Origin of the sequence: Enterococcus sp. (assembly GCF_022711995.1) — a bacterium.
Lineage (GTDB): Bacteria > Bacillota > Bacilli > Lactobacillales > Enterococcaceae > Enterococcus_D.
Map to the genome: position 1 here is coordinate 1 of NZ_JALAHI010000058.1, position 57,671 is coordinate 57,671.

The following is a 57,671-nucleotide window of genomic DNA, read 5'->3' on the forward strand; positions in this document are numbered from 1 at the left end:
CTCATAATGATTTGTTTGAACGATCCATAGGATCGTTAAGCTCAACTAAAATTAACTTTGCTAGCTATTGCTTGCATGTATTTTGCTTCATAAATGAAGCGCCCTACACATTGGTTCGTTTGCTTGCTTTGTTCAGTTTTCAAAGGTCTACTTCGCTGCGTTAGCAACTTTTAAATCATATCAGACCGACAAGTGATTGTCAACTCTTTTTTAAAAGTTTTTTTCAGGAGAAGTTTTTCAACGACTTCTTTCGCTTGCTCAGCGACTTAATTAGAATAACAAATGATTTGTTATTTGTCAACAACTTTTTTAATCTTTTTTGTTGCTATATCAGCACCAAATTGATTTTTTATTTTTGCGACTTCGTTATAATATCATCTGTTGCTCTCGGCGTCAACAACTTTTTTTCATTTCTTTAAAAAATGATTTTAGTCATTTGGCACATGTAATAATATACCAACTAAATGCTGTCAGGTCAACAACTTTCTCTATTATTTTCGTATTTTCTAAAAGACGTTCGTTCCTACAACACAAGCATTTTATTGTTCGTTTCTAATTCGTTTTCTTCCTGTTTACCTTTACATTTTCCCTTGTTTTTTGTTAGTTGTCGTCGGGGCACACACCGGTTTTAAAAAAATAAAAAAATACACACAAGTAAATACTCGTGTGCATCTCGTGATTAACGCATTGTTGGGAATAACAGCACATCACGAATCGATTGCGCATCTGTCAGCAACATGACTAGACGATCGATTCCGATTCCTAAACCGCCGGTTGGTGGCATACCGTATTCTAATGCTTCCAAGAAGTCTTCATCGACTCCATGAGCTTCATCGTTTCCTTCTTGTCGTTCTTTTTCCTGTGCTTCAAATCGTTGTCTTTGATCAATTGGATCGTTCAATTCAGTAAAGGCGTTAGCAAACTCCCGACCAACGATAAACAACTCAAAACGATCTGTAAATCGAGGATCTTCTGGGTTTTTCTTTGCAAGAGGAGAAACTTCTACCGGATGACCGTAAACAAAGGTCGGTTGTTGGAGGGTTTCTTCAACAAAGGTTTCAAAGAACTCATTGATAATATGTCCAACTGTCATCGTTGGCGTGACTTCTACTTGGTGTTCTTTTGCCAAAGCCTGTGCTTCTTCTACAGTCATCTCTTTCCAAAAGTCGACACCGGTTTGTTGTTTGATAGCATCCACCATATGCACACGACCAAAGTCACTTGCCAAATCAACTTCTTGTCCGTCATAAGTAATTTCAGCAGAACCTAACACTTTCTCCGCCGCATTGCGAATGATACCTTCCGTTAAATCCATAACATCTTTGAAATCTGTGTAAGCTGTATAAGCTTCTAACATGGTGAATTCTGGATTATGGGTAGTATCAATTCCTTCATTCCGGAACACACGACCGATTTCGTAGACTTTCTCCATACCGCCTACAATTAATCGTTTCAAATGCAGTTCAAGTGCAATTCGTAAATAGAGATCGATATCTAAAGCATTGTGGTGTGTGATAAACGGGCGTGCTGCTGCTCCGCCGGCTTGATTGTGAAGTACAGGTGTTTCAACTTCAATATACCCGTGTCCATCCAAGTAGCGACGAATCTCACTAATGATCTGGCTGCGTTTCATGAATCGGTCAAAGCTATCTTTATTACTGATCAAATCTAGATAACGTTGACGATAACGTTGTTCAATGTTCGTCAACCCATGGTATTTATCTGGGAGCGGGCGTAACGCTTTAGACAAAATAACGATTTCTTTTGCTTTGATCGTTACTTCCCCCGTATCAGTTTTCATGATCTCTCCTGATACACCAAAAAAGTCGCCTAGGTCAGCATGCTTAAATCCTTCATACGGTTCGTCACCTACTTGATCTTTGCGGACATAAATTTGAATCTGACCATCACGATCTTGTAAATGTGCAAAGCCAGCTTTCCCTTTACCACGTTTCGTCACCATTCGTCCAGCAACACTTGCAGAAAGATTCATTTCTATTAACTCTTCTTTTGTTCGTTGATCAAATAACTCATGCAACTCGGCAGAATTATGCGTACGTTCAAAGCGCTTGCCAAAGGGATCAATGCCTTCTTCCCGTAATTTTTCCATCTTTTCACGGCGAACCAACATTTGATCATTTAATTCTTCTTGTTTTTGTCGTTCCTCTGTCACGAGTTTTCCTCCATTCTTAACTTGGGTTTCCTTCTTATAATGCCAATGATGCCACAAAAAATCAAGCCGAAGTTCAAGATCGACTTGATTTTACTTTACTCCAGTGTATTTCCGACAGGCTGCTTTTCTGTCTTTTCTACAAATGCATCCAACAGTTCAATAATCGTTTGCATATTCTCTGCTTGGTTGATTGCCGCTTTGACTTTCGCTGCTCGCGAGATTCCTTTTAAGTAGTAAGCGGCGTGCTGCCGAAATTCACGAGAAGCAACAAATTCTCCTTTTAAGTCAGCCAACCGAGCTAAATGAAGTTTGGCTGTGGTGATTTTTTCTCGTGGCGTAGGCTCGGCAATCAATTCTCCCGTTTCGAGATAATGTTTTGTACGATGGATCATCCAAGGATTTCCCAATGCTGCTCGCCCGATCATTACCGCATCGGCACCAACCTCTTCCAACATTCGTTTCGCGTCTTCTGGCGTCCGCACATCTCCATTTCCCATAAATGGAATCGAGATGGCTTGTTTCACATCTCTTAATACCGACCAATTGGCTTGTCCTTCATACATTTGGACTCGAGTTCGACCATGCATTCCAATCGCAGCTGCACCGGCTGCTTCAGCAGCTTGCGCATTTTGGACCGCGAAAATATGGTCCTCATCCCAACCGATCCGCATTTTGACTGTGACCGGTTTATCAATTGCCGTAGCGACCGCATGCACCATTTCATAGACTTTATCGGGATCCAATAGCCATTTTGCACCGGCTTCCGCTTTGATGATCTTATTCACCGGACACCCCATATTGATATCAATAATGTCTGCAGTCGTATTTTCTGAAACGAATTGCGCCGCTTCCACTAAGGACTCTTTATTCCCACCAAAAATCTGTAGGCTTAATGGATGCTCTGTTTCATCGATGTAAAGCATTTCTAGCGTTTTTTTGTTGCGCAATTGAATCCCTTTGTCACTGATCATTTCACAGACCACCAAGCCTGCACCAAATTCTTTGACCGTTACGCGAAACGCCGCATTGGTTATTCCGGCCATTGGTGCAACCACTACCCGATTAGGGATCTCAACATTCCCGATTTTCCAGCTGTGTGCTACCATTTCCTATGCCTCAGCTTCTTTCTTTAATCCAGCAAGTTCGTCTTCATCAAAATGGTATTTGTTGCCACAGAAGGAACAAACAGCTTCCGCGCCATGGTCTTCATCCATCATTTCTTGTATTTCAGCTGCTCCTAGTGTAATGATTGCTGTCGCAAATTTTTCTTTGCTACAGTCGCAGCGAAACTGAACAGGCATTTTTTCTAGCACTTCAACTTTGGTGTCATTCAACAATACCGTCAGAATTTCTTCAGGCGATTTCCCTTCATCCAGCAATGTAGACACTCGAGGCAATTCTTGCAGACGGTTTTCAATCGAATCAATAACCGTTTCATCGGCTCCCGGCATGATCTGCAGTAAGAAACCACCGGCGGTGCGGATCGAATCATCGGTATCAACTAACACACTCAACCCAACGGCAGAAGGAATCTGTTCGGAAACAGCTAGGTAATAGGTGAAGTCTTCTCCTAGTTCACCCGAAACGATCGGTGTTTGACCAGAAAATGGTTCTTTCAAACCTAAGTCTTTGATGACCGTAAAGATTCCTTGATCGCCAACTGCTCCCCGCACATCCAATTTCCCTTGTCCATTTAATGGCAAGCTGATATGAGGATTTTTTATGTACCCTTTGACGTCTCCACGACCATTGCTATCAATAATGATTGCTCCCGCAGGTCCGTTCCCTTGGATCTTGACCGTTAATTTGTCGTCGCCTTTTAATGTACTGCCCAAAAGTAGGCTTCCAACCATGGCGCGACCAAGTGCTGCTGATGCGGTATTCCAAGTATCATGGCGTTGCTGTGCTTCGCTGACTGTCTTGGTTGCAGACACTGCATAGGCACGAACGTAGCCATCATAGGCTAATGCTTTTACTAAGTAATCTTCCATCATTTATGCTCCTTTATTTTGTTCATTAGTGAATCATACTAGGAACTTGTTTTTTTTTCAACTGAATACCCATATTTTAGAGAAAAGACAACCTATCTTATCTTCAACTTTCTCCCTTTAGCTATAAAAAAGAACCGCGGCATAAGACCAAACAAGTAACTATCGAAGGAGATTCGAATCTGTTCTCTTGTTTTGACTTATGACACAGTTCCCTAAAAAATTACGATAGCCAATCACCTAATGACAATCAATAGACTACTCTTGGTTGTCCTCTGTCTTATCTTGAGATGATCCTTCGTCATTTTGATTGTTGTGGCGAAGTTCTTCCACTTGCTGATCAAAATCTTTTTTCTCTGTAGCTTGCTTTTCGGCATCCTTTTCTTCTAAAGCGCGTTTAGCTTCTTCAAAAGTTTGAGCTTTCTCACTTGGATATTCCGAATTTTCAGTTCCAGCAGGCATTTTGCCTTCTTCAAACAATGATTTGATCGCTTTCGCATCTAATGTTTCATACTCAAGCAGTTTTTCGGCAATCAATTTATGTTGTGCACGATGTTCTTCGATGATCTCGTGTGCTTTTTGATGAGCCTCCATCAAGATACGACGTACTTCTTGATCGATCTCGAAAGCAACTTGTTCTGAGTAAGCTTTCGTTTGACCATAATCACGACCAACAAAGACTTGATGATTGCCTTCATATTGAACGGGCCCTAACTTGTCACTCATCCCATACTCTGTGACCATACTTCTTGCCAAAGCTGTTGCTTGTTCAAAGTCATTGGATGCACCAGTTGATTGAACGCCGAAAATAATTTCTTCTGCTGTCCGTCCACCAAGTAATCCGACGATTTGTTCAAACATATCTTCTTTTGTCATCAAGAATTGATCCTCTTTAGGCAATGCGATCATGTAACCACCTGCACGCCCCCGAGGGATAATCGTTACTTTGTGTACCACACGAGCACGACTCAAGACCAAACCGACGATCGTATGTCCTGCTTCATGATAAGCAACCATTTCACGTTCTTTTTTATTGATGACGCGATCTTTCTTCGCAGGTCCTGCGATTACCCGATCTTCCGCTTCATCAATATCAGAAGCATCAATTTTCTTTTTGTTCCGACGGGCAGCGACCAGCGCAGCCTCGTTTAAGACATTCTCTAAATCAGCACCGGCAAAACCAGGTGTTTGTTGTGCCACCACTTTCAAATCCACATCATCCGATAATGGTTTGTTCCGAGCGTGAACTCGTAAAATAGCTTCACGGCCTTTAACATCCGGACGTCCAACAAGAATTTGACGGTCAAAACGACCTGGACGTAACAAGGCTGGGTCCAATACGTCTGAACGGTTGGTTGCTGCAATAACGATAACTCCTTCATTGCCATCAAATCCATCCATTTCAACTAATAACTGATTCAACGTTTGTTCACGTTCATCATGGCCACCACCCATACCGGCACCACGTTGGCGTCCAACCGCATCTATTTCATCGATAAAAATGATAGCCGGTGCGTTTTTCTTGGCTGTTTCAAATAGATCCCGGACACGGCTTGCTCCGACCCCGACAAACATTTCCACGAAGTCTGAACCTGAGATAGAATAAAACGGAACGCCAGCTTCTCCAGCAACCGCTTTTGCTAGCAATGTTTTACCTGTCCCTGGAGGGCCTTCTAATAGCACACCTGCTGGAATCCTTGCGCCTAATTCAACAAAGCGTCGTGGATCCTTTAAGAATTCAACAACTTCAACTAACTCTTGTTTTTCTTCTTCGGCACCCGCTACATCAGAGAAGCGAACTCGATTGGCTTTTTTGTCGGCCTCTTTCGCTTTGGATTTCCCAAAGTTCATGACACGGCCGCCACCGCCACCGCCGCCACCTTGCTGGCTCATCATCATATAGAAGAAGAAAATGATGATCACGATTGGCAAGAAACTAATCAGCAGCGATAACCATACACCACTGTTTGATTCTTCTTCGATCGTTGTTTTGACTCCTTGATCCTTCGCCAATGTCGTCACTTCGCTCAATGTCGAATCATTTGGCAAAATGATCGTTGTAAAACGTGTTGTACTTGATTGTGTACTTCCTAATACGGAAAGCCCGTTGTCATTGCTGACAGTTTGTTCGGCATTGTATTCACCGACGATTCGGTAAACGCCGTTAGCAGGCTGAACAGTAAACTGTTTGACCTTACCGTCCTTCAGCTGTTCCGTAAATGTTGAGTACTCGATTGTTGGTGTTTGCTGATTGCCATTTCCAAAAATGAAATAGACGACCATGACCATTGCCAACAAGACAAGTACATAATATAAGGTATTTTTGATCATACCGTTATTTTTCTTATTCATGCGTACCTCCTTGGCTATTTTGTTTTATCAATCCTGACCATTTAATTGTATCACAACTGATTTAGAACAGTCACTAATTTGATTGATAAACACTTGGTTTTAACACACCCACATAAGGGAGGTTACGGTATTGCTCCGCATAATCCAATCCATAGCCGACTACAAATTCATTTGGTACATCAAAGCCAATATAATCGGCATCTATTTTGACCACACGACCCTCTGGTTTATCCAGCAATGTCACGATTTTGACCGATTTCGCTTTGCGATATTTAAATAGGTCTACTAGATAGGCTAGTGTGCGACCGCTGTCAATAATATCTTCTACAATCAACATATCTCGGCCTTCGACATTTGTGTCCAAATCCTTCAAGATCTTCACTTCACCAGAAGAAATCGTTGCATTCCCATAACTAGATACATCCATAAAGTCTAGTTCTAAGTGACAATCCATTTCCCGGACGATATCTGCCATAAAAGGAACGGCTCCTTTTAGTACACCAACTACTAACGGATTTTTATCTTTGTAGATTTCCGTCAATTCTTTTCCTAGTTCAGAACAACGGTTTTGGATCTCTTCACGAGTAATCAAAATTTTCTCAATATCTTTGTCTAACATAAGCTCTCCTTCCAACTCTTACTCCCGATATTTATAAAGAAGTATGTAGTGTATTTTATCAGTTTCTTGCTCAATACTCAAATAGGAAAATAGATAAGGCAAAAGTGCCAACACTTTCTCTTGGACATCTGTCATGACCCAACTAGCCGCACGTTTTTCATTCGAAATCTTCTTGTCGATAAAGAAACGGCTGATTTTTTTTGTAAGACCTGGTTTCAGCTGTAACCGATCCCCGGGCTTGCGTTTCCGCAAAAAAACTGTCGCAGGATAGTGTACCGGCAAAATTTGTGAAATCTCTGACCAATTCATGACTTTTTCTGGAACTTTGGCATCCTTGGGAAGGTACCCGATCCACTCATGGTCCGACAAAAAGAGACTTTCCCCTTTTTTCAAAACAAATTGTTTTTCTTCCGATGCGGCACGAGAAGGAGTCCCATTATCCGAAGGAATGATTTTTAGCCGTTGATAGGTTCGGACAATCTGCCAGTTCTGATCCAGATCGATTCCCCACTGACTGGGATTATCTTCCAGCAGCGCCAGTAGTTGTTCTCGTTGCTTTGTGTTGTAGGAAAAGCCTTTTTCGTGAGAAATTTTTTGCAATAAACCTTCAAAAAAATAATAACGCTCTGCTGTGGTGAATGTCTGCAACTCATTGAGATCCAAACAATAGCCGTTGCCTTCCACATGTAAAAGTTTTGCGAACCAATCTTCTTGCTGCTTTTTGATCAATTGATCCGCATAAATCATCTCTTGAGAAAGTTGTTGAAAATGATCCAGCACTCTGGGGTTCTCTGCTTTCAGTAAAGGAACCACCTGATGACGCAGGCGATTTCGCTGAAACAGCGTCTGTTGATTGCTTTCGTCTTCAAAGTAGATGACACCATTCATCTGAGCATACTCCCGAATGTCGGCTTTAGGGATCGTTAATAACGGACGGATCAACTCTCCCCCTTCAAAAGATTGCTTGCGCTTGATTCCTGAAGCGTTTTGCAAGCGGCCTTCTCGGATCATTTTCATCAGCATGGTTTCCATCTGGTCATCTGCATGATGAGCGGTTAATAACCAATCATACCCCTGGAGAGTCATCGTTTCTGCAAAGAAACGATAGCGAAACTCTCTAGCAGCTGCTTCGATTCCGCTTTCGGGCGGGTTTTGCCACACTCGTTCATAGTATGGGATCCCACGCACTTGACAATACTCTCTTAGAAACATCGCTTCCTCGTTTGAAGCCTCCCGCAAACGATGATTGACATGAGCTACGCCAAATGATCCTTGGTTCTGGAACAACCTTTCAATCACATGAAGTAAAACCATTGAGTCCACACCTGTCGAAACAGCGAGCAAACAAGCTTTATTTTCTCCCCACCCTTCTGTCTTCATTGCTTGATAGACCTTTTGCTTTAGCATTCTATTCCTCCATGTCTGCTTGTATAGTCATCGTTAATTGCCGAAAAAGAGAAATATCCGAACTATGTCGATTTTTCTCAAGCGCCGTGCTTCACGACGAAAGCCTACTGCATAGTAGGAGTAATCGGATATAGTTCGGATATTTTTACTTATCGTTACGTCATAAATTTATTTGACAACTTGCTAATCACGTCTAGTTGCGTCGGCCGCCACGACCGCCGCGTTTACCTTCTGTATTACGTCGTAATGAAGATAAACGATCATCACTATCTTTTAGAAAAGAACTCATCAATGAATCGAAGTCTTGTTTATTTACATTCGACGGTTGATTGCGTGGAAAAGACTTTTTCGGACTTGTCCGATTAAATTCTTTTTTAGGAAATTCACGTTTTTCTTCCGGTTTTGCTTCTGCCTTACGGATTGACAATCCGATTTTTCCATCATTGCCGATTGCCGTAACAACAACAGTTACTTCATCGCCAACAGACAACACGTCATGAATGTCTTTCACAAACCCATTTGATACTTCGCTGATATGTACCAAACCAGTTTTCCCCTCACCAAGATCAATGAACGCACCAAAATTTGTAATACCAGACACTTTGCCCTTTAGTTTCGCTCCAACTTCGATTGACATATAAAAAATGTTCCTCCTAATTTTTACCCATTTAATCATTTCAACTACTACGTTGAGTAGGTATGACCTTTATTGTTTCGAATCACTTGTCTTTGTATCACTAGCATTTGCCTCATCGCCACTAGTTTCTGTTTTTGAATCAGAAGCATCTGGTAAGACAGGATAGATCTTCTCGTTTTCCTTTGAATAGAAGAATCTACTGCGGGCTAATTTTGCAACGTATTCGTCATCTTTTAACAATGCCACATCTCGTTGCAATTGTGCTACTTTTTTATTCGTTGCTTCTTGTTTTGCTACTGTTTCAGCTTTGTTCTCTTGTAATTTTTGCAGGCGCATCTGATCATTAAACATTTGGACACCTACGATGGCAAAAATCACTAACGCTGCAACAAAGACAGCTACCAGTCGACGGCGGCGAAAGACCACTTGCCGTCGCTCTTTTTCGAACTTAGCAAATTGTTCTTTTGCATACTCGGTCTGCAATAGTTCTATTTGTTTGTTTGGTTCTTTCTCCATGCTGACCTCGCTCCTGTCACTGTGATTGTTTTTTCCATTATACCAACATCCGTAAAAGTTGTCTAACTGAAAATGGGACAAAAATCAAGCATTTTCCGAGATACGTTCTTCTTTGAGGATCTCGTACATTTTCGCTGCATCTTCTTTTTTAGTTGATTCATGCAGCTCTTGCACTTTTATTTCTAAAATTTTATTTCCAAATTGAATTCGTACCGTATCGCCGACTTTAACATCACTGCTGGATTTCGCCAGTTTGCCATTGATTTGAATACGCCCTTTGTCTGCTACTTCTTTGGCAACAGATCGACGTTTGATGATACGAGATATTTTCAAAAATTTATCTAATCTCATTTTTTCCACCTCTTACTTTCAACAATTTTTTTCCAAAAGGAACCAGTAGCCATTCTCGGATCGTCAACAATTTCACTTTGAGCGCTGTTGTGATGAAGACTGCCCCACCAAATAAGACTCCTCCAAGACAAAAAACAAGCGCTTCTAGTCTTTTCTCTACCGGTCCTCCACTTACCACAGTGACCACACCATAGTATAAAAACAATGCACACGCCATGATTCCCAAACAAAACAGGAGTTTCTTCCCGTAATTTCCCTCTGTCCAAAAATGATTCAATGCTTTTTTCTCAGAGAATACAAAATAAACCAATGTACCAATCAACCCTAAAAGCGTACTCATACTCGCGCCGGTGGTTCCTAAAAGATAGGTTAGCGGCCATGTCAACAGCACTTTCAATAAAAGACCGCAGCCTGCCGCATGAATCCCTACGCGGAATTGATTTCTACTTTGTTGAATACTTTGGTACGCTTGGATTGCCGCCATCAGAGCGACGGCAAAAACAAATAAGACCAACGCACTATTACCAGCGCCATCTTTAAACAGCGCAAAGTTGATATATGGAAGCAAGATAGCCAATCCAACCGCAGAAGCACTGGCAATTCCTACCGTCAACCGTAGATACATCTTTGCTGATTTTTCAAACAACTGCTGATTTTTGACCGTCAAATACTTCGTCAATGTTGGCAGAAAAGTTGAACTTAGTGCCATCGCTACCACAAGACCCAACTGAACCAAAGGCTGCCCTCGATCATAGATCCCTTTTGCGATGCGGGCGCTTTGTTCTGTTAGACCACTCGCTTCAAGCGAGTTTGTCATCAGAAAAGAATCTGCCAATTGAAAAAGAATCAGAAAACCGCTGTAGATCGTTAATAGTCCGCCTTCAATCAGAAACCGTCGTCGCAGGGAAGGATCCCGGTTAGCAGGTGTCGCTTTGGCTGGAACCGCTAATCCTCGACCGGTGATTTTCCGACTATAATAGCTTAAAATCCCCCATGCTGCAAGTCCACCCACTAATGCGCCGGACATTGCTAATGTTCCGGTCTGATAAACATTCCACGAGAAAAGCTGGAAACAGCTGGCGGCTATCAGAATCACCCCAACACGAAGCAGTTGCTCTACTACTTGAGAAACGGCCGTCGGCACCATCTGTAAATTCCCTTGGAAACTGCCGCGATAAAAAGTCAAAGGTGGGACAAATAAGAAGGTGAAGGACACCACGCGAATCAAAGATGCCAATCCTGCATCTCCCATGATCCAAGCAATCATATCTGCTAAGAAAAACGTCGTCCCCCATAACCCAATCGCAGTCCAAAAAACATACGGATAGATGACTTGAATCCGAGCGCGCTGTTTCTGAGGATCCGGTTGTTCAGCAATCACTCGTGAGATAAATTGCGGCAAGCCAGATAGTGCCAGCGTCATAGCTAGTCCGTAGATTGGATAGACCTGCTGGTATACGTAGAACCCTTCATCTCCAACTAAATTTTGAAAAGGAACACGGTAGATAGCACTTAACACTTTGGCAATGAATGAAGCAATCGTTAGGATAAATGCGCCTTCCATCGTCCGTTTTAATTGTGACTTCGCCATCTTTTCCGCCCCCTTTACAGCTAATTTTCTTGTAACACGTATTTTTGTTCTCGTAGCGCTTTGACAAAATCTTGAATCTCTAACAGCCACGTACTTTCTTTCATCACAGAAGGGATCTGCAGCTTGATCGTCATCTGCTCGTGATCGACACCCATCGTCGCTTTAAGCTTGGTCGCTTTCAGTGCTTCAAACAACTGCTCAACGGAATAATTTTTCGTGCCAACTTTGCTTAGAGTGATGATCACTGTTTGCTGCTGTTTGCGGATCGTATCCAGCAACGCGCGGTCCCCATTCATTTTGATCTCGCCAACAGTTAGTAAATGAGCGACTTCCTTTGGATATTCTCCGAAACGATCCAACAGATCATCTTGTAATTCATCGACTGCTTCTTGAGAATCCAGTTCACGGATCCGTTTGTAAATTTCGATTTTTTGTCGTTCATCTTCTATATACGATGTTGGAAGGTACGCATCAATACCAAGGTCAATCTCAACGGTTGTTTTCTCGACCTGCGTATTTTTCCCTTGCTTACGTGCCACTGATTCTGAAAGCATTTGTGAATACATATCAAACCCGACAGCATCAATAAACCCGTGCTGTTGGGCGCCCAATAAATTCCCAGCGCCTCGAATCGAAAGATCTCGCATCGCAATTTTGAATCCAGAACCCAATTCTGTAAAATCTTTGATTGCTTGCAGCCGCTTTTCACTGACTTCATTCAATATTTTTTGTTGTTCATACATAAAGTAGGCATAAGCCACGCGATTGCTTCGACCCACACGGCCACGTAACTGATAAAGTGTAGACAAGCCCATGTAGTCGGCATTTTCCACAAATAATGTATTGGCATTGGGAATGTCGACCCCAGTTTCGATGATCGTCGTCGTGACCAATACATCGTACTGACCTTCGATAAAATCAAACAATGTATTTTCTAATTGGATTTCTGTCATCTGTCCATGCGCATAACCGATACGCGCATCTGGTACTAATGCTTGCAGTTCTTCCACTTTTCGTTCAATCGTATCAACCCGATTATACAGATAAAAGACTTGTCCGTCTCGCGCCATTTCTCGTAAAATAGCTTCTCGAACTGCTCCAGGATTCATCTCCATCACATACGTCTGGATCGGATAACGATTTTCCGGTGGCGTTTCGATAACAGAAAGATCCCTCACACCTAGCATAGACATATGCAATGTCCGGGGAATTGGGGTAGCTGTCAAGGTTAGCACATCCACTTGAGAACGCAGCTGTTTCAACCGTTCTTTGTGCTTCACGCCAAAACGCTGTTCTTCATCGATCACCAGTAATCCCAGATCTGCAAATTCCACATCTTTTGACAACAGACGATGGGTCCCAACTAAGATGTCGATTTGTCCCTTCTTCACTTGTTCGATCGTTTCTGTTTGCTGTTTTTTCGTGCGGAAGCGACTGAGCAGCCCAACATTGACTGGAAATCCTTCAAAGCGATCAATCATCGTTTCATAGTGCTGTTGTGCCAAAATCGTGGTGGGGACTAAAAATGCGACTTGCTTACTCTCTTTGATAGCCTTGAAAGCTGCCCGCAATGCCACTTCAGTTTTTCCAAAACCAACATCCCCGACTAATAAGCGGTCCATTGGTTTGTCTTTTTCCATATCCCGTTTGATCTCCGCTGTACTGCGTAATTGATCATCGGTTTCAGAATAAGGAAAGGCATCTTCAAATTCTTTTTGATAGCCATCATCCGGTTGAAAGGCGTAGCCTTTTTCCGATTCGCGTTTTGCATACAACAGGATAAGATCATCGGCGATGTCTTCGATTTTAGCTGAAACTTTTCGTTTCGTTTTCGCCCATTCGCTGCCGCCTAGCTTATTGATCTTTGGTGTTTTAGATTCGGAGGCAACATATTTTTGAATCAAATTCAATTGGGTAACAGGAATAAATAACTTGTCGTCATTTTGATAGAGAATCGTCATGTAGTCTTGGTGTACACCATCTACTTTCAGGGTCTCCATACCAATGTATTTACCGATCCCGTGATTCGCATGAACGACGTAATCACCGGCTTTTAATTCATTGTAGCTCTTCAACCGCTCAGCATTGGTCACATTTTGACGCCGCGTACGTTTCTTCTTGATTTTCTGGAAAATTTCTTTTTCCGTGACAATAACGAGCTTGTCTTGGGGCATTTCAAACCCACTTTGCAGTGTTTCCACAACGATTTGCGTACGACCAGTAAAGAGCCGGTCTGCCGTTGTTTGAACCGCATAGATCTCATGATCACGAAAATCCTGTTCCAATTTTTTTGCCCGTTCCGTATCACTTACTAGAAAAACAACCGTTTGCTGCTGTTTCTCCCAGCGGTCTACTTCAACTTTCAGCAAGCCCATTTGACTGAAAAATTGCTGCATCGGACGATATTGAAAGTTGTGGATTGCTTGAAAGCGGAGATTCCCCATTCCCTTTTGAAAAAGGGAGAAGAAACTGGTAGAAAATTGTTCTTTTTGAAGCAATTGTTGCACATCTTGCCCAAAAGACTGCTCTGAAAAAACACGAAGCTCGGCAATTTTTTGCGTATGCCATTCCGCTTCTTCTCGCTCAATCTCACGATTCGTTTCCATAATACGGGCATAGTCATCGATCAAAAGCAATGCATCTTTTGAAAAATAATCCAAAATACTGGTGGGTTGCGAGTATAAAAGATCCGCATAATAACGAGCATTCTCATCAGGAATACCACTTTGCCAAGCAGATACTAATTGACCGAAATAATCTTCCAAAAAGTTTTTATCTGTGGTCTCTTTCACTACTGCTAATCGTTTCGTCAATAATTCTTGCAAGACTTTTTGACCATGGGCTAAATCAGCCGGAGAAAATACCAGTTCCGTAGTAGGAAGAACGGTTACTTCCGATAATGTCTCTACGGAGCGCTGCGTTTCCACGTCAAAAGAGCGCATCGAGTCGATCTCCACATCGAAAAGCTCGATCCGCACAGGATATTCAGCTTTCAAAGGATAGATGTCTAGAATGCTTCCGCGAATGCTAAATTCCCCCGGTTTACCAATCATCGATTGCCGTTCATAGCCCATCGATACCAATTGCTGCGGTAACTGCTCTAAATCGATCTCAGCCCCCACCTGCCAAGAAAACTGATAGTTCAACCACGTATCTTTAGCAGGCAGGTATTTTCGTAAAGCAGCAACCGGCATGACATAGATTCCTTTTTTCCCATGAGCAACTGCATTCATTGCTGTCACTCGCTCAGATCGGGCTTCTGGTGAAGCAAATGCCATTTCAGCAGATAAGACTTCATCCACAGGGAAAACATAGACATCCTCTACGATATTTCGTAAATCTTCGGCAACTTGATTGGTATAATAAAGATTTGGCGTAATGACAATGACTTGTCGATCGAATTTTTGGTAAGCGCCGGCAAAAGCTAACGTTTTCGCGGAACCGGCCAAGCCGGTCAATAATTGCCGGGATGCGTGATCCGTTAATTGCTGATGCCACGCAGCAATTTGCGGCACCTTATTTATTAGTTCAATCAGATCCATACAGGGCCTCCTTAGTTAAATCGATTCATTGTGGCAAGAAAATCACCGGTGGTCAAGTAATCGACACTTGCCGCAACAGCTTTATCCAAGCTTTGCAAAATAATCGGCTGATCTTCTTTCGCAAAGGGACTTAAAACGTGATCGACAACTGTCCGTCCCACTTGCGGCCGATCGATCCCTATTTTGATACGATTAAATACAGACGTACCAAGATGGGAAATCAGGCTCTTCATGCCATTGTGTCCCCCGGCACTGCCTTTTTGACGCAAACGAATTTTACCCAGTGCTAAATCAAGATCATCATAGACCACCACGATTTCTTCAGGATAAACCCCATAATAGGTCATCAACGGGCCTACTGCCCGGCCAGATTCATTCATGAATGTTTGCGGTTTGACTAGCATGATTTTTTCACCATCAATAAAGAATTCAGCGACTTCCGCTTCGAAGGCTGACGATTTAAACGTTGCTTGGTACTTTTCTGCTAACGAATCGACTACCATAAAGCCAACGTTGTGTTTTGTTTTTTCGTATTTTCTACCTGGATTTCCCAGACCTATAATCATTTTCATTTTTTGATCCGCTCCATTTTTTCAAAAAATTACCATCACAAAATACTGGGCACGATAGTTCTGCCCAGTAAAATCATTCACTACGATTATAACACATAACGGACTGTTGCTGTGTCTTTCCTTTGCTCAGAATTTCTCTTTCTTAAAAAATTCATTAGAAACCTTGATTTGTCATGCTTCCTACGGGACAACTAAGAAAGCATTTACAAGTAAAACAGCAAAAATTTCTGTATCATTGTTGAGCGAATCACATGACAAAATCACTTGAAAGTGTTAGGATACTACCTAGTAAAACAAATATGCGGAAGGAATGATACACAGATGACTGCTAAGACAAATAAAAAAGATCACCAAAAGATTATCCTTGTTGGAGACGGTGCGGTTGGTTCCAGTTATGCATTTGCGTTAGTCACTCAAAATATTGCTCAAGAAATAGGGATTATTGATATAAATACAGCTAAAACTGAAGGAGATGCTATTGATTTATCTCATGCATTAGCCTTTACCTCTCCGAAAAAAATCTATGCTGCTACTTATGCCGATGCCCACGATGCCGATTTAGTAGTGATCACAGCTGGTGCCCCACAAAAGCCCGGTGAAACTCGCCTAGATTTAGTTCACAAAAACTTGAAAATCAATCGCGAAGTAGTAACACAAATCGTAGATTCAGGATTTAACGGTATCTTCCTTGTCGCTGCCAACCCAGTAGATATCCTTACCTACTCCACATGGAAGTTTTCTGGTTTTCCAAAAGAGCGGGTAATCGGTTCAGGAACCTCATTAGACTCTGCACGTTTCCGTCAAGCATTGGCAGAATTGATCGATGTGGATGCACGGAATGTCCATGCCTACATTTTAGGAGAACATGGGGATTCAGAATTCCCTGTTTGGTCTCATGCTAACGTGGCGGGATTACAGATTTATGAATGGGTCAAAAACAACCCAGACATTGATGAAGAAGCCATGGTCAACTTGTTCTTCAGCGTTCGTGATGCTGCCTACTCTATCATTGAGAAAAAAGGCGCTACTTTCTATGGAATCGCTGTAGCATTAGCCCGGATCACTCGTGCCATTTTAGATGATGAAAATGCTGTATTACCGCTATCTGTCTTTATGAATGGCGAATATGGCTTAAAAGATATTTATATTGGTGCCCCTGCTATCATCAATGCTCAAGGAATCCAAAAAGTCATCGAAATCCCATTGACGGATGGAGAGCAAGACCGGATGACCGCTTCTGCAAAACAATTGAAAGACATTCTAAATGAAGCCTTTGCGAAACTAGATGCTGAAGACAATCAATAAAGCATTGCTCTTGCCCCTTTCTTGACTACTTAAGGTGTAAGATAGGGCAAAATCTGTTGTAGCAATCTGCTGCGACCAATATGATGAAAAAGGACTGTGCCATAAGTCATCATCCAACAAGTTAAACCGAATTATAGTCTATTGCGATAGATTCCTCTGACTTTTGCGACGAGGAATCCCTGCACCGCAGGAGCAATAAGATATATTGTTCGGATAGTGTTACTTGTAGGAGACTTATGGCGCAGTCCTTTTCTGATGTTTGTATTACGGTCAGAGAACATAACCTGCTTTACAATTTAAGAATTTTCTATTTTTCCATGGAACTTTCACTGAATCAATTCGCTTTTTCACCATAGTATGGTATGATTTAGCCGATCTCTCATTTTTAAATCATCATAAAAGGAGCCTTTAAATGACACGATCCAACAAACACACACATAATCAGGCTAAAACAAAAAAGATTGTACTGATTGCTATCGCTGCTATTCTCGTGGTGATTGCGGGCGGCTACACTTATCGGAGTACATATTATCAGGACCGGTTCTTACCCAATACTACAATCGACAATCTAGATATTAGTAATAAAACCGTTTCTGAAGCCAATGACCTGTTGCATGACCGTTACAGCAAACAGTCTTTTACCATTAAAGAAGGCGCTACAGAGTGGAAATCCATTAATTTGGCTCAATTTGGTTTGCAGACGGACTTCACAAAAGAATTGAAAGCTTTGAAAGACGAACAAAATCAGTGGACATGGGGAATGGCTTATGTTTCTGCTGCAGAAGATAAAAAACTAGGCACCGTTTCTGTGGATCAACAAAAATTGACCAGTGAAACAGCCACGATTAAAGAGGCTTTGGAAAGTCTGAATGAAGGACGAACCGTTTCAAAAGATGCTACCTTAAAAAAAGGGGACGATGGCTTTTCAATTGAACCGGAAGTTGTTGGTGATGCTATTGATGTGGATCAAACCATCACAGATTTGCAAAAAGCGATTACCAGTGGAAAAAGTGAATTGGATTTGACTGCATATCAAAAGAAACCTAGCGTTACTTCTGATGATAAAGAGTTGGCAAAGGAAATGGATTCCTTGAATAAAATTGCTCAAGTGAATGCCAATTATTCCATCAATGGTTCCACTTTCCAGATTCCAAGGACTACAATCATGGATTGGCTTTCCTATAAAGATGGGAAAACCACGATCGACGAAGAAAAAGTAAGAAATTATGTAACAGAATTAGGAAACCAATACAATACAAGTACGAACCCTTCTACTTTCAACAGTACAAAACAAGGGGAAGTTTCAGTACCCGCTGGAACACTAAGCTGGACCATCCAAACCGACTCAGAAACAAGCGCATTGATCGATGCCCTAAAGAAAGGGGAAGACTTTACTCGTTCACCAGTGGTTTTAGGTAGCGCAGATCCAAGTGGCCCACTCTTTGGAAATACGTATATCGAAGTCGATTTAAAAAACCAGCATATGTGGTATTACAAAGACGGTGCCGTCGCACTTGAAACAGATATCATCTCTGGAAAACCGAAATCCCCTACTCCTACAGGGGTATTCTACGTTTGGAACAAAGAACGCAATGCTACATTGACCGGCGAAGACTATTCTTCTCCTGTTGACTACTGGATGCCTATTGATTGGACCGGGGTTGGGATTCATGATTCTGATTGGCAGACAGCCTATGGTGGCGATCTATGGAAGACCCGCGGTTCTCATGGATGTGTCAACACTCCTCCTGGCGTGATGAAAGAACTATATGGCATGGTGGAAGTAGGCACACCTGTTATCGTCATTTAACTACGATTAATAATAAGACTAAAAAAGGACAGAGAAGCCATGGCATCTCTGTCCTTTTCTTATAAACGATTCTGATTTTTGATGGTTATCGTCAGAACAAACAGCAAGATTCCAGAAACGACCCAAATCGTTCGGTGAAAAAGAAACATTCCTAACAGACTGCTACTCACTGCCCCAAAGAAAAAGCCGCCGATAATCATTGCAATGTATTTGATCTTATAATCTACCGTTGTATCTTTTTTGAAGAATCGTTGGTATAGATAATCCGCCATTGAACGCAAATTACCCGTGGTCATTGTTGTTGCATAAGGCATACCTGCTAGCCTGCGATAAGACGCATACTGGATCGCTGCGAAAAAAGAAAGACCAGAATCCACAAAAACATTAGGCAATGTCTGAGCAAAAATTCCTAACAGAAAAATCCCGACCGCTTCAAAGAATAGTGCGACATTTTGCCAAACGATTCTCCCTCCTGTTGGAAAATGATGCTGCAAACCATTGGTCACTATGATTCCTATCAAAAACAGCAAGATAGGTGGCAAATATCGAGCCGCCTGCAGAAACTCTCCGGAAGCGAGATTGATTCCAAGCAAGATGACATTCCCTGACTGCATACTAGCAAACACTTCGCCATGAAAGAGATAGGTATATGCATCTAAAAAACCACCGGCCATCGCTAAAGCAACCCCAACGGGTAGGCTTTCATGTACCACAATATCTGATTGTTGTCTCTTTTGATCCTTGTTTTTTTCCCTATGATCTGCTTGCATCTTTTTCGCCTCTATCTATTTGATGACTGTCCATTGTTCTTTTCCTAAAATCTATACTTATTTTCTTTTCTTACCTCTTTTTTTCCAACTAAGAATCCCCCAACTAAGTAAAACTGCTGTCAATGCCCCTGCTGAGTCAAGCATGACATCTTGGAACAACGGTGTCCGGCCACCAGTCAACATTTGATGGTACTCATCCATTCCAGCATAACCCGTTGCGGCTAACCAGCCAAAGAAAGCTGCCAGCCAATAGGGAATCTTGCGATAACCCAAAGTGAGAAACAAGCTGCCGCCTAATACAAAATAAGTAAAGAAGTGCGCTCCTTTACGGATAAAAAACTCCACAAAAGAAAAATAACCTTTTTCGGCAATACTGACTTCGGAGCCTGCATAAGAAAAAGCAAACTTGCTTAACCATTCTTTTAACGGCTCTTCTTTTAACAAGCGAGAAAGCAATCCGACTTGAGATTGTTGTTCGTAGGTTTGTGACGAACTAATAAACAAAACCACCATCACAGCTACCGCAATCGTGAAATAAAAATTTGGTTCTTTCCACATTTTTTTCATTATCTCAACTCCTCATTTTCTAATCTTACCATTTTCAGTATTCTCTGCAACTACTTTTCGAAGGGTGTGCTATACTTATTACCATCTGATAAATGAAAGGAGCAACACCTAAATGACTTATTCTCTTAACTGGGATCTTGATTCAATTTTTTCTGGCGGTAGTACATCTGTCCAGTTGCAAGAACGAATGGCCCAACTAGATACACAAATCAAAACTTATCGTACAAAAGTCGATGCATGGCAACCCGACAATGCCTCTCAAACAGAGGAATTAGCTGAATTATTGTCATTGTCCGAAACGATCAGCAATGGATTTTCTCAGTGCAGCAGCTTTATCAACGCATTATTGTCTGCCAACGTCAATGACAATCAGGCTAAATTGCTTTCTGGCGATCTTTATGCTAAATTACCTACTCTACAAGCTGCCGAAACGGTTTTTTCAAAAAAATTGACAGAAATTTCTGATGATGCTTGGGAAACACTATTGCAAAAAGAGCCTTTCGCTGCTATTGCCTTTCGTTTGAAGGAAATTCGCCGCGATGGGAAAGAACTTTTGTCAGAAGCAGAAGAAACGATTATTAACACACTTTCTTTAGACGGGTTAAATGCATGGAGCCAACATTATGATACGATCGTGGCTTCAATTGCGATTCCTTTTACCCAGTCGGATGGAACAAAAATCACTCTTTCTGCTGGTCAAGCCTTCAACAAAATGATGGGTGACCCAGATCCTGAAGTTCGTGCTCAACTATTTGCGGAGTGGGAAAAAGCTTGGGGAGAAAAAGAAGATTTATTTGCCGATACATTGAATCACCTGGATGGATTCCGTCTCTCCAATTACAAATTGCACGGTGTAGATGACTATCTGAAGGAACCTCTAGAGTATAATCGCCTACAAAAAGCGACATTGGATGCAATGTGGGGAACGATCCAGAAGAACAAACAACCAATCGTGGACTTTTTGACACGAAAAGCCCAATTATTCGGAAAAGAAAAAATGGAGTGGCAAGATCAAGACGCTCCGATCATTTTAGGTGACATGAAGGAACGTACCTATACCTTCGATGAAGCAGCTGCTTTCATTTTGGAAAACTTTAGAAAATTCAGTCCCAAAATGGCTGATTTTGCTCAAGAAGCCTTTGAAAAAAGTTGGATCGAAGCAGAAGATCGTCCTGGCAAACGTCCTGGTGGTTACTGTACCAGTTTACCTGAAACAAGAGAATCACGTATTTTCATGACTTACAGTAATTCCGTCAATGAGGTAGCCACTTTGGCGCATGAATTAGGCCATGCTTTCCATAGTAGTGTTCTGTGGGACTTGCCGCAGCTTAACCAGGATTATGCGATGAATGTGGCTGAAACTGCAAGTACCTTTGCCGAACTAATCGTTGCTGATGCAACATTGAAAGAAGCAAAAACAAAAGAAGAAAAAATCAACTTGTTAGATGCCAAAATGCAAAATGCCATTGCCATGTTCATGAATATCCATGCACGCTTTATTTTTGAAAACAGTTTTTATCAAGCACGCCAAAAAGGACTGGTTTCTGCAGAACAAATCACAGAAATGATGGTGGCTGCCCAAAAAGAAAGTTACGCCGATGGATTAGCTAGCTATCACCCACATTTCTGGGCGGCAAAACTGCATTTCTTTATTGATGATGTTCCTTTCTATAACTTTCCTTACACATTTGGCTATCTTTTCAGCATGGGGATCTATGCTTATGCCAACCAGAAAGGGACGAGTTTTGAAGAAGAATATATTGCTTTATTACAAGACACAGCTTCTATGCCAACAGAAGAATTGGCCCAAAAACATTTAGGCGTTGATCTGACAAAACCTGATTTCTGGCAAGCCGGAATCGATCGGGTCTTGCAAGATATCGATACCTTTATGGAGTTGACAGAAGAGTATATATAAAAAAACAAGCGCAGATTTCTGCGCTTGCTTTTTTTTGTTGCTATCAGCTATTTAGCAATGTTAATCCGATAGTTAAATACCCTGCATAGAGACACCAAATCAGATAGGGTATAAAAAGATAGGTGGCTCTTTTGTCGATTCGGGCAAATAAAAACAGACAGACGATGACTGCTAATACCAATAAGACAATAACCACTGTTCCTGCCCAATAAAGATTCCAACCAAAAAAGACGATACTCCACAAAAAATTCAACACTTGTTGGATACCAAAGAAGATATAGGCTTGTTTCTTAAATGCTGGATTTACTTTCGCAATGATGAGTAAAAATAAAGCTGTTCCCATAAAGGCATAGAGGATCGTCCAAACGATACCAATGATTCCTCCTGGTGGTGCTAAAAACGGTTTGTCCAGTTGCGCATACGTCGCAGCAATATCCCCCGCGAACAAACTGGAAATGATTCCAGTAATCTCGATACCTACCACACAACCTAGCCAAAGCAAAAATTTCATTTCTATCGCTCCCTTTCGTTCCCCACATTTCTGCCGCTACTTGGTTCAATGAATCAAGCAACCGGTCGCTGCTTGCTCTAGCAGCTTCTACTAATATGGTATCATTCCTATCAGCATTTCAAAAAAGTAATGCTCGACAAGAAGAGAGCGCTAAGCAATTTTAGCATTAGTTGTTTAACGATCTGCTAAAGTTGCCTTGCTGTTGAGCGATATATTTATAAAGTGAGCCGTAACGACTTTTGTAGCCTTTCTTCCAAGGCTTGTCTTTGCCGCAAAAATGCAGCAACACTGTGTAGTTGATGACCCAGTCCAGATCCCATTGTCCCAGACTGATCGTCTCATAGGTACGGTTTTTTCTGACATCATAATTATACAATTGATCGGGAATAGCCAAAATCCGGTCTCCATACAACCCATTAAGAATGTCTTGGTCTGGTAAAAATAAATTCAACTGATTTTTTTGAATAAATGCTGCGATTTCCTTTTCTTTTACTTCTTGCCGCAACTGCGCCAAATTCATCAGGAGAACCCCAGAATTGAAATAACCTTCTGATTCATAATTTTTGAGACGGACTTTATTGATGACCGTCGTGACTTCTGTTAATTTTGAATGGCTCGCTGCTGCATAAAGATAATCTTCCAGCATTAAGTCATATAATGGCTGTAAATCGTTGATGCACAAAATATCAGCATCCAAATATAAAACTTTATCGAGATCCTTCGGTAAATAATTTTGAGCCAATAATCGATAATAGATTGACTCTGGGTAACGATCACTGACTGGGGCTTGTTTAAAAATCGATCCGGTACCAATAATCACTGGGTGATAGTCCATCTCTAGCCCTTGGCAAAATTGTCTCAGCTCAGCTGTCTGAATAAGTTCTTCCTCTTGCAAAACAAATACATCGAACCGCTTGGCCGATGAATGTAGCCAGATTGAATAGAGGGTGGTTTTTAATTGTTCCACAAATGTATCGTCAATCGCAAAAAGCAGATTCATACTTTCTATCACTCCTTAAAACAATTATTGAAAGCTGCTTAATCTAGCTTCATACTCTAGTATACCCGATTCTCACTATCTATACGAAAACAACCTATTCTTTCAACAAAAAAACCAAAGCAACAATTGCTTTGGCATTAGGTTTTCCGGTGATTTAAAAGATCTGGTTTCATATCTAGCATGGAATACCCCCGAACATCATAGCGGTTTCGACTTCTTGAATAATCAATCGGTCTTCCTGATTCTAAATAGATGATCTGTTCTAACTCCAAAACCGGATCATCCGCTTGACACTTTAAATACTGGCGATCGTACGCGTCGCTTTTCGCAGCTTGAAATGTTCGATAGGCACCGGCAAATTTGTAGTTTAATTCTTTCAGCAAATAAGCATAAACCGATCGATGCAAGATTTCTTTCGTTAGACCTGGCACTAAATCGATGGGCATAAACGTATTTTCTAAAATATAAGGGTCTCCATCTAATATTCGCAGACGAATCACATGATAGACCGGATCTTCCGCAGCTACCTTCAACATTTCCTGCACTCTACTATCCGGAAAACAAACTTCAAAGACAATTACCTGACTTTGCAAATCACGTTTCTGCATTTTCATCTGATAACTGAGCCCATTGTATTCGTTTACAGAAGAAGTGTCACGTTCCCAGAAAGAATGATTCAATACTTTCGTCCCAGATCCACGTTTCGAAAGCAACAGTCCTTCCATAATCAAAATATTGATGGCATTTTTGATCGTCATTCGGCTCACGCCAAATTCTTTGACCAGCTCCGTTTGATGAGGCAGAAAGCTCTCTTTGGGGTAGGTACCATCTTTAATTCTTTTTCGAAGGACATCTGCTATCTCAACATACTTTGGCACAATATTCACCTCACATCCTTATTCATTAAAAAAGACTGCGACATAAGCAGCAAAGATGACTACCCTATCATGCTGCATGAACTATTTTTAGTAGTGAATGCAGCATGATTGCCATTTTTTTCCTTCGGGTAGTTTCGTCTTGGTCTGACTTATGTCCCAGCCTCAATTTGATTGATTGGTTACATTTCTTTCAAGCGACGATTTTCTTGGATCTGTGCCATCTTCACAAATGGAAGATAAATCACGATCGAGATAATCAAATTAACTGCAGCTAAGATTCCGCCAGCAATACTTTGTGTTGACAAGATCCCCCCAATGATTGGTGGCGTTGTCCAAGGTGCGATGACGGTACACGCTGGTACCAGTCCTGTTGCTGTGGCAAAGTAGGCAGTTGAAACTAATACAAGCGGTGTTAAAACATAAGGTATGAACAAAATTGGATTCAACACGACTGGTAATCCAAACATCACTGGTTCATTGATCATAAATACCCCTGGAGCCAATGATAATTTTGCTACAGTCATATAAGCTTTATGATGACGAGCAACCAAGAAAATTGCGATCAATAAGCCTAATGTTGCACCGGTACCACCTATATTAACAAATGAATCAAAAAACGGCTTATTTACAATATACGGCAATTTGTCTCCTGCTTCAAGCGCTTTCGCATTTGCTTCGATCGCTGGAATGTTAATCGTTTGCATAAATGGATCGATGATATTTGCGCCATGCAAACCAAAGAACCAAAGGAAAGCAGAGATAAACCCTAATAGCAATGCAGCTGGATAAGAGTTTGCCAATCCCATAAATGGTTGTTGAACAAGTTCATAGAATGATAGAACCAAACTTGAAACACCAAACGCTTGGAAGATTGCTGTGAACAATGCAAAAATCGAAATGGTGATCATTGCTGGGAACAACGCTGCAAAAGAACGAGAAACTGCAGGTGGTACACCATCAGGCATGTTGATCACTAAACGAGGATTGCCTGCCAAACGACGGAAGATCTCAGTAGAAATAATAGCCACGATCAATGCTAAAAATAATCCTTGTGAACCAAGACCCGCCGCGGTCAACAAACCATCCGCATCTGTAGCCATTGCACCTAATGCAAAGAAACTGGCAACTGAAATTGCTCCTGCTCCTAATGCATCTTGGTCATAGCTCTTAGCCAAGTTATAAGAAACAGTGAATGCAATCAGTAAAGCTAAAATAGAAAATGTCCCTGCAGATAAATTATTGCCAAATGCTTGCCAGGTACCTTCACCAAAAATACCATTCATAAAATCAATATAAGCTGGAATAGGCAAATTATTGATCAATACCCCAAAAGATCCCAAGATCATCAATGGCATCGTTACGATAAAACCGTCACGAATCGCAACTAGATGACGTTGTGAACCAATTTTGGAAGCAATCGGAATAAAATGCTTCTCCATAAACGCGATAAACTTATTCATTTTTTTCTCCTTTCAAAAACCATCCTATAATTTAGTGAAACCGATTTCCTCTATAGAATACCACGCTTACATTTATAAGTCTAGTCTTTTCTATTACAAAACTGGTCATGATGCATTCAAACCCAATCTTATTTCGGGACTGACAGGTCATTTTTAACGAAAAAAACGCAGTGAAGCAACCTTCACTGCGTGCGGATTAAAAGCCGTTGTTGTCAGAAACTTTTTTGTACCAACGACCAGATTTTTTAATTGTGCGCTTGGCATCATTGTTCAAGTCAACGGAAATGAAGCCATAACGATTTTTATATGCGTTCGTCCAAGACCAGTTATCCATACATGTCCACATATGGTAGCCAACACAGTTGGTGCCCTCTTGGATCGCTTGATGAACATACTTCAAGTGTTCTTTAACGAATTCGATTCGATAATCGTCCTCAATGATCCCTTCATCGTTGACAAATCGTTCTTCCCCTTCAACCCCCATGCCATTTTCAGAAATATAGCATTTGATATTGCCATAATTCTCACGGGTAGTGGTCAAGATATCATAAATCCCTTTTTCATAGATCTCCCATCCACGATAAGGGTTCATTTTTTTGTCAGGTTTATCATAATTATCAAAATAATCATCTGGTAATGGACCATTCGTGTGGTCGATCGGTGTTTCTTTTGCCATAATACGACGAGGCTGATAGTAATTGATGCCTAATAAGTCAATCGTGTTTTCTTTGATGATAACTAAATCTTCTGCTTCATGTTCCGGTATCATGTCTAATTCTTTGATGATCGTGACTAATTCTTCAGGGAATGTCCCTTTAACTGCTGGATCCAAAAAGGAACGGTTGAAGAAGGCATCGGCGATTTGGGCTGCTTTAACATCTTCCGGGTTTGCTTCATCTCTCGGATAGCTAGGTGTCAGATTCAAGATGATCCCTATCTCTCCACCCAATTCCAGCGCATGATATTCCTTGATTGCCTTGGCACTAGCAAGAGTTTCATGGAAGCCGGCTTGAACAGCATGCTTCATGTTGATTTCGTTTGGATAGTGGAACTGATAGAGATAGCCACCTTCTATCGGAACGATTGGTTCATTATGAGTGAACCATTTTTTGACCTTTGTACCAAACAATTCAAAACACGTTTTGGCAAAAACGACGTAAGCCTCCACTGTTTCGCGACTTAACCAACCGCCTTTTTCTTGCAAGGCCATCGGCATATCAAAATGATACAAGTTGACGAATGGTTCGATCCCATTTGCAATCAATTCATCGAAATAATCATGATAAAAAGCTACAGCCTCTTGATTGACTTCACCAGTTCCTGCTGGAATCAAACGACTCCACTGAATCGATGTCCGAAAGGTATTGTGTCCTGTTTCTTTCATCAGTTGAATATCTTCTTTGTACCGTTTATAGACTTGGGATGTTTTTTCGGGTCCTACACGGTCAAAGAATTTTTCTGGTTCTTGTTCATACCAGTAATCCCAAATACTTGGCCCTTTTTTGTCTCCTGCAAAAGTTCCTTCTGTCTGAGGCCCACTGGCAGCAGAACCCCACCAGAATCCTTCTGGAAATTGATACGTCATCTTTTTTACACTCCCTATTCATACTTGATACCGTAATCATAATGGAACCACTATCAAAAATCAATCTTTTTATTATCTAATGTATAGACATTTAAAACAAAACATGATACATTATCAGTTGTAATCGATTGCAAAAAGTTATTAGGAGTGATTATTAATGAACGGTTTTATGGATAAAATATCTGAAAAAATCTTGCCGCTAGCCAATGCGTTAGGGCAAAACCGCTACCTCACTGTCTTACGGGATGCGTTCATGCTTTCTTTTCCCATTACGATGTTTGGTTCAATCGTAGTGGTTATCAACAATCTGCCTTTTTTCAATGATGCAACGAAAGGCACTCTAAGTACCCTGTTTGGTAATGGACAAAATGCAACAATGAGCATCATGACCGTTTTTGTTACTTTTGGTATTGGCTATTATTTGTCTAAGTCTTATGATGTTGAAGGGATTTTTGGAGGCGCTGTATCTTTTGCCAGCTTTTTGATTCTAACGCCATTTTTCATGACTACAGAATCCGGTGAAACAGTTACTGGTGTGTTGGCCCTTGATCGACTAGGTGCCAAAGGGATGTTCATCGGGATGATCGCTGCTTTCTTGGCCGGTGAAATCTATTGTCGTGTCACAAAACGCGGTTGGCAAATCAAAATGCCTGATGGGGTACCACCTGCAGTCACCAAATCATTTGCTGCTTTGATACCAGCAATCGTTACACTAACCATCTTTTTGATCCTCAACGCGATCATGACCGGTGTCTTCCATGCGAACCTTCATGATGTGATCTATGAATTGATTCAAAAACCACTAACAGGTCTTGGAAGTAGCTTGCCAGCTACACTATTGGCACTGTTCTTGGTTCAGTTTTTATGGTTTTTTGGTCTTCATGGGCAAATCATCGTCAACTCTGTCATGGACCCTATCTGGAACACATTGATGTTGGACAATTTGGAAGCCTATCAAAATGGCGAAGCATTGCCTCATATCGTGACAAAACCATTCATGGAAACATTCACCGTTGGTTTAGGGGGTTCTGGCATGACGCTCGCTGTGGTGATTTTGATGGCTTTTGTCCTGAAGAAAAAACAATACCGCGATGTTGGTCGTTTGGCTCTTGCTCCTGGTATCTTCAATGTCAATGAACCTGCTATTTTCGGAATGCCCATCGTACTGAATGCAACGATTTTGATCCCTTGGGTAGTAGCACCTTTAGTAGTGACAACCTTTAATTACTTAGTGATGGCAGCTGGTCTAGTTCCAGCACCAACTGGTGTCTCCGTACCTTGGACCGTACCAGTGATTGCCAGCGGTGTGTTAGCAACCAACTCTTGGTTAGGTGGCTTGCTGCAAGTCATTGATGTGGTAGTTGTCGGTATGATCTGGTATCCATTCTTGCGTATTTTAGATCGACAACAAGAAGCATCAATCAATTAGCACAAAAAGACTGACAGGACCACAACCTGTCAGTCTTTTATTTTGAGCGTCATCAATTTACTGATTCGGATTGTCGAAATCGCTTTTTTCAGCTATACTCTTTGCGAGGTGAGGATATGCCAAAATACCAAGAAATTGCCAATATTTTACGAACAAGAATCAAAAATAAAACCTATCCACCAGATAGTTTATTGCCTAACCAAATCGATCTCGTCGAAGAATTTCAAGTGAGCCGCATGACCATCAAAAAGGCAATCGGAATTCTTTCTATGGAAGGACTTGTCTATTCCCAACGGGGCGCTGGTACCAAGATTTTGAATCATCCTTTCGTGGATCGAGACACGACAACTTTGACAGAGTATGTCGGTTTATCTACTGAAATGAGCAAAGCAAATCGACAAGTGACCAGTGAAGTCATTGATTTTCAAGTGGCTTTCCCGGACAAGGAGATCCAAGAAAAACTGATGTTGACAGAAGAACAGCCGGTCTATAAGATCATCCGTCTGCGAATTTTAGAAAATAAACCGTTTATTCTGGAGCATACGTATATGCCCGTCCATTTAGTTCCTAATCTGAAACGTTCTCACTTGGAAACTTCTATCTACCAGTATGTAAAAGAAGAACTAGGTATTCAATTTGTTGGGGCTTATCGGACGATTTCTGCAGATAAAAGCTCGTCATATGATCAGAAATATCTAGCTTGCGAACCAACCGATCCAGTGTTAGAAATTCAACAAATCGTTTATCAAAAAAATGGCTTGCCGATCGAATATTCTCGTAGCCGCAACCGTTATGATACACGGGTCTATTCTTATTTAGATGTCCAACGATAACAAACAGCCAAAGTGGTGCAGTGCAACAAATCGACAGAAGAACCAAAAGATACGACTCGTGCTCTATCTTTAGGAATGTTTGTCTGATTACTGCTCCAACTTTGACTGTTTTTATTTTAGTGATCGATTGTTTTTCCTACTATATCACTCGCTTCAGTTAGTCAACAAGTGATAATGGCTATCTTTTAACGCTGCTTGTAATGCTTGCTCTGGGACATCCCCCATGACGGTTGCCGTTTTTTGGTTCAAATCAACGGTAACTTCTGTTACACCCGCTACTTGGGTAAGTGTTTCTTGTACCGTTTTTGCACAGCCTTCGCATTTCATGCCCTCTATTTGATAGGTCTTTTCCATTTGAATCCTTCTTTCTGTTATTTTTCCTATTTTATGACTAGTTTTTCGCTACTCGTTTGCTAACAGGTGTAAATCGTTTTAAGCGTAGCGCATTTAACAAGACGGAAACTGAACTAAAGCTCATGGCTGCACCGGCGATCATCGGATTCAAAAGCGGTCCGCCAAAAAGATGCAGTAATCCCATGGCAACGGGGATTCCCAAAACATTATAAGCAAATGCCCAGAAAAGATTTTCTTTGATATTTTTGATGGTTGCTCGACTCAATTCCACTGCAGTCGGTACATCCATCAAATCACTACGCATCAACACGATATCTGCAGATTCAATTGCGACATCCGTTCCAGAGCCAATAGCGATACCGACGTCTGCTTTGGCTAAAGCCGGGGCATCATTGATTCCGTCTCCCACCATGGCAACTTTTTGTCCAGTTTGTTGCAGTTCTGCCACTTTAGCTGCCTTATCTTCTGGCAACACATCACTAATGACTTCATCGATACCTACTTGGTCGGCAATGGCTTGTGCTGTTCGCGAATTATCCCCTGTGATCATCGCCACTTTGATGCCCATTTGATGCAAACGTTCAATGGCTTGTGCGCTGCTTGCTTTCACCGTATCGGCCACAGCAATCAATCCAATCAATGCGCCGTCCATGGCCACATACATTGGTGTTTTCCCTTGTTTAGCTAATTCTTCGGCTGCTTCGATTACGGATGAAATAGCGATTTGTTTTTGGTCCATCAACTTTTGATTGCCTAACAGCAAGTCTTTTCCAGCTAATGTTCCCATGATTCCATGACCAGGAATGGCTTGGAAATGACTGACAGAAGAAAATGCTAATCCTTGTTGTTTGGCAGCAGCTACGATGGCTTCTCCCAGTGGATGTTCTGAGCCATTTTCGGCAGAAGCAGCGAGCTGCAAGACCGTTTCTTTTGTATGTTCGCCATAAGGCAGAAGATCTGTCACAACGGGTTTTCCTTCTGTAATCGTCCCGGTTTTGTCAAAAACGATCGTTGTAAGGTTGCGGGTCGTTTCTAATGCATCGCCGCTTTTGATCAATACGCCATTTTCCGCGCCTTTCCCGGTTCCCACCATAATTGCCGTTGGCGTTGCTAACCCTAAGGCACAGGGACAGGCAATCACTAACACCGAGATGGTGATCGTTAGTGCAAAGATCCACGACTCTTGGCCGAAGAAAAACCATGCCAGTCCTGCTAGTAACGCTAAACCAATCACGATCGGTACAAAAACCCCTGAAACTTTATCCGCTAATCTTGCAATAGGGGCTTTTGAACCTTGAGCATCTTCCACCAGCTGGATGATCTGTGCCAAAGTGGTATCCTTACCAACTTTTGTCGCCTGATAGCGAAACGTACCTGTTTTATTGATACTCGCCCCCACGACTGCGTCGCCAGGTTGTTTCTCCACCGGAAGGCTCTCGCCGGTGATCATTGACTCATCCACTGCTGAATGCCCGGCTATCAGCTGGCCGTCCACAGGAATTTTTTCACCGGGACGGACAATCACGACATCCCCAGCCACGACTTGCTCCACTGGTACTTCAATTTCTGAATCATTTTTTAAGATTCGAGCAGTTTTTGGTGCTAAATCCAATAATTTCTTGATGGCTTCAGAGGTCTTGCCTTTTGATACCGATTCAAGGTATTTGCCTAGTGTGATTAATGTGAGGATCACCGCAGCTGATTCATAGTATAAATGCATCGCAAAATGCGTCTCTCCTAAATAGACCATGATCGTTCCATACAAACTATATAAAAAAGCCGCACTGGTTCCTAACGCCACCAGAGAATCCATATTAGGATGTCCTTTGAATAATGCTTTAAAGCCATTGCTAAAAAAGGCACTGCCAAAAACCATGACAGGCAGAACAAGAATCAGTTGTGTACTAACGAATGCTACAGGCTGTGTCATAGGATTCAAAAAGGAAGGGATCGGCAGACCGATCATTTCGCCCATTGCTAAATAAAATAATGGCACGGTAAAAATGGCAGACAACCAAAATCGTTGCCATAATTTTTGAATTGGGTCTTTCTTGGCCGATTGCGGCTCCGCAGTTTTTTCGCCAAAAGCCTGATATCCTGCTTTAGCTACTGCCTCTTCGATGGTAGCCGTATTAAGTTGCTGCTTGTCGTAATGAACTGTTAATTTTTCCGTAGCTAAATTGACAGTAGCCGTTTGAACACCCGCAAGTTTGTTCACGGCTTTTTCAACCGTCTGGGCACAAGAAGCACAGGTCATTCCTTCAATCCGAAATGTTTCTTGCTGCTGATTCCCTATAAGTGAATAGCCGGCATCGGCTACTGTTTTTGCTAAAAGTTGTTCATCTACCTGAGTTTCATCGTAGCGAACGTGAAGTTTTTCCGTCGCTAAATTGACGGAGGCTTCTTCGATACCTGTGACTTTGCTGACGGCCTTCTCGACCGTCTGGGCACAAGAGGCACAGGTCATTCCTTCGATTGCATAGTTTCCTTCAGCCATTTTTATTCCTCCTTAATGAAATATCGTACTGGGTTCCTCAAATAAGCGAGAGAGGCCACCTTTTGATTACAACTGTAATCTCTACTCTTCTACTTTACCTCCACCGTTTACATTTGTCAACGATTTTCATTCTATAAAAAAAGTACGCTTCTTTTTTAGAAACGTACTTAATGAACTTACTGCATTTACTATTTTGCTAGGAATTAACTATTTTGTCCATTGGTCTTGATTACTTCTTGATACCAATAGAAGCTATCTTTTTTATAACGGGTCAAACTACCGTCTTGATTTTCGTCTTGATCGATATAAACGAAACCATAACGTTTTTGGTAGCCATTCAACCAACTTAATAAATCAGTAAATGACCAAGTACAATACCCTAACACTTCCGCGCCATCACTGATTGCTTCTTTGATTGCATGCACATGGCTTGAAAGATAGTCGATGCGGTATTGATCATGGATTTGATGATCGTCTGTCAACTTGTCATATTCCCCAAGTCCATTTTCAGTGATCATCACCGGGATCCGATAGCGGCTAGTGATACGGCGTAACGCCACTCGCAACCCTTGAGGATCAATTTCCCAATCCCAATTGGTGCGATCAACAAATGGATTTTCAACTTTTTTGAACATCCCAGGTGTTCCTGTTTCTTCTGAACTACCTTTTTCACCAGTTGTATTCATTTTACCAGCGCCTACCCCATCTAACGGATTTGCTGCGTTAGTGGCCGTTTGGTAATAATTGATCCCTAAGAAATCCGGTTTTGCTGAACGCAATAGTTCCATATCTCCTGGTTCAATCGTTGGCGCAATTCCTTGTTCTTTCAAGAAATTCATTGCTGCAATCGGATACTCACCCCATAGGTAAACATCCATCCAATAATGCGCCATCAAATCTTCGGCATTTTCTGCTGCCAAAATATTTTTAGGATCACTGTCGATCGGATAGTTTGGCGTGTAAGCAAAACTAGGTCCGATTTTTCCGGGAATGCCCATCTCATGAAATGTATTGATTACAGAAGCATTGGCTAAGTTGGCAATATGATTCACTTCATACATCCGTTTTGGATCAGTGACACCTGGGGGATGAGCCGCCAACAAATAGCCTAGTGAAGTAAAGACATTTTGTTCATTTAGACTGACCCAGTAATTAACTTTGCCGCGAAACGCTTCGAAAAGTGTTGCCGCATAATTGGTAAAGTCTTCAATAATTTGGCGAGATTCCCAACCACCGTAAGCCTCTTGCAACGCTTTAGGCAAGTCCCAATGATAGAGGGTAACCATTGGTTCGATTCCTGCTGCAAGCAATTCATCGATCAAAGCTAAATAGAAATCTAGCCCTGCTTGATTGACTTCTCCTCGACCTTCAGGAAAAATCCGTGTCCAAGCGACAGAAAAACGATAGGTTTTCAACCCTTGTTCTTTCATCAATGCGACATCTTCTTTGAACCGATGATAGTGATCAACAGCAACGTCACCATTGGTTCCTTTAAATGTTTTTCCAGGAATGCGCACAAAATCATCCCATACAGATGCGCCTTTCCCATCTTCTTGCCAAGCCCCTTCGACTTGGTATGCTGCTGATGCAGAACCCCATAAGAAGTCTTCGGGGAAATCTTTTAATTGTTTATGAAACACGTAAGTTCCCTTCTTTCTTTCGATCATTCAGAATGTTTCCTTTTTTAGTATACCGATAAAAAAGCGGTTTGTCATGGAAACGCTGCATAATTTTGTAACTGCTTGTTTGAAAAAGCAGAGCCTGCGACGAAAGTTCTTCAACAAACTGCCTAACCTTAGTCATTGTGTCATTCTGTGCTTCACCCAATCTTCGTTGCAAATAAACGAAAATACCTATTGGATCCCTTAATTCTGCTACTATACTTGGACCTCTAAGTCCAGCTGTTGCTGCTATTTCACAGATCCTAGCTATTCGTTGTTTACTCATCAAACTGTGCTTGGTAAAGGGCGGCATAAGCACCTTCTCTGGCTAATAATTCGTCATGCGTCCCTTGTTCGACGATATTGCCGTTTTGAACCACTAAAATCACATCTGCATGACGGATAGTAGAGAGACGATGGGCGATCACAAAGGAGGTTTTGCCTTTCATCAATTCAGTCATTGCCGTTTGGATCAATCCTTCAGTCTGAGTATCGACATTGGAGGTAGCCTCATCTAAGATCAAAAGATCTGCATCCAAAAGCATGGCACGAGCAATGGTCAAAAGCTGCTTTTGTCCTTGCGAAATCCCGCCGCCATCTTCTGTGATCAGTGTGTCATACCCTTTTGGCAATTGCTGAATAAACTCATGGACATGGGCTGCTTTAGCCGCTGCTTCGACATCCGCCAAAGTTGCAGACGCTTTGCCGTACGCTAAGTTTTCAAAGACTGTTCCTGTAAATAACCAGGTATCCTGCAGCACCATCGCATAGCTTTTGCGCAAGCTGCTGCGTGTGGCTTTTTTGATGTCCTGTCCATCTAAACGAATCATCCCTTGATCCGGATCATAAAAGCGCATCAAGAGATTCACGATTGTAGTCTTCCCGGCCCCGGTCGGACCAACGATGGCGACCAGACTTCCCGGTTTAACTTCCAAGGATAGATCCTTGATGATCATACGATCCTTTTGATACCCAAAGGAGACATGATCCAGTTGGATATGCCCGGTTACTTCTTTGAACTCGTAGGCATTCGGCACATCGGAAACTTCCGGCTCTTCATCCAGCAAGCGAAAGATCCGTTCGGCGGCTGCCAATGCCGATTGCAAATCGCTAAAGATATTGGCCAGCTCGTTGATCGGTCCAGAGAATTTACGGGAATACAGTACAAAGGAGGAGACATTCCCTAAAGAAAGACGCCCGAATAAAAATAGCAGTGCGCCAAAGACACTGATCAGTGACAACGAAACATTGTTGATAAAGTTGATGGACGGTCCTGTCATACTGCCATAGTATTCCGCATTGTAATAAGAGGAGACAGCAGCTTGGTTTTTTTCATCAAACCGTTCAATGATCGGTTCTTCTTGATTATAGATCTTAATCGTTTGCTGACCGGAAAGAATTTCTTCTACAAATCCGTTCAGTTCCCCTAGTTTTCGCGAGCGTCGCCGAAATAAAGGCTGAAACTTTTTCATCAAAAAGCGAGTCAATAGGATCGAAGCAGGCACTGTCACTACAAATATCAAGACGAGTATTGGCGAGATCAGCAACATCATAATAAAAGAACCAATAATCGTGACTAAACTGCTCAGCACTTGGATGGCATCACTGGCTAATGAGGTATTGATCGTGTCGACATCATAACTGATTCGACTAATGATATCCCCCGTTTGGACACGGTCAAAATAACCGATCGGCAATTCAGAAATTTTGTCGAAAATCGCTTTACGCATAGATTTGACCACGCGTTGACTCAGACGGATCATCAATAATGAGATCAGATAACTTAATACCGCTGAACAAAGATAAAAAGCAATCATCAATCCGCAGTAAAAGAAGACTCGCTGGAAAATGACTTTTCCAGGTCCTGGCTGGATCGCATCGATGGCATAGCCGGAAAGTAGCGGCCCCACTAAAGAAAACAGGTTACTCACCATCATTAACACCGCTGATAACAGAAGAAGCCATTTGGTTTCATACAAATAGTGCCAGAGACGCTTCAATGTTTTTTTGGTCTCTTTTGGTTTTTCGGCAACTGTTTTGCTAGGCATTGAGTTTTCCTCCTGTCTGTCCGTGGTAGATTTCCTGATAGATGCTATTCGTCGCTAGTAATGTGTCATGATCACCAAACCCACTCATGCGGCCATTTTCCAACACAAGAATCTTATCTGCATGCTGGATCGAGCTGATACGTTGCGCAATCAAAATCGTCGTTGTATCCGCAAATTGTTGTTTAAGAACTTGGCGTAGTTTGGCATCGGTCTGATAGTCCAATGCACTGGCTGAATCATCCAGGACTAAAATTTGTGGCTCACCAGCTAATGCACGGGACAAGAGGACCCGTTGTTTTTGACCACCGCTTAGATTGCTCCCTTTCGCATGTAGCTCATAGGCCAACTGTTGCGGTAATTGTTGGATAAATTCTTTTGCTTGGGCTCTAGCTGCAGCTTCTTCGATTTGTTCTTTGGAAAAACGTCGGCCAAAGTCAATATTTTCTTCAATGGTATCAGCAAATAGGACGTCTTTTTGTAAAACAATCCCAAAATATTGGTGCAGCTCTTGGGGGTCCAGCGAACGAATGTCCCGGCCATTGATACGAATTTCTCCACTAGTCGGATCGTACAAGCGCAGCAATAAGCGGACAATCGTCGATTTTCCACTACCAGTGGCGCCAATGATCCCTAGCGTTTGCCCTTTAGTAAGAGCAAAATCAATCTCCTTCAGAACGGACGTGCCATCAGGATACGTAAAGGAAACATGGTCAAACACAATGTGTGCTTCTTCCTCTCTTGCCGGAAGCGCAATGACTTTCATGTCCTCTGGCAAACGCAATACCGCTTGAATACGGTCTGCGGAAGCCAGCCCTTTTGAGACGATCACGAAAATCCGCGTGATGCTTAACATCGCATTGAGAATGATCGTAAAGTAGGTAAGAAAGGCAATGATGACCCCCGGTTGTGTCAATCCAGCATCCACTCGATAGGCACTGACTAAAATCACCAATGTTAATCCCGCATTGAGGAAAAAATCCATTAATGGGGGGGTGGCAGCCATCGTTCGATTGGCCTTTGTTTCTGCCGCAACGACGGACTGATTGACCTCTTGAAATCGGCGTTTCTCATAGTCTGCTTTTGACAATGCTTTGATCACACGGGCACCAGTCACGTTTTCTCTGACCGTACGAACGAGCGTATCCACTTGCGCTTGTAATTGCGCAAACAGTGGAATCCCTCGCTTGGAAATAATGACAGCAGCAACTAATGTGAATGGCAAAACCCCGATTAACACGAAAGTCAGCACAGGGTCTAAGGTTGCTGTGATCAACACCCCTCCCAATAACAGGATCGGTGCCCGAATGCCTAGGCGCTGGATCATCCCTACGGTTTGATGAATATTGTAAGTATCGGTAGTCAAACGGGAGACCAACGAAGGAATGCCAACTTGCTCGATTTGCGGAATCGATAAATAGGCCACTTTAGCAAAAAGGTCATGACGAATACTACCAGTGGCATCTCTGGCAACGCTGGAAGCCATGCGATTAGCGAATATATTGGTCACCACAGCAATCACTGAACACAGCAACATTACCCCACCCCACAAGAAAATGGCAGAAACATTTTTTGTCGGAATGATCGTGTCAATGATGTAGGCTAGGATCCACGGTAACAAAAGATCCATCAAAGAGCCAAAAAACTTGATGCTGACGCCAAAAGACATACGCCCTATATAAGGACGCAAATAGTTCTTTAGTAACTTCACTGAGCCTCATCTTCTTTCTTTAATACCCGTTGTGAGTTTTCCTTGATGACTTGCAGATCCTCTAGTAACTGGTGCTGTTCTGTTTCAGAAAAACCTGCTAACACTTGCTCGTTCCACTGTTTTAATAACTCAGTGAGGACTGGGAAGATCTCCAGTGCTTTTTCGGTTGGATAAACCAACAACCGTCGACCATCCAAACTGCTGGTTTGGCGGCGAACATACCCTTTTTCTTCTAACACTGCTAATTGGCGGGCAACATTACTTTTATTGACAAAAATCATTTGTCCTAAAGCATCTTGACTAATTCCAGGATTGCGACAAACATTTAAAATATACGTGTGATGCATTGGACCTAGTCCATATTTTTTTAATTCCTTTTCTCGATACAACGTGGCTAAACGGGCGATATGATTGATTGAACGAATAATCGACTCCATGATTTCTCTCCTTTAAATACAATACATCTAGTATAAAGAAGATTAGTTGCGCGCGCAACTAATTGTTTAAAAAAATTTTACAACCTAAAAAACGACTGAACCTTCAGAGGAGCAACTACCTGCCTCCTCTGCCGTTCAAGTCGTTTAACCATCCCTCACATGTATCAATGACGGGATTTTACTTCTTTTGATTTTTTGGTCCTCTGAGGATCGAAAACAGCTGCCTTTTTTTCCAAAGAAAACCGAGAGCCAATAGGAGCCATGCAGCCATCGTTACCCACAGTCCCCAGTCAAAGTACCAAGGTGCATCATAGTCGACGATCAGCTCATTAAGTCCTGTCTGTTGCTTAACTGAAACCGCACCAATCGTACTCAATTTGATGTCTGAAGGTTTCAATGGCTGGCCATTAAGCTGTAATGTCGTTCGTTGATAATTGATGACTGGCAACGCCTTCCAACCAGAATCATCTCCTTGCCAGCGCAAAATCAACTGACCATTAACCACTGCTTTTTGCACAGTTTTATTTTTCTCGATGATTTGTTCCCCATAGGCATTGTATTTATTTTCCTTTGTCTCGCGATAGATAGGAACATAGTCTGGTGTTGACCGTTGGAACAGTACCAATGCCTTCGCTTTGTCTTGACTAAAATACGCCTCTTTTAAAGTCTGTTGATCAGAAGTAAACAGATAGGAATGGTTCCTGACTTTTACCGCTGAATCGCTGGATTGCCACTCACTCATTTTGGTACTGGTTTGGAACATGATCTGACCCACACTGACAATTAAAAGCAAAATCAGCCAAATCGGTCGATTCAGGCGGCTATCAGCCACATAAGGACGCAAAAGGCATAACCCTGCTAGGATCAGCACAGTTGCCGGAACAAAAAAGCGAAATGGAAACTGGATCAATTCAATCAATGGATTTTCCAGACTCGCTAACCATTGCCAAGGCAGATAATTGGAAGAAAGCAGGAAGAAAATACCGGCAACTACCGTCAGCATCTTCAGTCCTTTAGACAACTGCCGCCATTTCATCAATGCTCCGGCAAAAAACACGCCACAGAGCAATGGGAAAAGATAGGGAGATGTCCACCAATAACTGCTAGTGCCAGTAATCGTATTTTGTTCCATATTGTGATTGACAAACGGCGGCAATAATTGATTGCTGCGGTATAGATCAAGCATTGCTAGCCAAATATTAGCAGTCAGCAGAAGAAAAATACCAATTGCCGCGGCTAAATGGAGGAGCAACTGTTTTTTTTCTTGGCTTTTCAAAAACGTGCTTAAAAAGAATGGAATATAGATCAAAACCAATAAAACACTAGAAAAAACATGGATTTGAAATAGCGCAGCCACTGAGACACCTACAGCGAAAGGTCGAATTCGTTGAAAGCGCGTCATATCGATCAATGGAATCAGACAAAAAGGCAGTATCGCTGCCCCCCAAGCCGAAAAGCCTTGTCGTTCGACCCAGTATTGGATCGAATAAGTGGTCATAAAAAGAATCCCCATACCTACAGACAACCAGCCGGAAACGTTCAATTTCCGCAACAACGTGTACATGGAAGTTCCTGCCAAAAGGTACAGCAGCCCATTTGAGAGGAGTTGGTATTGAAACCAAGAATGACTGATTAAAACCAATATTCCTTGAAAATAGGCAAAAAACGGCCCATACAATGCATTGACAATCCGTCCAGATTGTTGGAAACCATAAATGGAAAGAAAGTACTGATAGTTTCCTTCCTTGATTTGCTGACTCGTCTCATAGAACCGATTAAAATGAAAGACGACATCTGATCCCAAAATCAAGCCCCGCCCGAACAATTGCGGCAATAATAGCAGTATGCTTACAGAGAAAATAACGAGCAATTGCAGAACTGTTGGCTTGAATAAAATTGTTTTTTTCACTAAATGACCTCCTTGCAAAACAGTTCTTATTTTTTAGAATAACAGAATTGTCGTATAAGGTAAAAAATAAGCCTTTTTGAAAAGGGTATCATTGTAAAAATTTAATGAACACGCTACTAGATAGAAAAACTTGAAGAAATAGACGAACATTTACGTATCAATAAACGCTCTTGCTATTATGGGGAATTACTTAAAGCAAAAAAACACCTGAAACGAACGCTTGCGTTCTTTCAGGTGCTGATTCAGTATTGGGCAGCCATTGATTAGCTGAAACAGCCGCTAGGCTCTTATCAACTCTGCTTTTTTGAAGCTGGTGTGTGACGTAACTTGCTCAAGCAGATTGTGTAATCGTCTGCCAGCTTTCTAATAACTCCGTCAGCAACTCCATAACGGCTTGTGCGGGAGCTGCTTCTTTTTTGATATTGGCTTCAATCAACTGCTGATACATATATTCATACAATGCTGCCAGATTTTCAGCAATCTCGCCGCCTTGCTTCTCGTCTAAAGAGGTGCGAAGCTCCAATAAAATATTTTGTGTTTTGATAAAATGTTCATGGGCTTTCGCTAGTTCATCTTTTTCGATGGCTAATTGTGCCAACTTGGTATTCTTGATCGCTGCCTGTAAAAGCATTTCAATCAATTTATTGGGTGAAGCACTCATCACCTGATTTTTTAAATAATTGGATTGCATTTGTTGATAGTTCATTTTCTTTCCCTCACTAATAGTCGAATTCGACAAATCCAGCGACATCTTCTTGCTGTAAATAGGTTTTCACCAAATTATTCTGTCGATTTAAACGTCCCATTTCTTGTTTGATAAGTGTTTGTTGTGCCTGCACTTGTGTGAGAAATGCTTGATAAGCAGCGACGACTTTTTCGACTAGCGCTTGGGTCTGTTTTGTTCGAGTTTGAGTGTCTGTCAAAGTGGCTAAAAGCTCGGCATTGGTTGCCAACAGCTCTTCCGCTTGTTCTACTTCACCGTTCCAATCCATCAACCCTTGTAAAATACGTGTTAATCGTTCGTCCAGTGTAGGTACGTTATTTTCCAATCCACTCTTCCTCTCTCCGCAACTATTTTGATGTAAATTGACTTGCTAGATACTCTAATTGACTCTCTGCTTGCATCATGACAGAGTCTAGTTTCGTAAACATCGTCACATAACGGGCTTTTTTCATCGCTAAGATTTCATCAAAGCGGGTGATTTGCTTGTTCAAATCTTTGATAGTGGAATCATAGGTTGCTGATTTGGTTGCAATGACTCCTTTATTCGTCGAGGTATTGACCACGTAGCTATTGACTAATTCTTTGATTGCTAGTGTGTACCCGGATTCTGTTGTTGAAGTGGTTCCATCACTGCCTTTAGACTTCGTCTGTTCATAAAAGAAATCTTTGATCGCTGAAGGATCTTCTTCTAACGCTTTCTTGAATTTTTCGCTATCAAATCCTAGTGTTCCATTATTGTCGACTGTGGAGATCCCTAAATCATTCGGTTTTAAATCAGAACCTTTGACAGAAGGAATCGTGATCAAATTACGCAATTGCGTTTGCAAACGTGTCAAAGCGCTATCGCCGACCAATGCTCCGGTCTTATTGTTTTCACTACTTGGATCCCCAACAGAGAGATTTTCCCCGATAAAGCTCATTAGACTGTTGTACTGGTCAACTAACCCTTGAACTGCGTCCACCAATTTTGATGTATCGTTGGTCAAAGTCAATTTTACGGATTCATCGCTAACCTTAGACAGATTCAATGTGGCACCATCGATCACGTCGCTGATGGTATTGCTGTCACGAGTGATCTCCATCCCATCTAGTTCAAAAATCGCCCCTTGACCTTGTGTGGTTTTGGCAGTTGAACCTAGTCCGAGACTTTCAACCGCATCCCCAGAAATGGTGAAATTCTTGTCCCCCATTTTCGTATTGGTCAATACGAGTTGGTTATCGATGATATTCGCGCTAACGGAAGAGGTCTTGCTTTGTTTGTTGATCTTGTCTGCGATATCTTTTAACGAGTCTTCACTGCCGATTTCAATATCTACAGTGATTGGATTGCCATCTTTATCAACTTCAGAGCTGGTTAAAGAAAGTTTTCCTTCTACATTTAAAGCAGATTTGCTGTTATCTGTGACTTTCGATCCGGTTACTTTGGTAGAGGTAGCCAACTGTTTGACTTTTAGATCGTAGGAACCTTCCAATGCTTCCGTTTTCCCAGTGATCGAAGCGATACTGCTGTTTGAACTTGAGGCTTTCTTGGTTTGAAACGCATCGTCTTTTTGCAGTGCCTCGATTTTGTTTAAAAAGTTGGTCAATCGAGTGCTGACATCACTCCACGCCGTTTTTTGCGAGTTGATGGTTTTGATTTGATTCTGGGCGCGGGTTTTATTAATCGCATCTGCTGCTAATAAACTTTCGATATCTTCTGCAGTGATCCCAGAGTAACTTCCTAGTGTTGTGCTGATTCCTGAAGAACTTGTAATACTTGCCATTTGCTCATCCCTTTCTAGTGCGCGTTGTCTTCAACCGATGCCTAAGCAAATACATCCTATGCTGCTCAGATCCAGCTGTTTTGCGCGAATTATTTCCTGCACCGAATCTCAGAGGTTCTCCAACAAAGTGTTCACATTCTTGCAGACATAAAAAACAGCACCGTTTCCTATGCCCTGTGATGACAGACCGAAGTGTCCGGCCTGATGCCTTGCTGTAAAACTGGCTTAATTTTGTGACGCTCTTTGTTTGGTGCCTCTTCATTATGTGAATTATGTGAGTGGTCATCAATCAACCGGTGTTTTTAGTGGTGCTATGTAAAAGACAAGGACCGCGCTTCCCCCTACGGTCCTTGCTTTTGATTTCCCCAATATTATTGAAGTAAGCTCAATACGCTGTTTGGCATTGAGTTTGCTTGTGCCAACATAGAAGTTGCAGCTTGAGAAAGGATGTTGCTCTTAGTAAAGCTCATCATTTCTTGCGCCATGTCAACGTCACGGATACGTGAGTTTGCTTCAGAAAGGTTTTCTTGTGTTGTACCCAAGTTGTTGATTGTGTGTTCTAGACGGTTTTGAGCCGCACCTAAGTCCGCACGTTGTGCAGAAACAGTTTTGATGGCTTCATCGATTTTGGTGATAGTATTTTCATCTGCAATTGCTTTAAGTTCTGCTTTTCCTTCATCAGAATTTTTGTAAGCTGCTAGAGCTGCATCATATGCTTTTTGTGCTGCTTCTTTAGCCGTAGGGTCAGCTGCTGCTGCAATTGCATCTTTCATTTCTTTAGCTGTTTTACCAGAAGCATCATCAATTGCTCCAGTTGCTGCATCAAATTTATGGGATGTAGTAGCGTAGAAAGCATCTGCAGTTACTTTTTCTTCATCTTCTGCTTCACCAAGTTTTAAAGCGTCTACACCTAATGCTGCAGCACCCATATCACCGATTTTTACGTTCATTGTTTGGTTCGCATTGGCACCGATTTGGAAGATGAAAGAAGCTTTTTCACCACTTTCTCCCCCTTTTAATAAGCTCTTAGTATTGAATTCTGTTGTTGTACTGATACGATCGATTTCGTCAGACAAAGCAGAAAATTCTTTTGAGATTGCTTCGCGGTCATCTGTACTCAAAGTTCCGTTTGAACTTTGAACTGCTAGGTCACGCATACGGCCTAAGATGCTGTGTGTTTCATTTAACGCACCTTCAGCTGTTTGGATCAATGAGATACCATCTTGTGCATTGCTTTTCGCTTGAGACAATCCACCGATTTGGCCTTTCATTTTTTCAGAGATTGCTAGTCCAGCAGCATCGTCGCCGGCTTTGTTGATACGCATACCTGAAGATAGTTTTGATAAAGAGTTGCTTTTAGAAGCATTTGCTGCTGTTAAACGAGAGTAAGTGTTTAACGCAGACACGTTTGTATTGATTCTCATTTGATTATTCCTCCTAATTTTTCGCTAAGGTTTCCCTCTGTTTATATGTATCGGAAGAAAAAGCTGTTAGTTAAGATGAGGAAATAAAAAAAATCAAAAAATTTTTTCTAAACGATCTTTTCCCTATGGATAAGCTGGTTTCCTGGCCGGTTGTGCAACAGTCCTGCCAGCCTCTCTGATTTTCCGATTGCTAGCATTCCGTTGCTTGTGGCTGGTGGCAGCGAATTCCTTTACAAGCCACAAAAAACTCCACTTAGACAAAGCGCCTAAATTGCAACTGGGTTGCAAAAAGCGCTCTTTCTAAGCAGAGTTTATGATTTCTTACAGTTCAATCGAAGTTTGACTATCTGATATAGTCAAGGATCGTCAATTGCATGATTTTTGTTCCCATCGCCAATGTACTTTGGTAAGCTGTCATTTGATTTGAAAATTCCATGTACTTCTCCACAAAATCAATATCTTGTTTATTGGAAAGTGTTTCTGTCAAATTCAGTTTCTCCGTTTCATTACGATCCGAAGCGGATTCCAGACGATTGTACAAAGCCCCGATTTGGGAACGCACATTGACAAAGTTATTTGCATATTCATCATGTGCTTCCAACAATTTGCCCCCTAAAGCTTCCTTATCATCATTGCGTAATGCAGACAATAAATCATTGAAATAGGTGCTCAAATTTTCTGGATCTGTTTCTGTTCCCGTTTCATTCATTAAGCGACTGCCGTCAGAGAGTAGATCGACGGAAACACCGTTTGCGATTTCTCGCGGCAAATCTTTGCTCGTGCCATTGTACTTGATCTCAACGATCTCGCCATTTTCACGAACAATCTCAAAGGGTGGTTTTGTCGTACTAGTACCACCAAAAATATACCGGCCATCATAGTTTGTATTCAAAGCTTCTACGATACCTTCGATTTCTTCTTCAATCTCCGCTTTGTTAGCAAAGGTTTCGTCTTCTCCATTGGTGCCATTGGCTGAAGACTGGATCAATGAACGAATTCGTAGCATCGATTTACTAACATTATCCAGCGTAGAATCTTGCACTTTAGACCATGAAATACTATCTTTGATCGTGCTGCCAAATGTGGCATTTTGGTTGATTGAACCTGTCAGATTCATGATTTTAGAAATAAGCAAAGGATTTTCAGAAGACTTACTGACTTCTTTCAAACTAGATAACTGATTTAGCGTCTTATGAACTTTAGAGGCATTTGTTCCTAGATTACGAATAAAATCACTATAGGTAATATTATTTGAAATACGCATTTATCTATACTCCTGTCCGATTAATCAAGGTATCAAGCATTTCAGAAACCACTGAAATGATTCGTGCATTTGCTTGAAACCCTTGTTGAAACCTGATCACGTCAGACATTTCTTCATTGATCGAAACCCCTGAAACGGATTGATTTCGGTATTCTAACTGATTCAGCAAGGATAACTGAGCACTAGCAGTATTATCCGCTTGTTGTTTTGAGATCCCGTTCTTTGTAACAATACTGTTGAAGTAGCTATCACAAGTCATACCAGAATCGTTCTTGAAAGTAAGGGTGTCGGGGTCAAAAGAAGCAATCGTTTCGTCAGAAAGTGGGAAATCTAATTTCGCATTTCTTAGTTTAGCCATCGCTGCTGCTCGTGAGCCATCCCCGGATTCGCCGGTTTTACCTGCCTGCAATAGCGTAGGATCGTCGATCACCTTTTGAGAGACTTTGATCGTACCAGCGGCATCCCCTTCACCAAATTCAAATAGCCCGGTTGCATTTGGATTTCCAGAAGTAAAGATGGTATTGACTGCTTTCGCGATCGTCGTAGCAAAGTTATTTAATTCACTTAATCGATTGCCGATCTCCGTCACAGAGACTTGTAAACCGCCGATGGTTCCTTCTTTAATTGGCAACTCTTCGTAACCCGTTGTTCCGTCTTCTGCAGTTTTATTGATCAGAATCGTTCCAGCAGGATAGTCTCCATCAATCGCTTCTCTTGGATTTAAGCTATTGCCATCTTTTGAAACCAGTGTTTGCCCATCCGCATTTTTACCCATCGCGACACTGATTGTGTTACGCTCGCCTGGTTTTAAGATCGTTTGGCCACCGATTGAGACATGTCCCCGGCCGTATTGGTCAAAAGATGTCTCGATTGGTGCTAGCCCGGAGAGATCTTTCAATAGATTATCTCGCAGATCCAACAAATCGTTGGAGGTTTGTCCATCTGTTGCTAGGGAATAAATCTGCTCATTCAAAGACTCTAGTTGTTTGATCTTTTCGTTAAAATCCAGTGCTGTTTTTTCAATGTCATCGACTGTATCGCCTTGCAGCTGTTTCATTTGAGAAGACATTTGATTGATGATGTCCGCTAATGTGCTGCTATTTTCCAAAACTAGACTTTTCGCTGTATCTAATTCCGGGTTGTTGGCTAGTGTTGTCCAGGCATCAAACATCGTTGACAGCTGTTTTGACAAGCCGTTATCTGAAGGTTCATTTAAGATACCTTCCAATTGGCCAAGGATATCTGCTTTTTGATCATAGTAGGTATATTTTGAGTTCGCATTTCGTACTTGCCCAATCACAAAATCATCTACGACCCGCTGCACACTATTGACTTTGACCCCAGTTCCAATCGTTCCCGCACCTGGCAGATAATAGGGTTGTTTGGTTTGTAAATTCACTCGTTGCCGTGAATAACCGTCTGTATTCGTATTGGCGATATTATGGCTGCTTGTTTGTAGTGCGACTTGGTTTGCGCTCATACCGCCAGTAGCGGTACCAAGTGATCCGAATAATCCTGTCATAAAAGTACTCCTTAAATTTTTTGGTCAATGATCGCTGTCTGAACAGTCGCCTTTTCAGTATATTTCGAATAGGTATTCGCTACGGGCTGAATGTTGTCTTTGACCGCATCCATCAACGTTTTCTGGTAACTGATCGCTTGTTCTGTTAATAGTAGATTTTCCTCTTGCTGCCATTGGATCTGTTGAATCAATTCCTGGCTCTTAGTTGAAAGAGAACCATCGTAAGATTCAATGATCGGGACAAAGCTTTCTTTCTTCTCTACTAATTCGATCAACTTTTCTCCTTGCCCTTTGATCAAATATTCTTTTTCTTTGACCAAAAGCCGCAAAAAGCGTTGCAATTGTCGTTCAAATTCACGTTCTGTCATCTAATCCGCCTTCTTTACATCGCTTGCAAGCATTTTAGTAGCAATTGCTTCTGCGGATACTTGATATGTGCCATCTTTGATGGATTGTTTCAATGCAGCAACACGATCCGCGCGGGTTGCTTCACTGCAACCGCTATTTTTGATCGTTTGTGCAGTTTTTGATAATTGGACATCAACCTTTTTTTCAGCAGCGGTTTTTTCCGCTTTGGTTGACTGAGTTCTTTCTCGTTGGATGGCTTTATCGCTATACTCTGCATAACCTCTTGCGATTTTCATGAGAGTTCCTCCATTCTCGGTGCTTCTTCTTAGTTTATACTATCGGATAAAAAGAAAAAAAGTTAAACCTTTTTGTTTAACTTTTTCTAAGAAGTTTTACTTAACTCAAATTATGAATCCGTTGTTTTTGTGACAGGATATTCGTGATGCGGACACCAAAGTTTTCATTGATGACAACTACTTCTCCTTTGGCGATCAATTTTCCGTTCAAGAGTATTTCTAATGGCTCATCTGTCAGCTTGTCCAATTCGATGACCGATCCTGCATTGAAAGACAAAATTTCTTTGACAGTCTTTTTGCTGCGGCCTAAGACAACACTAAGATCCAATGGAACATCAAGGATCAAATCCAGATTGTCGCCATCGGTGATTGGCGTTGGATTTAACGGTTGGAAAGCTGGCTGGCTGACTTCCACTTTTGGCTGGTTGACGACTGTCTGTGTTTGAGTTTGCGCTTGTACTTGAGGCTGTGGTGCAGCTGCCGGTTGTGGATCTGCAGGTACTTCCCGGTCTACGACTGTGGCTTGATCTGCCAGCATTGCTGAAACGATATCGTCAACCACTGGGTCAGTAAAGATTTGCATGATCTCACTTTCGATGGCGCCTTCGACATTCAATGAAAAAGAGATACAATAGATTTCTTCTTCTTTGACTGCTTCGTATTCCAAAGCTTCTGTTTCATTCCACAATTTGACTACAGGCGGCAAAATATCGACTTTGCTATTGATCATCGTGGCCATTGAGGTAGAAGCTGTACCAATCATCTGATTCATCGCTTCGGCAACGGCACTTAATTCTAACTCGGTGAACTGGGTACTTGTCGTCTCGCCAGTGCCTCCCATCATCAAATCCGCGATAATGATCGCATCTTTGACTTCTAACAGCATCAAATTGCTGCCAGTCAATCCTTCTTTAAACTCAACGATCGTCGCAACTTTCGGTGCTTCCAAATCATCAAGGATCTCTTGGAGTTTGATTCTGATGACACGTGGCGTTGTAATGCTGACACGGCGATTCAAAATCGACGATAAGGTAGTCGCGGCTTGAGACATTGAAATATTCCCGACTTCACCGATAATATCAACTTTGACTTGTTCATCTACTTCTTGCTGAGAGGTTTCTTGATTCAACAATGCATCGATCTCTGATTGGGTAAAACTTTCGCTCATTCTTCTTGCTCCTCTTCTAACTTATCTAATAATTCAATGGCCAGCTGATTTCCCTGCTTGCCGGGTTTCGCACGATAAAAATGCTTCCCATCAACAAATGTTTCCAATGGTTCGGTGATCTTTTTATCTAATTTGATGACGTCTCCGACTTCCAAATGAATGAAATCTGAGAGACTCATCTGTGCGTGTCCCAACAAAGCTTCTAGATTCAATGCGACCCCGTTCAAACTTTTTTGCAGCTCGCGGCTATCCTCAGAACTGGCTGGTTGATTACTGTCGAACCAATTGCGGAAACTTAATTTATCGATGATTCCTTCAAAAAAGACATATGGGACACAAAGGTTGATAAACGTTTTCGTCTCAAATATTTTAAACGTAAAGGTAACCAATACAACAGGTTCGTTTGGCGACATGTTTTGCAGTAATTGCGGGTTTGTATCTAATCCGTCCAAAGTTGAATCTAGCTTCACGATATCTTGCCAGACATTTTCATAGACACGGACAAATAAACTGACCACTTCTTCCAAAATAGCTGTTTCAATATCCGTAAAGCTTGTCTTGTCTTCTAGATTGATCTCTGATTGCATACTTTGATAGGTTTCTAACCCACCACACAACAGTTCCACCATCAACATACACAGTTGAGGATTCATTTCGATGAATTGAATCCCATTTAGTGGTTGGGAACGAAAGAGCCCCAATAAGGTAAATTTAGGAATCGAATGGATAAACTCATCGTAACTTATTTGTTCGATAGCAGCCAACTGCAAAGTCACATTGGTACGCAATTGAGTAGAAAGCATACTGCTGCTCATTTTAGAAAAGTCTTCAAAGATCATGTGCAGGGTATTGACGTACTCTTTGGATAACTTTGTTGGTCTGCGAAAGTCGTAAGCTTTCACTTTTGGCTGCTTGTCTTCATCATTTATTTCTTTATCGATCTCTCCTGTACTCATTGCGTTCAGTAAGAGATCTATTTCTTGCTGCGTCAATACCTGATCCACACTAATCCCCCATTTTTCTTAAAAAATCAATTGATCAATTTTGATCACGCTTGCTACTTTATCTGGCAATGATACGACGCCAATCGCATGATCACTATTTTCTTGATCATTTAATTGCAGGTCTTCCTCTTTTATTTCCAGCACTTCGATGACTTCTTCGACCAAAACGCCCTTTCGGTCATCGCCTTGCTTCATGATCAAAACATTGCGATCTTCAGCAGAACTTGATACTGCGATCAGTTTAGAGAGCCGAATCACTGTCAAGACGGTGCCTCGCAGATTGATTAGACCCTCGACCCATACAGGCGCTAACGGAACTTTTGTGATTTCTGGTGCATCGATCACTTCTTCGATCGATTCCGCAGAGATCAAGTAATGTTGCTGCGCCATTTTAAAAAGAATCATTTGCATATCATCACATCCTCTGAGGTCTAAGCAAAAGCTTTATCAATAGCCGCGATCACTCGGTCGGTATCAAATGGTTTTACGATGAAATCCATCGCTCCTGCTCGAATAGCATCCATTACCATGCCTTGTTGTCCCATGGCGCTGCACATGATGACTTTCGCTGCACCATCAAAGGAACGAATCATTTTTAACGCTTCTAAACCGTCAACTTCCGGCATCGTGATATCCATTGTCACCAAATCTGGAGAGGTTGCTTGGTATTTCTCGTATGCTTCTTTCCCATTTTGTGCTTCTCCGACGACTTCATAGCCATTTTTTTCAAGGATATCCTTTAATTTCATACGCATAAATACCGCGTCATCAACGATTAATACTTTTTTTGACATAATTGTTGCTCCCTTCAAATACCTAATGTACCAAATATTTCTTCTAGAACACCCGCTTCAGGAATAAAAAACAGCGAGGCATCCAATATTTCTGTTTCATAAGAAAATTCATTGCGAATGACCAGAATCTGATCATCAAATTGATTCAGTGCCAGATACAGGCTGCTGATCGCAGCACCAAAAAAATCATAGTGAGCGGTCGGCAACGAGGCGGATAATTCCGCGGACAACAGCTGACTGATAGCATTCAGAAATGAATTAAACACAATGTTTGTCAATTCACTGATGACAGATTGTTTGATTTCCTCTGTAACAGTGTCCATGACCAAATGAGTCAATCGTTCAGCCGCCGCATCCGAAAGAACAAAGAGAAAGACGCCACTAAAGCCACCAGTGATTGAACTGATTACAGCATGAACTTCTTTATCTTCTTCCATGATTTGAGAATAGAGTGTTTGATAGTCGAGGACGACGACTTCAGGCACATTCATCGAGATAGGTAGATTGATCAATTTTGAAATACTTGTGGCAGCATTTCCACCGCCGATGTTGATCAATTCTTTTAACCCATCTAATTGCATTTCGGTGTATTTCATTGCCGTTCATCCTTCTTTTCTCCGCAAATCGCATTGACATCTAAAATCAACGCAATCGAACCATTCCCTAAAATCGTTGCGCCTTGATAGCGATCCAGCTGCTGTAGCAGAGGATCGATTTTTTTGATGACGATTTCTTGCTGCCCCACTAATTCATCTGCCAGCAACCCGTAGTATTGATGTTCACTGTTGACGATGATGGCAAATTTTTTCTCTGCTTCACCGCCCTCAATTCTTAACAGCTGATCCGTGCGAATGATCGGAATCAGTTCTTCTTGGAAGCGATAGACTTCATTAGAAACTGTTTTGAGAATTTCTTCTTCTTTAATTATCACTACCCGCTCAACTAAATCAAGTGGAATAGCAAATGTTTCTTCTCCTACACGTACCATCAACGCTTGAATGATTGACAATGTCAGCGGCAACTTGATCGTAAAGCGGGTGCCTTTATTGGGACGACTCCATAGTTCAATCGTTCCCCCTAAATCGGCGATCTTCGATTGCACGGCATCCATTCCTACGCCTCGACCGGAGATATTGGTGACCTTCTCAGCAGTCGAAAATCCGGGATGAAAAATCAATTGTTGGATTTCTTCATCCGACAGTCCCGCAGTAGCCAGTCCTTTTCTTTCAGCGCTGGCTTTGATGACTTGGGGATCTAGCCCCTTCCCATCATCTTCTAACGTAATGATGACGCGGTTTCCTTCTTGATAGGCAGCCAAACGGATCGTTCCTTTGCGGTCTTTCCCTAGGGCTTCACGGTCGTCAGGATTTTCGATGCCGTGATCAACAGAGTTGCGCAACAAATGTACCAGCGGTTCACTTAGTTCAGAAACCACGGTCTTATCCAATTCTGTTTCTTCCCCAATGATTACTAAGTCCATTTCTTTCTCTAATTCTGTGGAAAGATCCCGAACCATTCGTGGGAAGCGACTGAAGACGACATTGACCTGCTGCATCCGAATCCGCAAAACAAGATCCTGCAACTCGGAAGTCAAATGGGAGACTTGCTCAAGCGGGTCTTTAATGGCTTCGATATTTTCACGATGGCTCACATCTTCCAATTGATTTCGATAAACAACTAGCTCTGATACCAAGTCTAAAAAGGAATCCAATCTTGAAAGGTCGACCCGGATCGATTGATTTGAAACTGAAGAATGATGATGGGCAGTCGCTGTTTCTTTAGCAGGTGTCTTATCGGTTGTTGTTTCCTTATGAGCATCTGCTTTTGGTTTTTCCTGATTTATTTGAGAATCTTTGACTTGGAAAGGTATCACTTGAAACTCTTCGATCTCACTATTGCTAGCAATATTCTTTTGGACTTCATCCAACTCATTTTGAGTAAGGTAGACAAGCTTAAAAACAGAATCAAAGTCGCCTTCTTCCAATTGCTCTGCACTCGGTTCGGTATGCAAAATATCCCCCGATTGTTCGAGCTTTTCCATGATCAAAAAGGCCCGGGGACCTTTGAGCATCGAGTCTTCTTCCAAACGAATCGCGATACTAAAGGCATGGTAATCCCCTGAGACAGCTTGGTCGATCACAAAAAGATCGGATGAATCTAAATGCTCGAAAGCAGCTGCAAGTTGGGTAGCAGTACTCGAACCACTTTCTGCCACCTGTTGCGAATCGGTTTCGCCACTACTTTGTTCCACTTGATCCAGTTCTGATAGTAAGTCGGTGATCTGGTCTTGCTGTAGTTCTTTTTCTTCCCGCAAGTCTTCCACCAATTCGGACAAGCGATCCAAGCACTTAAAAATCAAAGAGATCGAGTCACTAGTCACTGGTAAAGTTTCTGTTTTAAACAACTCAAAAATATTTTCCATTTTATGGGTCAGCTGTGTCATGACGTCATACCCCATCGTTGCTGCCATACCTTTAAGCGTATGCGCGGAACGGAAAATATCATTCAAAAGCGCTGTGTCTTGCGGATTGCTTTCCAACTCTAACACATGGTCATTTAATTGTTGTAGATGATCATCTGTTTCTTCAAAGAAAAGCGTACGATACACGCTATTATCATCCAAATGAATCCCTCCTTTGCGAAATCATACTTTTTGATAAATAAAGGAATCGATTTTTTTTAACCCGAATTTTTCCGAGAAATTAATCGTTTCTGTTGCTCCGGTAAATAAGATACCTCCTGGCACTAAGGCATCACTGAATTTTTGATACACTTCATCTCTGGCATCACTCTTGAAATAAATCGTTACATTTCGACAAACGATCACATGATTGTTCTTCTCATAGGGATCCTTTAACAGGTCATGCTTTTTGAAATGTACTTTTCGTTTCAACTCTGGCTTGATTTGATAGGCATTTTTTTCCGTAACATCAAAATAGCTTGCCAGTTCACCTGAGGGGACGTTCCGTAACTCGCTTTTGCGGTAGACGCCTTCTTTTGCTTTTGCTAGAATCTGTTGATCAATATCCGTTGCCAGAACGGTTGGTGTTGCCAAGCGATTTTTTTCTAAAATCATCGCGATCGTATAAGGTTCTGCACCGATTGAACAAGCGGCACTCCAAATTTTCGGCAAGTGAAATTGAGGAACGATCTTAGTCAGTAATGTTTTTTCAAAGGCATCGAACAACTCTTTATTTCGATAAAATTCCGTCACATTGATGGTGATATGTGTTAAAAAAGCTTCTCTAGCAACAGCATCTTTCTCCAAAAGCCGTTGATATTCCTTCAGGTTTTTGGCACCCGAATTTTCCATGATCGTCAAAATGCGTCGCTGCATTTGACTCTCTTTATAGGCCGCTAATTGTACACCGAGACGATCGGTGACCCATTGATTGAACTGTTCAAAATCTGTTTGCATTTTCTCACCCGACCATCTGTCCGATTTTTATTTCAATATTCCTAAGTGCTAGCACTTCATCGACTGCATTTTGCTCGATAGCATAACGGGGCATTCCGAAGACAACGCAGCTGTCTTTGTCTTGCGCAATGGTATATCCGCCTTTTTGCTGGATCGTTTGCATTCCTTTTGCGCCATCTTTTCCCATTCCAGTCAGCAAAACACCTACTAGGCCATCTTGATAGACACTTGCGGCTGAGGTAAATAAATAATCAACCGCTGGTCTGGTGCCGTGCAGCTTTTCCCGTTGATCCAAATGGAAACGACCTTGTCGGATGGTCATATGGTAGTCCCCGGGACAAAGATACACTTGGTTTTCAATCGCCATGCCCTCTGTCACTTCTTTGACCGGTACTGTCGTTTCCGTATTCAACCGTTGAGCAAAAGATGCTGTAAACCCGGCCGGCATATGTTGAACGATTATGATCGGGCAATGAAGTCGTTTAGGCAATCTGCGAATGATCCCCAATAACGCCCGAGGGCCACCAGTCGATGAACCAATTACCACTGCCTCGACCATTCGTGGCAACGAACGCGTCGACAGCTTGACTTCCTCTGTATTCGTTTTGACTTCCTTGGAATGATTTTGATCAAGGGAGTCGATTTTTTTGTAAAAATCATTGATCCAATCTTGTTCAATCATCGATAAGTTGACAGGTTTTTCAACAAAATCAGTGGCTCCGAGTTCCAAGCATTCAATCGTGGTTTCCTGATTGGTCAATGAGCTGAGCATGATGACCGGAACCGTGTATTGCTGTTTGATCATTCGCAGTGTTTCTATCCCATTCATCACAGGCATCTCAACATCCATCACAACAAGGTCGAAAGTTTCTTTCGCAAGCTGATCCAGTGCCTGTTTTCCATTACGAGCAACAGCAGCTACTTTGATCTCCGGCATCTGTTCTAATAGATCCGTTACCACTTTTCGCATAAAAGCAGAATCATCTACGATCAATACTCTTTTCATTTTTTTCAGACTCCTTTTATAGATAGATGATTTCTTGATTGACGATTCGGACCATTGTTGTAAAATCATCTAAATCAACAATCATCGTTCTTCCAGTCTTCCCACCAACATGCTTGGCGACAATCGGAATACCTAACTTGGCCAACGACTGTTCAACTGCTTCCACATTGCGCTGCCCGATGTTGCTTGTATTGGTGACCGTCTGAAACTGAAACATATTGGCCCCGCCCACGATTTTAGCCTTAAAGCGTGGTGCACGTACTTTCCGCTGCAATTCTGCAACCATACTTGGCAATGCCAAATCAGCGAACTTGCCCGTCTTGATTTCTTGCTTATGCAAAAACGGTTGACTATCTGGTAACATGATGTGGCTTAGTCCACCGATTTTGCTTCGTTCATCATAAATAATGGTTCCCACACATGACCCTAAGCCCACAGTCAGTAGCTTGTCTGGAAACTTAGCAATTTTATATTCGGAAATTCCCACGTGGATTTCTTGATTTGATTTCAATACACGGGTCAATTTAATGTCTCTCCAAGCGTTTCTATCCATTCTTCGCTCTCAAAATCGAACAAGAAGGAGAGGGCCAACAAGAGGACGACGGATTCTTCGTTCTTCAAGAACTTCTCGATATAACTTTGTTTAAGCCCTGAACGATCCAATTGAACTTGATAATCGGTTTCTTCAAGAGTGGATATCCCAACGATCTCATCGACATATAGTCCCAGATCCTGATCATTCCAATGACACAAAATGACATTGTTCTGTTCAGAAATAGTGGTAAATTCTTTAAACAGCTTGCGACGAACATCAATGATCGGAATCATCTTTTCTTGAAATTCATACACACCTAAAACAAAATCGGCCACTTCTGGCAATTGAATAAATGAACGTGCTTCAATCACTCTTGTCACATGTTGCACACGGATCGCAAAGTGCTGGTCGTGACTTTTAAATATTACATATTGCTCCATCAGCATCTTATCCTCTCATTAGATTTTAAAGCTATCCACTTGGAACTTCAGAATACTTGCAATCGTTTCAATCTCTTGTGCATTTGCTTCAAATTCTTCCACGACCAGATAGAAATCTTCCAAATTGGCCGTCACTTCTTGTGTGCCTGCGGAAGTCTCTGAAACAGCAGCTGAAATATTGCTGACAGATACTTGAACCATATCTTTTTTCTCCACAATACCGGTGATATGTGATTCAACTGTTTGGATACTCATTACTAATTTTTCAACAATATCAGAAATTTCATCCGCTAATCCGATTGCTTTATTGACGTTTTCTGTTTGTTTTTTCCCGCCTTCGTAAGAAGTCATCGCCGCTGAAACAACTTTTTCCGATTTTTTGCGGACAGATTCGATGATGTCGCGAATACTTTTTGTCGATTGACTGCTTTGTTCAGCTAAGCTACGTACTTCTTCAGCCACGATAGCAAACCCACGTCCCGCTTCTCCAGCGCGAGCTGCTTCAATGGACGCATTCAATGCTAATAGATTGGTTTGATCCGAAATATCATTGATCAACTGGACGATTTTACCGATACTTTGAATATCTTCATTCATATCATTCATGCCATCCACTAATTCGGCTTGGTTTCGTCGTTCAACTTCCCAGCTTTTTGATACTTGCAGCATTACTTCCGAATTGCGTTGATTACTGCCATGGGATTTCTCCACATACCCATTCATCAAGTTGATTTCATTATGGATATCTTCAATACTTGTTGCTAACTGATTCATATCAAAAGAGGTCTGTTCAGCTTCTGAAGCTTGTGAGCTAGCCGCATTGGCGATAGCATTCATTGTTTGGCGAACATTTTCGATAGATGTTTTGGCGTTTTTGGAGGTGGAAGACAAATGGCCAACCATCTCTGTCATGCGTGAGCTTTCTTCACGCATGACAGAGATCATTGCTTTAAAAGTATTCAAGACGCCTTTAAAACTATCCTTTACTTTTTTGAAGAGTGGATCATTCCCCGCATTGCTCATTGAATCAATATGAGAAAGATCCCCTGAACTAACGCGTTTCAATTCTGTCAATAAGGTTTCCATTCCCATATGTCCCGCTTGCTTCACCACAAAAGATAGCGCGATGAGGATGACAAATTCCAATAAGAGGACGATTAATGAAAAAATAAAGAACGTGTGGGTCAACTGCTTGTCTCCATAGGTGCGTAATACAAAAAGATAGCAACCGAGTAAGACAACAGCCGTAATAATTAAAGGAATCAGTGTAGAAAGGCGGATTTTTTTGATAACAGTTTGTAACTTATTCTTCATGACAGTATCCTTTCCTGTGCGATATGATCGTCAATGATTTTTATCAAGATTCGCTCTTCACTTGATAAGCGCGGTGTCACTCCTTCTTTATCCGATTATGAAAACAATCTCCTAGTTCCCTAATCGGATAATTCACCAAAAATTTAAGACTTGTCACCAGACATAGGTATCTTTTGGATCCGCAAAACGGGTATACCCACCCTCGCGATCATCACGTACCAGC

General features: G+C 41.8%; 51 protein-coding genes and 1 pseudogene (1 of these 52 running past the window's edge). 5 read left to right on the top strand and 47 right to left on the bottom strand.

The window, feature by feature from the left end:
• Positions 1-679: 679 nt before the first annotated feature.
• The 12 genes and pseudogenes from lysS to pth form a co-directional block, all read right to left on the bottom strand.
• Complete coding sequence (gene lysS / locus Q0A12_RS05665) at positions 680-2,173, bottom strand: lysine--tRNA ligase (RefSeq protein ID WP_291291688.1); 1,494 nt, start codon at positions 2,171-2,173, stop codon at positions 680-682.
• 95 nt (positions 2,174-2,268) lie between these two features.
• A complete protein-coding gene (gene dusB, locus Q0A12_RS05670) occupies positions 2,269-3,279 on the bottom strand; it encodes a tRNA dihydrouridine synthase DusB (protein ID WP_291291689.1) in 1,011 nt (336 codons plus the stop codon).
• Positions 3,280-3,282: 3 nt separating this feature from the next.
• Positions 3,283-4,164 carry an Hsp33 family molecular chaperone HslO gene (gene hslO, locus Q0A12_RS05675; protein WP_291291690.1) on the bottom strand — a complete coding sequence of 294 codons (882 nt, stop codon included), beginning with the start codon at positions 4,162-4,164 and terminating at the stop codon, positions 3,283-3,285.
• A gap of 333 nt (positions 4,165-4,497) precedes the next feature.
• Positions 4,498-6,513 (bottom strand): annotated as a pseudogene (gene ftsH, locus Q0A12_RS05680) (ATP-dependent zinc metalloprotease FtsH); the annotation flags it as partial.
• A gap of 73 nt (positions 6,514-6,586) precedes the next feature.
• A complete protein-coding gene (gene hpt, locus Q0A12_RS05685; RefSeq protein WP_003129132.1) occupies positions 6,587-7,132 on the bottom strand; it encodes a hypoxanthine phosphoribosyltransferase in 546 nt (181 codons plus the stop codon).
• 18 nt (positions 7,133-7,150) lie between these two features.
• Positions 7,151-8,539 (bottom strand): tRNA lysidine(34) synthetase TilS, encoded by a 1,389-nt coding sequence (gene tilS / locus Q0A12_RS05690; protein ID WP_291291692.1) that lies wholly within the window; start codon positions 8,537-8,539, stop codon positions 7,151-7,153.
• Between the two features lie 193 nt (positions 8,540-8,732).
• Positions 8,733-9,176, bottom strand: a complete 444-nt coding sequence (locus tag Q0A12_RS05695; RefSeq protein WP_291291693.1) for a S1 domain-containing RNA-binding protein — start codon at positions 9,174-9,176, stop codon at positions 8,733-8,735.
• A gap of 69 nt (positions 9,177-9,245) precedes the next feature.
• Positions 9,246-9,692: a septum formation initiator family protein gene (locus Q0A12_RS05700; RefSeq protein WP_291291694.1), complete on the bottom strand. Its 447-nt coding sequence runs from the start codon at positions 9,690-9,692 to the stop codon at positions 9,246-9,248.
• An 84-nt stretch (positions 9,693-9,776) separates the two neighbouring features.
• Positions 9,777-10,043 carry an RNA-binding S4 domain-containing protein gene (locus tag Q0A12_RS05705; RefSeq protein ID WP_291291695.1) on the bottom strand — a complete coding sequence of 89 codons (267 nt, stop codon included), beginning with the start codon at positions 10,041-10,043 and terminating at the stop codon, positions 9,777-9,779.
• Complete coding sequence (locus tag Q0A12_RS05710) at positions 10,030-11,634, bottom strand: polysaccharide biosynthesis protein (protein WP_291291696.1); 1,605 nt, start codon at positions 11,632-11,634, stop codon at positions 10,030-10,032. Before Q0A12_RS05710 ends, Q0A12_RS05705 begins: the two co-directional genes overlap by 14 nt.
• A gap of 20 nt (positions 11,635-11,654) precedes the next feature.
• Positions 11,655-15,176, bottom strand: coding sequence for a transcription-repair coupling factor (gene mfd / locus Q0A12_RS05715; RefSeq protein WP_291291697.1), 3,522 nt, complete (start codon positions 15,174-15,176; stop codon positions 11,655-11,657).
• An 11-nt stretch (positions 15,177-15,187) separates the two neighbouring features.
• Positions 15,188-15,748: an aminoacyl-tRNA hydrolase gene (pth, locus tag Q0A12_RS05720; protein ID WP_291291698.1), complete on the bottom strand. Its 561-nt coding sequence runs from the start codon at positions 15,746-15,748 to the stop codon at positions 15,188-15,190.
• A 321-nt stretch (positions 15,749-16,069) separates the two neighbouring features.
• Here pth and Q0A12_RS05725 point away from each other — a divergent pair, with 321 nt between their 5' ends.
• Positions 16,070-17,053 (top strand): L-lactate dehydrogenase, encoded by a 984-nt coding sequence (locus Q0A12_RS05725; RefSeq protein WP_291291699.1) that lies wholly within the window; start codon positions 16,070-16,072, stop codon positions 17,051-17,053.
• Positions 17,054-17,465: 412 nt separating this feature from the next.
• Positions 17,466-18,863, top strand: coding sequence for a L,D-transpeptidase family protein (locus Q0A12_RS05730; RefSeq protein WP_291291700.1), 1,398 nt, complete (start codon positions 17,466-17,468; stop codon positions 18,861-18,863).
• Positions 18,864-18,922: 59 nt separating this feature from the next.
• On the opposite strand, the gene Q0A12_RS05735 is transcribed toward Q0A12_RS05730, so the two are convergent.
• Together Q0A12_RS05735 and Q0A12_RS05740 are read right to left on the bottom strand one after the other, a co-directional pair.
• The gene (locus Q0A12_RS05735; protein ID WP_291291701.1) at positions 18,923-19,633 is read right to left on the bottom strand and encodes a YoaK family protein; all 711 of its coding nucleotides are present in this window, start codon (positions 19,631-19,633) and stop codon (positions 18,923-18,925) included.
• A gap of 57 nt (positions 19,634-19,690) precedes the next feature.
• Positions 19,691-20,200, bottom strand: coding sequence for a VanZ family protein (locus Q0A12_RS05740; protein WP_291291702.1), 510 nt, complete (start codon positions 20,198-20,200; stop codon positions 19,691-19,693).
• Positions 20,201-20,312: 112 nt separating this feature from the next.
• On the opposite strand from Q0A12_RS05740, the gene Q0A12_RS05745 reads away from it, so the two are divergent.
• Positions 20,313-22,118, top strand: a complete 1,806-nt coding sequence (locus Q0A12_RS05745; RefSeq protein WP_291291703.1) for a M3 family oligoendopeptidase — start codon at positions 20,313-20,315, stop codon at positions 22,116-22,118.
• A gap of 43 nt (positions 22,119-22,161) precedes the next feature.
• On the opposite strand, the gene Q0A12_RS05750 is transcribed toward Q0A12_RS05745, so the two are convergent.
• From Q0A12_RS05750 to Q0A12_RS05770, 5 genes are all read right to left on the bottom strand, one after another.
• Positions 22,162-22,629 (bottom strand): TspO/MBR family protein, encoded by a 468-nt coding sequence (locus Q0A12_RS05750; RefSeq protein WP_291291704.1) that lies wholly within the window; start codon positions 22,627-22,629, stop codon positions 22,162-22,164.
• 166 nt (positions 22,630-22,795) lie between these two features.
• Positions 22,796-23,629, bottom strand: a complete 834-nt coding sequence (locus Q0A12_RS05755) for a glycosyltransferase family 8 protein (RefSeq protein WP_291291705.1) — start codon at positions 23,627-23,629, stop codon at positions 22,796-22,798.
• 137 nt (positions 23,630-23,766) lie between these two features.
• On the bottom strand, positions 23,767-24,507 hold the full coding sequence (locus tag Q0A12_RS05760) for a GntR family transcriptional regulator (RefSeq protein ID WP_291291706.1): 741 nt from the start codon (positions 24,505-24,507) through the stop codon (positions 23,767-23,769).
• 179 nt (positions 24,508-24,686) lie between these two features.
• Positions 24,687-25,967 carry a PTS sugar transporter subunit IIC gene (locus Q0A12_RS05765; RefSeq protein WP_291291707.1) on the bottom strand — a complete coding sequence of 427 codons (1,281 nt, stop codon included), beginning with the start codon at positions 25,965-25,967 and terminating at the stop codon, positions 24,687-24,689.
• A 196-nt stretch (positions 25,968-26,163) separates the two neighbouring features.
• The gene (locus Q0A12_RS05770; protein WP_291291708.1) at positions 26,164-27,552 is read right to left on the bottom strand and encodes a glycoside hydrolase family 1 protein; all 1,389 of its coding nucleotides are present in this window, start codon (positions 27,550-27,552) and stop codon (positions 26,164-26,166) included.
• Between the two features lie 157 nt (positions 27,553-27,709).
• On the opposite strand from Q0A12_RS05770, the gene celB reads away from it, so the two are divergent.
• Both celB and Q0A12_RS05780 read left to right on the top strand, forming a co-directional pair.
• A complete protein-coding gene (celB, locus tag Q0A12_RS05775) occupies positions 27,710-28,981 on the top strand; it encodes a PTS cellobiose transporter subunit IIC (protein ID WP_291291709.1) in 1,272 nt (423 codons plus the stop codon).
• Between the two features lie 116 nt (positions 28,982-29,097).
• The gene (locus Q0A12_RS05780; protein WP_291291710.1) at positions 29,098-29,814 is read left to right on the top strand and encodes a GntR family transcriptional regulator; all 717 of its coding nucleotides are present in this window, start codon (positions 29,098-29,100) and stop codon (positions 29,812-29,814) included.
• A gap of 153 nt (positions 29,815-29,967) precedes the next feature.
• On the opposite strand, the gene Q0A12_RS05785 is transcribed toward Q0A12_RS05780, so the two are convergent.
• The 28 genes from Q0A12_RS05785 to Q0A12_RS05920 all read right to left on the bottom strand — a co-directional run.
• Positions 29,968-30,168: a heavy metal-associated domain-containing protein gene (locus Q0A12_RS05785; RefSeq protein ID WP_291291711.1), complete on the bottom strand. Its 201-nt coding sequence runs from the start codon at positions 30,166-30,168 to the stop codon at positions 29,968-29,970.
• 37 nt (positions 30,169-30,205) lie between these two features.
• A complete protein-coding gene (locus Q0A12_RS05790) occupies positions 30,206-32,665 on the bottom strand; it encodes a heavy metal translocating P-type ATPase (RefSeq protein WP_291291712.1) in 2,460 nt (819 codons plus the stop codon).
• A 203-nt stretch (positions 32,666-32,868) separates the two neighbouring features.
• A complete protein-coding gene (locus Q0A12_RS05795; RefSeq protein ID WP_291291713.1) occupies positions 32,869-34,305 on the bottom strand; it encodes a glycoside hydrolase family 1 protein in 1,437 nt (478 codons plus the stop codon).
• Complete coding sequence (locus Q0A12_RS05800; RefSeq protein WP_291291714.1) at positions 34,295-34,612, bottom strand: hypothetical protein; 318 nt, start codon at positions 34,610-34,612, stop codon at positions 34,295-34,297. Before Q0A12_RS05800 ends, Q0A12_RS05795 begins: the two co-directional genes overlap by 11 nt.
• Positions 34,605-36,374: an ABC transporter ATP-binding protein gene (locus Q0A12_RS05805; RefSeq protein ID WP_291291715.1), complete on the bottom strand. Its 1,770-nt coding sequence runs from the start codon at positions 36,372-36,374 to the stop codon at positions 34,605-34,607. Before Q0A12_RS05805 ends, Q0A12_RS05800 begins: the two co-directional genes overlap by 8 nt.
• Entirely contained in the window at positions 36,367-38,082 is a 1,716-nt protein-coding gene (locus Q0A12_RS05810) for an ABC transporter ATP-binding protein (RefSeq protein ID WP_291291716.1), read from the bottom strand. Before Q0A12_RS05810 ends, Q0A12_RS05805 begins: the two co-directional genes overlap by 8 nt.
• Positions 38,079-38,519, bottom strand: coding sequence for a MarR family transcriptional regulator (locus Q0A12_RS05815; protein WP_291291717.1), 441 nt, complete (start codon positions 38,517-38,519; stop codon positions 38,079-38,081). The genes Q0A12_RS05810 and Q0A12_RS05815 overlap by 4 nt, the downstream gene beginning before the upstream one ends.
• Before the next feature lie 178 nt (positions 38,520-38,697).
• Positions 38,698-40,428 carry a hypothetical protein gene (locus Q0A12_RS05820; RefSeq protein ID WP_291291718.1) on the bottom strand — a complete coding sequence of 577 codons (1,731 nt, stop codon included), beginning with the start codon at positions 40,426-40,428 and terminating at the stop codon, positions 38,698-38,700.
• A 331-nt stretch (positions 40,429-40,759) separates the two neighbouring features.
• Positions 40,760-41,134, bottom strand: coding sequence for a flagellar export chaperone FliS (fliS, locus tag Q0A12_RS05825; RefSeq protein WP_291291719.1), 375 nt, complete (start codon positions 41,132-41,134; stop codon positions 40,760-40,762).
• Between the two features lie 13 nt (positions 41,135-41,147).
• Positions 41,148-41,477, bottom strand: a complete 330-nt coding sequence (locus Q0A12_RS05830) for a hypothetical protein (RefSeq protein ID WP_291291720.1) — start codon at positions 41,475-41,477, stop codon at positions 41,148-41,150.
• Positions 41,478-41,499: 22 nt separating this feature from the next.
• Positions 41,500-42,915, bottom strand: coding sequence for a flagellar filament capping protein FliD (fliD, locus tag Q0A12_RS05835; RefSeq protein WP_291291721.1), 1,416 nt, complete (start codon positions 42,913-42,915; stop codon positions 41,500-41,502).
• Positions 42,916-43,286: 371 nt separating this feature from the next.
• Positions 43,287-44,339 (bottom strand): flagellin, encoded by a 1,053-nt coding sequence (locus tag Q0A12_RS05840; RefSeq protein ID WP_291291722.1) that lies wholly within the window; start codon positions 44,337-44,339, stop codon positions 43,287-43,289.
• A 343-nt stretch (positions 44,340-44,682) separates the two neighbouring features.
• A complete protein-coding gene (flgL, locus tag Q0A12_RS05845) occupies positions 44,683-45,603 on the bottom strand; it encodes a flagellar hook-associated protein FlgL (RefSeq protein WP_291291723.1) in 921 nt (306 codons plus the stop codon).
• Between the two features lie 4 nt (positions 45,604-45,607).
• Positions 45,608-47,125, bottom strand: coding sequence for a flagellar hook-associated protein FlgK (flgK, locus tag Q0A12_RS05850; RefSeq protein ID WP_291291724.1), 1,518 nt, complete (start codon positions 47,123-47,125; stop codon positions 45,608-45,610).
• A gap of 11 nt (positions 47,126-47,136) precedes the next feature.
• On the bottom strand, positions 47,137-47,493 hold the full coding sequence (locus Q0A12_RS05855; protein WP_291291725.1) for a hypothetical protein: 357 nt from the start codon (positions 47,491-47,493) through the stop codon (positions 47,137-47,139).
• The gene (flgM, locus tag Q0A12_RS05860; RefSeq protein WP_291291726.1) at positions 47,494-47,769 is read right to left on the bottom strand and encodes a flagellar biosynthesis anti-sigma factor FlgM; all 276 of its coding nucleotides are present in this window, start codon (positions 47,767-47,769) and stop codon (positions 47,494-47,496) included. It lies immediately after the preceding gene.
• A 100-nt stretch (positions 47,770-47,869) separates the two neighbouring features.
• A complete protein-coding gene (gene fliY / locus Q0A12_RS05865; protein WP_291291727.1) occupies positions 47,870-48,937 on the bottom strand; it encodes a flagellar motor switch phosphatase FliY in 1,068 nt (355 codons plus the stop codon).
• A complete protein-coding gene (fliM, locus tag Q0A12_RS05870; RefSeq protein WP_291291728.1) occupies positions 48,934-49,941 on the bottom strand; it encodes a flagellar motor switch protein FliM in 1,008 nt (335 codons plus the stop codon). The genes fliY and fliM overlap by 4 nt, the downstream gene beginning before the upstream one ends.
• A gap of 18 nt (positions 49,942-49,959) precedes the next feature.
• Positions 49,960-50,352: a chemotaxis protein CheW gene (locus Q0A12_RS05875; protein WP_291291729.1), complete on the bottom strand. Its 393-nt coding sequence runs from the start codon at positions 50,350-50,352 to the stop codon at positions 49,960-49,962.
• Positions 50,353-50,372: 20 nt separating this feature from the next.
• On the bottom strand, positions 50,373-50,735 hold the full coding sequence (locus Q0A12_RS05880) for a response regulator (protein ID WP_291291730.1): 363 nt from the start codon (positions 50,733-50,735) through the stop codon (positions 50,373-50,375).
• 14 nt (positions 50,736-50,749) lie between these two features.
• Entirely contained in the window at positions 50,750-51,331 is a 582-nt protein-coding gene (locus Q0A12_RS05885) for a chemotaxis protein CheC (RefSeq protein WP_291291731.1), read from the bottom strand.
• Positions 51,328-53,358, bottom strand: a complete 2,031-nt coding sequence (locus Q0A12_RS05890; RefSeq protein WP_291291732.1) for a chemotaxis protein CheA — start codon at positions 53,356-53,358, stop codon at positions 51,328-51,330. The genes Q0A12_RS05885 and Q0A12_RS05890 overlap by 4 nt, the downstream gene beginning before the upstream one ends.
• A 21-nt stretch (positions 53,359-53,379) precedes the next feature.
• Positions 53,380-54,153 (bottom strand): protein-glutamate O-methyltransferase CheR, encoded by a 774-nt coding sequence (locus tag Q0A12_RS05895; protein ID WP_291291733.1) that lies wholly within the window; start codon positions 54,151-54,153, stop codon positions 53,380-53,382.
• A gap of 4 nt (positions 54,154-54,157) precedes the next feature.
• On the bottom strand, positions 54,158-55,159 hold the full coding sequence (locus Q0A12_RS05900) for a chemotaxis response regulator protein-glutamate methylesterase (protein ID WP_291291734.1): 1,002 nt from the start codon (positions 55,157-55,159) through the stop codon (positions 54,158-54,160).
• 16 nt (positions 55,160-55,175) lie between these two features.
• Positions 55,176-55,712, bottom strand: coding sequence for a chemotaxis protein CheD (locus tag Q0A12_RS05905; RefSeq protein WP_291291735.1), 537 nt, complete (start codon positions 55,710-55,712; stop codon positions 55,176-55,178).
• The gene (locus tag Q0A12_RS05910) at positions 55,679-56,134 is read right to left on the bottom strand and encodes a chemotaxis protein CheW (RefSeq protein WP_291291736.1); all 456 of its coding nucleotides are present in this window, start codon (positions 56,132-56,134) and stop codon (positions 55,679-55,681) included. Before Q0A12_RS05910 ends, Q0A12_RS05905 begins: the two co-directional genes overlap by 34 nt.
• 18 nt (positions 56,135-56,152) lie before the next feature.
• The gene (locus tag Q0A12_RS05915) at positions 56,153-57,448 is read right to left on the bottom strand and encodes a methyl-accepting chemotaxis protein (RefSeq protein WP_291291737.1); all 1,296 of its coding nucleotides are present in this window, start codon (positions 57,446-57,448) and stop codon (positions 56,153-56,155) included.
• A 153-nt stretch (positions 57,449-57,601) separates the two neighbouring features.
• Positions 57,602-57,671, bottom strand: the end of a protein-coding gene (locus tag Q0A12_RS05920) for an ATP-binding cassette domain-containing protein (RefSeq protein WP_291291738.1). 641 nt of this gene lie beyond the right edge of the window; the window shows 70 of its 711 coding nt (coding positions 642-711); its start codon lies off the right edge, out of view — the gene reads right to left on this strand; the stop codon is at positions 57,602-57,604.

Bases quoted from the DNA above. Each gene is read 5' to 3' on its own strand.
- Q0A12_RS05905 (WP_291291735.1), bottom strand. From the start codon at position 55,712: ATGGATAGAAACGCTTGGAGAGACATTAAATTGACCCGTGTATTGAAA.
- Q0A12_RS05750 (WP_291291704.1), bottom strand. From the start codon at position 22,629: ATGAAATTTTTGCTTTGGCTAGGTTGTGTGGTAGGTATCGAGATTACT.
- Q0A12_RS05780 (WP_291291710.1), top strand. From the start codon at position 29,098: ATGCCAAAATACCAAGAAATTGCCAATATTTTACGAACAAGAATCAAA.
- hpt (WP_003129132.1), bottom strand. From the start codon at position 7,132: ATGTTAGACAAAGATATTGAGAAAATTTTGATTACTCGTGAAGAGATC.
- Q0A12_RS05885 (WP_291291731.1), bottom strand. From the start codon at position 51,331: ATGAAATACACCGAAATGCAATTAGATGGGTTAAAAGAATTGATCAAC.
- Q0A12_RS05815 (WP_291291717.1), bottom strand. From the start codon at position 38,519: ATGGAGTCGATTATTCGTTCAATCAATCATATCGCCCGTTTAGCCACG.
- fliD (WP_291291721.1), bottom strand. From the start codon at position 42,915: ATGGCAAGTATTACAAGTTCTTCAGGAATCAGCACAACACTAGGAAGT.
- fliY (WP_291291727.1), bottom strand. From the start codon at position 48,937: ATGAGCGAAAGTTTTACCCAATCAGAGATCGATGCATTGTTGAATCAA.
- Q0A12_RS05755 (WP_291291705.1), bottom strand. From the start codon at position 23,629: ATGAATCTGCTTTTTGCGATTGACGATACATTTGTGGAACAATTAAAA.
- Q0A12_RS05915 (WP_291291737.1), bottom strand. From the start codon at position 57,448: ATGAAGAATAAGTTACAAACTGTTATCAAAAAAATCCGCCTTTCTACA.
- Q0A12_RS05875 (WP_291291729.1), bottom strand. From the start codon at position 50,352: ATGCAAATGATTCTTTTTAAAATGGCGCAGCAACATTACTTGATCTCT.
- Q0A12_RS05800 (WP_291291714.1), bottom strand. From the start codon at position 34,612: ATGAGTAAACAACGAATAGCTAGGATCTGTGAAATAGCAGCAACAGCT.
- flgL (WP_291291723.1), bottom strand. From the start codon at position 45,603: ATGCGTATTTCAAATAATATTACCTATAGTGATTTTATTCGTAATCTA.
- fliS (WP_291291719.1), bottom strand. From the start codon at position 41,134: ATGAACTATCAACAAATGCAATCCAATTATTTAAAAAATCAGGTGATG.
- Q0A12_RS05840 (WP_291291722.1), bottom strand. From the start codon at position 44,339: ATGAGAATCAATACAAACGTGTCTGCGTTAAACACTTACTCTCGTTTA.
- Q0A12_RS05770 (WP_291291708.1), bottom strand. From the start codon at position 27,552: ATGACGTATCAATTTCCAGAAGGATTCTGGTGGGGTTCTGCTGCCAGT.
- hslO (WP_291291690.1), bottom strand. From the start codon at position 4,164: ATGGAAGATTACTTAGTAAAAGCATTAGCCTATGATGGCTACGTTCGT.
- flgK (WP_291291724.1), bottom strand. From the start codon at position 47,125: ATGACAGGATTATTCGGATCACTTGGTACCGCTACTGGCGGTATGAGC.
- Q0A12_RS05785 (WP_291291711.1), bottom strand. From the start codon at position 30,168: ATGGAAAAGACCTATCAAATAGAGGGCATGAAATGCGAAGGCTGTGCA.
- Q0A12_RS05735 (WP_291291701.1), bottom strand. From the start codon at position 19,633: ATGCAAGCAGATCATAGGGAAAAAAACAAGGATCAAAAGAGACAACAA.
- celB (WP_291291709.1), top strand. From the start codon at position 27,710: ATGAACGGTTTTATGGATAAAATATCTGAAAAAATCTTGCCGCTAGCC.
- Q0A12_RS05745 (WP_291291703.1), top strand. From the start codon at position 20,313: ATGACTTATTCTCTTAACTGGGATCTTGATTCAATTTTTTCTGGCGGT.
- Q0A12_RS05695 (WP_291291693.1), bottom strand. From the start codon at position 9,176: ATGTCAATCGAAGTTGGAGCGAAACTAAAGGGCAAAGTGTCTGGTATT.
- Q0A12_RS05805 (WP_291291715.1), bottom strand. From the start codon at position 36,374: ATGCCTAGCAAAACAGTTGCCGAAAAACCAAAAGAGACCAAAAAAACA.
- Q0A12_RS05710 (WP_291291696.1), bottom strand. From the start codon at position 11,634: ATGGCGAAGTCACAATTAAAACGGACGATGGAAGGCGCATTTATCCTA.
- Q0A12_RS05765 (WP_291291707.1), bottom strand. From the start codon at position 25,967: ATGAATAAGTTTATCGCGTTTATGGAGAAGCATTTTATTCCGATTGCT.
- pth (WP_291291698.1), bottom strand. From the start codon at position 15,748: ATGAAAATGATTATAGGTCTGGGAAATCCAGGTAGAAAATACGAAAAA.
- Q0A12_RS05910 (WP_291291736.1), bottom strand. From the start codon at position 56,134: ATGGAGCAATATGTAATATTTAAAAGTCACGACCAGCACTTTGCGATC.
- Q0A12_RS05895 (WP_291291733.1), bottom strand. From the start codon at position 54,153: ATGCAAACAGATTTTGAACAGTTCAATCAATGGGTCACCGATCGTCTC.
- Q0A12_RS05855 (WP_291291725.1), bottom strand. From the start codon at position 47,493: ATGACAGAACGTGAATTTGAACGACAATTGCAACGCTTTTTGCGGCTT.
- Q0A12_RS05705 (WP_291291695.1), bottom strand. From the start codon at position 10,043: ATGAGATTAGATAAATTTTTGAAAATATCTCGTATCATCAAACGTCGA.
- Q0A12_RS05730 (WP_291291700.1), top strand. From the start codon at position 17,466: ATGACACGATCCAACAAACACACACATAATCAGGCTAAAACAAAAAAG.
- mfd (WP_291291697.1), bottom strand. From the start codon at position 15,176: ATGGATCTGATTGAACTAATAAATAAGGTGCCGCAAATTGCTGCGTGG.
- Q0A12_RS05900 (WP_291291734.1), bottom strand. From the start codon at position 55,159: ATGAAAAGAGTATTGATCGTAGATGATTCTGCTTTTATGCGAAAAGTG.
- Q0A12_RS05725 (WP_291291699.1), top strand. From the start codon at position 16,070: ATGACTGCTAAGACAAATAAAAAAGATCACCAAAAGATTATCCTTGTT.
- flgM (WP_291291726.1), bottom strand. From the start codon at position 47,769: ATGAAAATCGCAAGAGGTTATGCAGAGTATAGCGATAAAGCCATCCAA.
- dusB (WP_291291689.1), bottom strand. From the start codon at position 3,279: ATGGTAGCACACAGCTGGAAAATCGGGAATGTTGAGATCCCTAATCGG.
- Q0A12_RS05700 (WP_291291694.1), bottom strand. From the start codon at position 9,692: ATGGAGAAAGAACCAAACAAACAAATAGAACTATTGCAGACCGAGTAT.
- Q0A12_RS05790 (WP_291291712.1), bottom strand. From the start codon at position 32,665: ATGGCTGAAGGAAACTATGCAATCGAAGGAATGACCTGTGCCTCTTGT.
- tilS (WP_291291692.1), bottom strand. From the start codon at position 8,539: ATGCTAAAGCAAAAGGTCTATCAAGCAATGAAGACAGAAGGGTGGGGA.
- Q0A12_RS05740 (WP_291291702.1), bottom strand. From the start codon at position 20,200: ATGAAAAAAATGTGGAAAGAACCAAATTTTTATTTCACGATTGCGGTA.
- Q0A12_RS05880 (WP_291291730.1), bottom strand. From the start codon at position 50,735: ATGTCAAAAAAAGTATTAATCGTTGATGACGCGGTATTTATGCGTATG.